Annotated in this window: 39 protein-coding genes (1 of these 39 running past the window's edge); 31 read left to right on the top strand and 8 right to left on the bottom strand. The window is 73.4% G+C overall.

Annotation, left to right across the window (positions count from 1 at the left end; all coding sequences use genetic code 11):
- Window positions 1-888: the 5' portion of a hypothetical protein gene (locus tag D1350_RS14460; RefSeq protein ID WP_125776744.1), read on the bottom strand. Its footprint begins 1,002 nt before the window's first position; 888 of the gene's 1,890 nt are visible here — the first part of the coding sequence; the start codon lies at window positions 886-888; its stop codon lies off the left edge, out of view.
- Between the two features lie 192 nt (window positions 889-1,080).
- Between D1350_RS14460 and D1350_RS14455 the strand changes: the two genes are divergently transcribed.
- Window positions 1,081-2,781: an FAD-binding dehydrogenase gene (locus D1350_RS14455; protein ID WP_125776743.1), complete on the top strand. Its 1,701-nt coding sequence runs from the start codon at window positions 1,081-1,083 to the stop codon at window positions 2,779-2,781.
- 91 nt (window positions 2,782-2,872) lie between these two features.
- On the opposite strand, the gene glgX is transcribed toward D1350_RS14455, so the two are convergent.
- The 3 genes from glgX to D1350_RS14440 all read right to left on the bottom strand — a co-directional run bounded on the left by glgX (window position 2,873) and on the right by D1350_RS14440 (window position 6,182).
- Complete coding sequence (gene glgX, locus D1350_RS14450; protein ID WP_125776742.1) at window positions 2,873-5,233, bottom strand: glycogen debranching protein GlgX; 2,361 nt, start codon at window positions 5,231-5,233, stop codon at window positions 2,873-2,875.
- 63 nt (window positions 5,234-5,296) lie between these two features.
- Window positions 5,297-5,761: a MarR family winged helix-turn-helix transcriptional regulator gene (locus tag D1350_RS14445; RefSeq protein WP_125776741.1), complete on the bottom strand. Its 465-nt coding sequence runs from the start codon at window positions 5,759-5,761 to the stop codon at window positions 5,297-5,299.
- A gap of 31 nt (window positions 5,762-5,792) precedes the next feature.
- Window positions 5,793-6,182: a PPOX class F420-dependent oxidoreductase gene (locus tag D1350_RS14440; RefSeq protein WP_125776740.1), complete on the bottom strand. Its 390-nt coding sequence runs from the start codon at window positions 6,180-6,182 to the stop codon at window positions 5,793-5,795.
- Between the two features lie 217 nt (window positions 6,183-6,399).
- On the opposite strand from D1350_RS14440, the gene D1350_RS14435 reads away from it, so the two are divergent.
- From D1350_RS14435 to D1350_RS14360, 16 genes are all read left to right on the top strand, one after another.
- A complete protein-coding gene (locus D1350_RS14435; RefSeq protein ID WP_240644109.1) occupies window positions 6,400-11,934 on the top strand; it encodes a rhamnogalacturonan lyase family protein in 5,535 nt (1,844 codons plus the stop codon).
- An 83-nt stretch (window positions 11,935-12,017) separates the two neighbouring features.
- Window positions 12,018-12,806: an electron transfer flavoprotein subunit beta/FixA family protein gene (locus tag D1350_RS14430; RefSeq protein ID WP_125776739.1), complete on the top strand. Its 789-nt coding sequence runs from the start codon at window positions 12,018-12,020 to the stop codon at window positions 12,804-12,806.
- 13 nt (window positions 12,807-12,819) lie between these two features.
- Window positions 12,820-13,788: an electron transfer flavoprotein subunit alpha/FixB family protein gene (locus D1350_RS14425; RefSeq protein WP_125776738.1), complete on the top strand. Its 969-nt coding sequence runs from the start codon at window positions 12,820-12,822 to the stop codon at window positions 13,786-13,788.
- Between the two features lie 8 nt (window positions 13,789-13,796).
- Window positions 13,797-14,906 carry a HesA/MoeB/ThiF family protein gene (locus D1350_RS14420; RefSeq protein WP_125776737.1) on the top strand — a complete coding sequence of 370 codons (1,110 nt, stop codon included), beginning with the start codon at window positions 13,797-13,799 and terminating at the stop codon, window positions 14,904-14,906.
- 188 nt (window positions 14,907-15,094) lie between these two features.
- Window positions 15,095-17,251 carry a PhoX family protein gene (locus D1350_RS14415; protein WP_125776736.1) on the top strand — a complete coding sequence of 719 codons (2,157 nt, stop codon included), beginning with the start codon at window positions 15,095-15,097 and terminating at the stop codon, window positions 17,249-17,251.
- A 131-nt stretch (window positions 17,252-17,382) separates the two neighbouring features.
- The gene (locus D1350_RS14410; RefSeq protein ID WP_125776735.1) at window positions 17,383-18,630 is read left to right on the top strand and encodes a cysteine desulfurase family protein; all 1,248 of its coding nucleotides are present in this window, start codon (window positions 17,383-17,385) and stop codon (window positions 18,628-18,630) included.
- Window positions 18,627-19,772 carry a tRNA 2-thiouridine(34) synthase MnmA gene (gene mnmA / locus D1350_RS14405; protein ID WP_125776734.1) on the top strand — a complete coding sequence of 382 codons (1,146 nt, stop codon included), beginning with the start codon at window positions 18,627-18,629 and terminating at the stop codon, window positions 19,770-19,772. The genes D1350_RS14410 and mnmA overlap by 4 nt, the downstream gene beginning before the upstream one ends.
- 145 nt (window positions 19,773-19,917) lie before the next feature.
- Window positions 19,918-20,955, top strand: coding sequence for a uroporphyrinogen decarboxylase/cobalamine-independent methonine synthase family protein (locus D1350_RS14400; RefSeq protein ID WP_125776733.1), 1,038 nt, complete (start codon window positions 19,918-19,920; stop codon window positions 20,953-20,955).
- A 100-nt stretch (window positions 20,956-21,055) separates the two neighbouring features.
- Window positions 21,056-23,191: a prolyl oligopeptidase family serine peptidase gene (locus D1350_RS14395; RefSeq protein ID WP_125776732.1), complete on the top strand. Its 2,136-nt coding sequence runs from the start codon at window positions 21,056-21,058 to the stop codon at window positions 23,189-23,191.
- Between the two features lie 95 nt (window positions 23,192-23,286).
- The gene (gene adhE / locus D1350_RS14390) at window positions 23,287-25,953 is read left to right on the top strand and encodes a bifunctional acetaldehyde-CoA/alcohol dehydrogenase (protein ID WP_125776731.1); all 2,667 of its coding nucleotides are present in this window, start codon (window positions 23,287-23,289) and stop codon (window positions 25,951-25,953) included.
- A 439-nt stretch (window positions 25,954-26,392) separates the two neighbouring features.
- Window positions 26,393-28,111: an ATP-binding protein gene (locus D1350_RS14385; protein ID WP_125776730.1), complete on the top strand. Its 1,719-nt coding sequence runs from the start codon at window positions 26,393-26,395 to the stop codon at window positions 28,109-28,111.
- Window positions 28,108-28,518 carry a roadblock/LC7 domain-containing protein gene (locus tag D1350_RS14380; protein WP_125776729.1) on the top strand — a complete coding sequence of 137 codons (411 nt, stop codon included), beginning with the start codon at window positions 28,108-28,110 and terminating at the stop codon, window positions 28,516-28,518. Before D1350_RS14385 ends, D1350_RS14380 begins: the two co-directional genes overlap by 4 nt.
- Window positions 28,519-28,535: 17 nt before the next feature.
- Complete coding sequence (locus D1350_RS14375; RefSeq protein WP_125776728.1) at window positions 28,536-28,892, top strand: DUF742 domain-containing protein; 357 nt, start codon at window positions 28,536-28,538, stop codon at window positions 28,890-28,892.
- Window positions 28,873-29,493, top strand: a complete 621-nt coding sequence (locus D1350_RS14370; protein WP_125776727.1) for a GTP-binding protein — start codon at window positions 28,873-28,875, stop codon at window positions 29,491-29,493. The genes D1350_RS14375 and D1350_RS14370 overlap by 20 nt, the downstream gene beginning before the upstream one ends.
- 169 nt (window positions 29,494-29,662) lie before the next feature.
- Entirely contained in the window at window positions 29,663-30,955 is a 1,293-nt protein-coding gene (locus D1350_RS14365; RefSeq protein WP_206074547.1) for a cytochrome P450 family protein, read from the top strand.
- The gene (locus D1350_RS14360; RefSeq protein ID WP_125776726.1) at window positions 30,952-32,178 is read left to right on the top strand and encodes a cytochrome P450 family protein; all 1,227 of its coding nucleotides are present in this window, start codon (window positions 30,952-30,954) and stop codon (window positions 32,176-32,178) included. The genes D1350_RS14365 and D1350_RS14360 overlap by 4 nt, the downstream gene beginning before the upstream one ends.
- A gap of 18 nt (window positions 32,179-32,196) precedes the next feature.
- Here the strand turns inward: D1350_RS14360 and D1350_RS14355 are convergent, their stop codons facing one another.
- Window positions 32,197-33,699, bottom strand: a complete 1,503-nt coding sequence (locus D1350_RS14355) for a flavin-containing monooxygenase (RefSeq protein WP_125776725.1) — start codon at window positions 33,697-33,699, stop codon at window positions 32,197-32,199.
- 124 nt (window positions 33,700-33,823) lie between these two features.
- Here D1350_RS14355 and D1350_RS14350 point away from each other — a divergent pair, with 124 nt between their 5' ends.
- The 6 genes from D1350_RS14350 to D1350_RS14325 all read left to right on the top strand — a co-directional run bounded on the left by D1350_RS14350 (window position 33,824) and on the right by D1350_RS14325 (window position 40,908).
- Window positions 33,824-35,017 (top strand): UDP-N-acetylglucosamine--N-acetylmuramyl-(pentapeptide) pyrophosphoryl-undecaprenol N-acetylglucosamine transferase, encoded by a 1,194-nt coding sequence (locus D1350_RS14350; protein ID WP_125776724.1) that lies wholly within the window; start codon window positions 33,824-33,826, stop codon window positions 35,015-35,017.
- 77 nt (window positions 35,018-35,094) lie between these two features.
- The gene (gene ligA, locus D1350_RS14345; RefSeq protein ID WP_420807813.1) at window positions 35,095-37,599 is read left to right on the top strand and encodes an NAD-dependent DNA ligase LigA; all 2,505 of its coding nucleotides are present in this window, start codon (window positions 35,095-35,097) and stop codon (window positions 37,597-37,599) included.
- Window positions 37,600-37,797: 198 nt separating this feature from the next.
- Window positions 37,798-38,706 carry an ATP synthase subunit B family protein gene (locus D1350_RS14340; RefSeq protein ID WP_125776723.1) on the top strand — a complete coding sequence of 303 codons (909 nt, stop codon included), beginning with the start codon at window positions 37,798-37,800 and terminating at the stop codon, window positions 38,704-38,706.
- On the top strand, window positions 38,690-39,190 hold the full coding sequence (locus D1350_RS14335) for a phage holin family protein (protein ID WP_125776722.1): 501 nt from the start codon (window positions 38,690-38,692) through the stop codon (window positions 39,188-39,190). Before D1350_RS14340 ends, D1350_RS14335 begins: the two co-directional genes overlap by 17 nt.
- Window positions 39,187-39,822 (top strand): DUF3618 domain-containing protein, encoded by a 636-nt coding sequence (locus D1350_RS14330; protein WP_125776721.1) that lies wholly within the window; start codon window positions 39,187-39,189, stop codon window positions 39,820-39,822. Before D1350_RS14335 ends, D1350_RS14330 begins: the two co-directional genes overlap by 4 nt.
- Before the next feature lie 15 nt (window positions 39,823-39,837).
- A complete protein-coding gene (locus tag D1350_RS14325) occupies window positions 39,838-40,908 on the top strand; it encodes a YihY/virulence factor BrkB family protein (protein WP_125776720.1) in 1,071 nt (356 codons plus the stop codon).
- A 7-nt stretch (window positions 40,909-40,915) separates the two neighbouring features.
- Here D1350_RS14325 and D1350_RS14320 read toward each other — a convergent pair whose 3' ends face one another.
- The gene (locus D1350_RS14320) at window positions 40,916-41,581 is read right to left on the bottom strand and encodes a ThuA domain-containing protein (protein WP_125776719.1); all 666 of its coding nucleotides are present in this window, start codon (window positions 41,579-41,581) and stop codon (window positions 40,916-40,918) included.
- A gap of 49 nt (window positions 41,582-41,630) precedes the next feature.
- A complete protein-coding gene (locus tag D1350_RS14315) occupies window positions 41,631-42,812 on the bottom strand; it encodes an ROK family transcriptional regulator (RefSeq protein ID WP_125776718.1) in 1,182 nt (393 codons plus the stop codon).
- 114 nt (window positions 42,813-42,926) lie between these two features.
- Here D1350_RS14315 and D1350_RS14310 point away from each other — a divergent pair, with 114 nt between their 5' ends.
- The 7 genes from D1350_RS14310 to D1350_RS14280 all read left to right on the top strand — a co-directional run bounded on the left by D1350_RS14310 (window position 42,927) and on the right by D1350_RS14280 (window position 55,376).
- Window positions 42,927-44,444, top strand: coding sequence for a sugar ABC transporter ATP-binding protein (locus D1350_RS14310; RefSeq protein WP_125776717.1), 1,518 nt, complete (start codon window positions 42,927-42,929; stop codon window positions 44,442-44,444).
- Window positions 44,441-45,508 carry an ABC transporter permease gene (locus tag D1350_RS14305; RefSeq protein ID WP_420807812.1) on the top strand — a complete coding sequence of 356 codons (1,068 nt, stop codon included), beginning with the start codon at window positions 44,441-44,443 and terminating at the stop codon, window positions 45,506-45,508. The genes D1350_RS14310 and D1350_RS14305 overlap by 4 nt, the downstream gene beginning before the upstream one ends.
- Before the next feature lie 49 nt (window positions 45,509-45,557).
- The gene (locus D1350_RS14300; RefSeq protein ID WP_125776716.1) at window positions 45,558-46,616 is read left to right on the top strand and encodes a substrate-binding domain-containing protein; all 1,059 of its coding nucleotides are present in this window, start codon (window positions 45,558-45,560) and stop codon (window positions 46,614-46,616) included.
- Between the two features lie 98 nt (window positions 46,617-46,714).
- On the top strand, window positions 46,715-47,893 hold the full coding sequence (locus tag D1350_RS14295; RefSeq protein ID WP_125776715.1) for a Gfo/Idh/MocA family protein: 1,179 nt from the start codon (window positions 46,715-46,717) through the stop codon (window positions 47,891-47,893).
- 184 nt (window positions 47,894-48,077) lie between these two features.
- A complete protein-coding gene (locus tag D1350_RS14290) occupies window positions 48,078-53,597 on the top strand; it encodes a ThuA domain-containing protein (RefSeq protein WP_125776714.1) in 5,520 nt (1,839 codons plus the stop codon).
- A gap of 196 nt (window positions 53,598-53,793) precedes the next feature.
- Entirely contained in the window at window positions 53,794-54,375 is a 582-nt protein-coding gene (locus D1350_RS14285; RefSeq protein ID WP_125776713.1) for a hypothetical protein, read from the top strand.
- The gene (locus tag D1350_RS14280; RefSeq protein WP_125776712.1) at window positions 54,372-55,376 is read left to right on the top strand and encodes a sugar phosphate isomerase/epimerase family protein; all 1,005 of its coding nucleotides are present in this window, start codon (window positions 54,372-54,374) and stop codon (window positions 55,374-55,376) included. Before D1350_RS14285 ends, D1350_RS14280 begins: the two co-directional genes overlap by 4 nt.
- 41 nt (window positions 55,377-55,417) lie before the next feature.
- Here D1350_RS14280 and D1350_RS14275 read toward each other — a convergent pair whose 3' ends face one another.
- The gene (locus D1350_RS14275) at window positions 55,418-55,972 is read right to left on the bottom strand and encodes a GNAT family N-acetyltransferase (protein WP_125776711.1); all 555 of its coding nucleotides are present in this window, start codon (window positions 55,970-55,972) and stop codon (window positions 55,418-55,420) included.
- 63 nt (window positions 55,973-56,035) lie between these two features.
- On the opposite strand from D1350_RS14275, the gene D1350_RS14270 reads away from it, so the two are divergent.
- Window positions 56,036-57,301, top strand: coding sequence for an acyl-CoA thioesterase/BAAT N-terminal domain-containing protein (locus D1350_RS14270; protein ID WP_125776710.1), 1,266 nt, complete (start codon window positions 56,036-56,038; stop codon window positions 57,299-57,301).
- Window positions 57,302-57,671: the final 370 nt, after the last annotated feature.

The following is a 57,671-nucleotide window of genomic DNA, read 5'->3' as shown; positions in this document are numbered from 1 at the left end:
GTAGCTGCGCCGGGTGAGCGACGACTCCGGGGTGAGCAGCCAGGTGTCCCACTCCGGGCGGCTCGACGGGGACCCGCCGATGTGCTCCTCGCCGGCCCACTCGGCCTGGCCCTCCACCACCCACTGCGGCCCGTTCCCGAACGCCACCGGGTCCGCGTCGAGCTGGAAGCAGTGCCACACCTCGTGGGCGATGGTGCTCCAGGCCGACTCCGAGCTGCCGGCGAAGATCTCGGCCTTCAGGGCGACCCTGCAGGCGCTGGCCCCTCCGGCGGGGGTGTAGCGGCCCGTCGTCAGGCCATGGCTGCTCAGGCCCGGGACCGTGCGGGCCTCGATCGGCACCCGCAGGTCGTGACCCGAGAGCGCCTCCAGCTCGCCCACCACCCGCGCGATCATCTCGGCGAGCTCGTCAGGTGGCGGCACGTCGGCCGTACCGGCGGCGGCGTCCGCCCCGGTGCGGGCCCGGGCCGGTGCGATCACGACCTCGGTCTCGCCCTCGGCCGGTTCGACCACCGCGTCGAGGACCGCCACGACGTCGGGCGGGAGCTGGTCGCGGGCCGCGTCCATCCGGCGCACCGCCATGCCGGCGAGGCCGTGGTGGGCGTGCTCGTCGGCGGTGGTCCCGGATGTGAGCCCGGCGTCGGCCAGCGGCTCGACGCCGGGCAGCGGCTCCACCACCGTCGCGAAGAGCCGCTGGGCCGCGTCGAGCGGGAGCGCGCCCTCGTCGTCGAACAGCGCTCCCACGGCGAGGATCGCCGGGTCCGGTGCGGCCACGTGCTCCGCGGGCGGGTCACTCTGCGGGGAGTCCGGCCCGGCGGCGCCCGACGCGCCGCCCGTGCAGCCGGCGACCAGCAGGAGGCCGAGCACGGCCGCCACTCTTCTCGTTCTCACTACGACACCTCGTGTCCGTCGGGCCCGCCGCGGGCGCGGCGGGCTCGCGGTGACCGTAGGCGCCGGGCGGTCCCCGGGTATCCGTGGGCGCTACCGGAGTGCGGGGCGCGCCGTCCGGGCCTGCCGCGCCCTATGGCCCTGCCGCGCCCTCTGGCCCTGCCGCGCCGGGCGGCGGGCCAGTACGCTGCGGCCATGACTGACGTTGCCGTCAATAAGCACGAGGCCGACGTGATCGTCGTCGGCGCCGGCCTGTCGGGCCTCGTGACCGCCACCGAGCTCACCGCGGCGGGACGCCGCGTCATCCTCCTCGACCAGGAGCCGGCGGCGTCGCTGGGTGGGCAGGCGTGGTGGTCCTTCGGCGGGCTCTTCCTCGTGGACTCCCCGGAGCAGCGCCGGGTCGGTGTGCACGACGACGTCGAGCTCGCCTTCGCCGACTGGCTCGGTTCCGCGCAGTTCGCCCCGGGCGCCGACCGTGGCGACGGCCCCGACCGGCACGGCTACGCCTGGGCGAAGGCCTTCGTGGAGTTCGCGGGCGGCGACCTGCGGTCGTGGCTCCACGCCAAGGGCGTGCGGTGGTTCCCGCTGGTCCAGTGGGCGGAGCGCGGCGGCTATCCCGCCGGCGGGCACGGCAACTCCGTGCCGCGCTTCCACATCACCTGGGGCACCGGGCCCGGGATCCTGGAGCCTTTCGTCCGCACGGCGCGGGAGGCGGTGGCCTCCGGCCTGCTCGAGCTCCGGTTCCGGCACCGGGTCACGGAGATCCTGACCGACGACGGTCGCGTCACCGGGGTGCGGGCAGAGATCCTGGCCGACGACGCGGCCGAGCGCGGCGTGCCGTCGAACCGTGAGGTCACCGCCGAGGTGGAGCTCTACGCACAGGCGGTGGTGGTGGCGTCGGGCGGGATCGGGGCCAACGCGGCGTCGGCCCGCGCCCGCTGGAACCCCGAGTACGGCGCGCTGCCGGAGCGCATGCTGCAGGGCGTGCCCGACTCCACGGACGGGAAGCTCCTCACCGTCGCCGCCGGGTCGGGCGCCGCGCTCGTCCACGAGGACCGCATGTGGCACTACCCCGAGGGCATCGCCAACCACTCGCCGGTCTGGACCGCCCACGGCATCCGCATCCTGCCGGGGCCGTCGTCCCTGTGGCTCGACGCGGACGGGAACCGGCTGCCCGGCCCGCTCTACCCGGGCTTCGACGCGCTCGGCGCCCTCCAGCACGTGACCGGGCGGGGCGACGACCACTCCTGGTTCGTGCTGAACCGCGCCATCATGGAGAAGGAGTTCGCGCTGTCGGGCTCCGAGCAGAACCCGGACCTGACGGGAAAGAGCATCCCGAAGCTCATCGAGCGCGTCCGGGGCAAGGCCGTGCCGATCGCGCTCTTCGCGGAGCGGTCGCCCGAGTTCCTGTGGGCGCAGAGCCCCGCCGAGCTCGCCGCCGCGATGAACCGGCTCACCGACGAGACCCCGGGCTCGCACGGCCACGTGGACCCCACGGCGCTCGCCGCGCTCGTCGCGCAGCGGGACGCCCAGGTGCTGTCGGGGCTGGGCAAGGACCCGCAGGTGGTGGCCACGGCGGCAGCCCGGAACTTCCTCGTCGACCGGCGGATCCGTGTCGCCCCGCCGCGTGCCCTGACCGACCCGAAGGACGGGCCGCTGCTCGCCGTCCGGCTCTCCGTGCTCACGCGCAAGACGCTCGGCGGCCTGTGGTGCGACCCCGCCGGGCGGGTGCTGCAGCCGTCGGGCGAGGTGCTCGAGGGCCTGTGGGCCGTGGGGGAGGCCGCCGGGTTCGGCGGGGGCGGCGCCCACGGGCACCGCGCGCTGGAGGGCACCTTCCTCGGCGGCTGCCTCTTCACGGGCCGGGTGACGGGAAGGGCGCTGGCGGCCGCGCTCTGAGGTGCCCGCCGAGGTAGTGCCTTCGTCGGACGAGGTGACTACCTCGGCAGGGTTTCGGCCGCCGAGGTAGTGACTTCGTCCGACGAGGTGACTATCTCGGCAGTGGCGCGGAGAGCAGCACCTGGACGCTCAGCGCCTCCGTCGTGACGGCGCACGCCCCACCCGGGCCGTGCGGGCCGACGGCGCGCTCCCCGTTCTCGCCGTTCTCCCCGTTCTCGCCCGGCCGCTCGTCGGCGGAGTCCCAGGCGAGCTCCCAGCGTCCTGAGCCCTCTCGGGGCGCGGGCAGCACCATCTGGGCGTCGGAGAGGCCGCCGTTGAGGACCAGCAGGACGTCGCAGTCCTGGCTACCGGGTCCCGGGCGCACCATCTGCAGCAGGCGCCGGCCGGGCTGGTTCCAGGCGCCCGGGTCCATCGGCTCGCCGGACTCCGAGAACCAGAGCAGGTCGGGGTCGGGCTCGCCGGGGCGGGGCGTACCGAGGAAGAACGAGTCGGCGCGGAGGGCGGGGTGGTCGCGCCGGAGCCGGCACAGGAACTGCGCGGTCTGCAGCAGATCCTTGCGCGTCCGGTCCAGGTCCCAGTCCACCCAGGAGATCTCGTTGTCCTGCACGTAGGCGTTGTTGTTGCCCTGCTGGGTGCGGCCGAGCTCGTCGCCCGCCGTGATCATGGGCGTCCCCGCCGACAGCAGGAGGATCGCCAGCAGGTTGCGCTGCGACCGGCGGCGCAGGGGTGCGAGGGCTTCCCAGTGCACCGCGGCGTCGTCGTCCCCCGCCGGGGGGTGGCCCTCCAGGCCGTGGTTCCACGACAGGTTGTGGCCCGAGCCGTCGCGGTTGTCCTCGCCGTTGGCGTGGTTCTGCTTGTGCTCGTAGGCCACCAGGTCGGCGAGCGTGAACCCGTCGTGGGCCGTCACGTAGTTCACCGACGCCACCGGGCCGCGCACGAGCGGCGGGTCACCCGGGCCGAACAGGTCCGCCGACCCTGCGAGGCGCGTCGCCAGCTCGCGCAGCCCACGCATCTCCCGCCCGTGGGACCCCTCACGGGGCCCGTCCAGCCAGAAGCCACGCACCGCGTCGCGGAACCGGTCGTTCCACTCGGCCATGGGCGGCGGGAACGCCCCGGTCTGCCAGCCGCCGGGGCCCACGTCCCAGGGCTCGGCCACGAGCTTGAGTCCCGACAGCACGGGGTCCGTCTGGAGCGCCACCAGGAACGGGTGGTCCGCGTCGAAGCCGACCGTGCCCCGGCCGAGCGTCACCGCCAGGTCGAACCGGAAGCCGTCCACGCCCACCGTCTGGGCCCAGTACCGGAGCGAGTCCAGTGCGAGCTGGATCACGCGCGGACGGCGGAAGTCCAGGGAGTTCCCGGTGCCGGTGACGTCGGCCAGGGCGGCGGGGGAGGCGCCGTCGTGCAGGTAGTAGACCGGGTTGCCCAGGCCGCGGAACGACACGTGGAGGCTGTCGTCCCCACCCTCGAACGTGTGGTTGTAGACCACGTCCAGGAGCACCTCGATGCCCGCCTCGTGCAGCAGGTGCACCATGCCGCGCACCTCGTCGAGGACGGCCTCGGCGCCCGCGGCCTGCGCCGCCCGCGTCGCGTACGGGGCGTGGGGCGCGAAGAAGCCCAGCGTGCTGTAGCCCCAGTAGTTGTGCCGGCCCTGCGCCACGAGCCGAGGCTCCGACGCGCTCGCGTGGATGGGCAGCAGCTCCAGCGTGGTGACGCCGAGCTCCTTGAGGTGCTTGATCACCGCGGGGTGCGCCACGCCCGCGTACGTGCCGCGGAGGTCCTCCGGCACGTCCGGGTGCCGCATCGTCAGGCCGCGCACGTGCGCCTCGTAGATCACGGTGTCGGCCCACGCTACGCGCGGCCGGGACCCGGAGGGCGGGGGCGGCATCGGCGCGAGCACCACAGCGTGCGGCACGGAGGCGAGCGAGTCGCGCCCGTCCGCGTCGCCGTACCGGTCGCCGAGCCACCAGCCCGGCACGTCGGGGTGCTCCGCGGCCACGGCGCCGATCGTCTCGGGCCCGTACCGCAGCTCGCCCACCAGGCCCCGGGCGTACGGGTCCACCAGCAGCTTCTGCGGGTTGTGGCGCAGGCCGGCGCGCGGGTCCCACGGCCCGAAGACGCGGAAACCGTAGCGCTGCCCCGGCGCGACGTCGGGCACGTGCGCGTGCCACACCCCGTACGTGGGGCCGTCCAGGGGGACGCGGCGCTCGCGGTAGCGGGCCGGGTCGTGCGGCGGCAGCTCGGGGGCGACCACGTCGACGAGGCACAGGTCCACCGCCGTGGCGTGGCTCGCGAGCACCGCCACGTCGACGCCGCCGCTCGGCGTGGGATGCACCCCCAGCGGGGGCACGTGGCTCCGTCGCACGTTGGGCCGGGTCAGCGGCCGCACGATGGGCCGGGGTGCGGGGTCGCCCGGCGCGCGCTGCGCCTGCACGTCTCGGGTGTCCTTCGCCATGGCGTCCATGGTGTCAGGTCCCGCAACGTGCTCCGGCCGCCCCCGCGGGTGCGGCGCGCCACCTCACCCCGCGGCGCCCTGCCGGATCGTGTCCTCCGCGCGCTGCAGCAGGGCGCGGAGCTGGTCGAACTCCTCGTCGCTGTACGCGGCCCGGAGGTTGTCCTCGATCCGGCGCACGGTCGCGTCGGCCTCCGTGAAGAGGGTGCGGCCCTCGTCGGTCAGGTCCGTCACGAGGACCTTCGCGTGCAGGGCGGAGACGTCGCGGCTGACCAGGCGCTTCTCCTCGAGGTTGCCGAGGATCGTGGCCATGGTCTGCGGGGTCACCAGCGCGGTGCGCGCCAGCTGGGCGGCCGACTGGCCGGGCACGTGGTGCAGGGCCAGGAGGGTGGCGTACTGGGGGACCGTGAGCCCGAACGCGCGCAGGGCGTGGGACTTCTCGGCCATGAGGACCTGCTCGACCCGCTTGACGGCGTGACCGAGCCTGGAGCTCAGGTCGGCCAGGAGCCGCTCGTGTCCCGGTGGTTGCATCGTCACATTCTGCCGCGGCTGCGACGTGCCGCTACTGCGACGTGGTGTGGTCGGGACGCACGACGTAGACCACCCGGTGCGCCACGTCCCCGGGAGGGCCGTCCGTCTTCATCCCGTAGCGGGCGGCGAGGCTGAGGAAGAACTCGCCGCTGCTGTCGTCCAGCACGTCGACGACCGTGCCCCGCACCTCCAGGTAGCGGTACGGCTGGTCGGGGTCGTTGATCGAGAGCGCGACGCGCGGCTCGGCCTCGATGTTGCGGTGCTTGTAGCGCACGGTCGTCCCCGTCATCCGGAGGTGGGTCCCGTCCCAGACGACCCACATCGGGTTCACCTGAGGCGACCCGTCCGCGCGGCGCGTGGCGAGGTGGGCGAACAACGGTCGCTCCAGGAGGTCGGTGTGGCTGGGCGGGATGACGGACATCACGGTCTCCTCGGTGGGCAGTGACAGACTTCTGGCGTATGCCTGAGTATTGTTACACGGCGGGCCGCCGCGTGTCTCGCGGGCGACCCCGGTCGCTGGACAGCGCTTGCCCTGCGGTGCATCATGGTCCCTGGTCCCAGAATGAATCCTTTCAATACGCCCGACGACGGGCGGGGCCCGCACTACACCGCTCAAGGACGAGACCACGAGGTGACCCGTGCACAACCCTCCCGGGGCTGACAGCCCCTTGTCCCCTGAAACCTCCCCGGTCCGGCGAGCGGCCCGCAGCGGCGCCGCCCTCCTCGCCGCGACCGCCCTGGCGCTCCCCGCGGGAGCGGTCGCCGTGGCGACAGCGCTGCCCACGGAGACCGCGAACCTGTCCTGGAGCTTCGACCTCGGTCCCGGGGCCGTCGCCGACGGCTTCACGGCCGTGCTCGACAGCAACCGCTACTCGGCCGAGGCCGGCTACGGCATCGTGGTGCCCGAGGGTGCCACGCTCGCCTCCCGGAACCGCGGCAGCACCGACCCCCTCACGGACGACTTCGTCCTGAGCGCGTCGTGGGGCTTCGCTGTCGACGTCCCGGCCGGTACGTACGACGTGCGCGTCTGGTCCGGCGACAAGCTCGCCGGCACGAGCACCACCAAGACCACGATCGCGCTCGAGGGCGTCACCGCGGGCACCATCTCGTCCCGCCAGGCGGCCACGGAGGCCACCTTCCGCACCACCGTCGACGACGGTCAGCTCACGATCGGCGTCACGGGCGAGGGCGCGGGCGGCTACGTCAACGGCATCGTCGTCACGCCGGCCGCCCCGGACCCGGAGCCCAGCCCCACCCCGACCCCGACCCCGAGCCCCGACCCGACCGTCCCGTCGCAGGGCTCGCTCCCTGCCCCGCAGTCGCTACGGACCGCCCACGTGGCGCCGGGCTCCGCGACGATGCGGTGGAACGAGGTCGCCGGCGCCACGGGCTACGTCCTGAGCCGCGGCGACTCCGTGACCGGCCCGTTCACCGAGGTGGCCCGCACGGGACAGCGTGACGTGTTCGCCACGGACGCCGTCGGCACCGCCGCGGTGCGCTACTACCGGGTGCAGGCGCTCGGCGCGGACGGCGCGGGCGCGCCGTCGGCCGTCGCGGTCGCCACGCTCGAGGGTGTGGCCGCACCGACGCTGCCCGACGACGGCGTGCTCGCCTTCGACCTCGGCTCCGGCACGGTCGCGGGCGGCACCACGGGCATCGACGCCACCACGGCGTACTCGGCCACGACCCGGTACGGGTTCGTCGACCCCGCGCAGGTGACCGCCACCGACCGGGGCGGCGACGACGCCCTCCGGTCCGACTTCGTCACGGTGGGCGACACCGAGCTGGTCGTCGACCTGCCGGACGGTGACTACACGGTGAGCATCGTCGCGGGCGACGCCCAGGGTGCCACCGACATCGCCATCACCGCCGAGCAGATGGTCAAGGTGGCGCAGACCGCCCGGCCCGCCGGCCAGTTCCTCGAGATGTCGTTCGACGTGGCCCTCGTGGACGGGCAGCTCAACCTCGACCTCGGCGGGACGGCCGCGAACCTGGCGGCCCTGACGGTCGCTCAGAAGTCGGCGCGGACGCCGGGCGCCCAGCCCACCGTGTGGGTCACCGGTGACTCCACCGTCCAGACCTACACGGCCGACTACGTGCCGCAGGCGGGCTGGGGCCAGATGATCGAGCGCTTCCTCGCCGACGACGTCACGGTCGAGAACAAGGCCATCGGCGGCCGCTCGTCGAAGAACTTCATCAGCCAGGGGCGCCTCGACGAGGTGCTGCGCCAGATCCGGCCGGGCGACTACCTGTTCGTCCAGTTCGGCCACAACGACAACTCCTACGGCGTGGACGACCGCTACGCGGCGCCCGCCGACTACCGCAACTACCTGCGCACCTACGTGGACGGGGCCGTCCAGCGCGGCGCCACGCCCGTGCTCGTGACGCCCGTGTCGCGGCGCAGCTTCAACGCGGAGACGGGCCAGTTCAACGTCTCGTTCCCGGAGTACGTGCAGCAGGCGAGCGAGCTCGCCGCCGAGATCGGGACGCCGCTCGTCGACCTCTCGGCCTCCAGCCGCGCCTACCTGGACGAGATCGGCCCGGAGGCCGCGAAGTCCGTGTTCCTGCACGTCCCGGCGGGCGTGTACGCGAACCGGCCGAGCGGCACCGTGGACGACACCCACTTCCAGGAGTACGGCGCCATCCAGCTGGCGCGGCTCGTCGCGCAGGACGTCGCGCGGCTGCCGGTCCCGCTCGCGCAGAAGGTCGTGGCGGTCGAGCCGCCCGCAGAGGTCCCGGCCGCGCCGGCCGGCGTCGTCGCGGGCAGCATCTCCAGCTCGAGCGTCCAGCTCACCTGGACCCCGGTCGAGGGCGCCGACATCTACAAGGTGTTCCGCAAGGCCGCCGGCGCCGGGGACGACACCTGGCAGCTCACCACCACGTCCACCCTGGCCCAGGCCGCGGTGACAGGGCTGGACGAGGGCGGCTCGTACGACCTGCGGGTCGTCGCGGTGAACGGCCGGGGCGACTCCGCGCCGTCGGCCACCGTGCGGGTGACCACCCGCGCGGCGATCTACAAGTTCGACGTGCAGCCCGCGGGCGCGCCCGTCATGCCCGGTTATATCGAGGCGAGCGAGCGGTCCCTCTACACGCCGGAGACCGGCTGGGGCTGGCTCACGGGCGGGATGGGCGGCCGCGACCGCGGCGTCGGCTACACCCCGCCGCCCACGGACCTGGAGCGCGACTTCCTCCTGCCGAGCCCGAGCCACACCTTCGCGGTCGACGTCCCGGACGGCACCTACGCCGTCAAGACGTACAACGGCGACTGGATCGGCACGTCGCGCTCCAACGTGCAGATCGAGGGCAAGGACTTCGGCGCCTCGAACGCCGGCCGCGGCGCGGTGAGCGAGAAGGTCAGCCAGCCGGTGCAGGTCACCGACGGGCAGCTCAGCCTCGTGATGACCGGCTCGTCCTCGCGCCTGAACGGCATCGAGGTCACCCCGCTGCTGCTCGCGCCGTCGGACCTCGTCCTGGCGGACCTCACGATCGAGGGAGCGGCGGTCGCCGTCGACCTCACCTGGACGGGGACCGACGACGCCGCGGGCTACCGCGTCTACCGCCAGGCCGAGGGCCAGTCGGCGCCGGTCGCGGTGGCCGACGTCGCCACGCCCGCGTTCACCGACACCACCGCCGACGTGGGCCAGGAGTACCGGTACCACGTGGTGGCGCTCGACCCGTCGGGCCTCGAGTCCGTGCCGACCGACGTCCTGGTCGTCACCACCGTGGACCCGTCGGTGCCGGTCACGGCCGCGCCGGCGAACCTCGTCGTCGGCCAGGTCGGCAAGAACCTCGTGCCGCTCACCTGGGGTGCCGTCGACGGCGCGCTGTTCTACCAGGTGTACCGGGCGGAGTCGGCGGAGGGGCCGTTCGAGTACGTGGGCCGCGCCGCCGAGCCGCGCTTCGACGACACGGACGTGCTGACGACCGTGCCGTTCTTCTACCAGGTCGCCGCCGTCAACGCGGGCGGCGTGTCCGCACGCTCCGCGGTGGTGGAGTCCCCGGCGCCCACGAAGCTCGTCCGCCAGGCGGAGCGCCTCGACCGGTCGCCGGTCGCGGTCCCCGTGGCCGACGGCGTGTACGTGGCCTGGCGCCTGCTCGGCCTCGACCCCGAGGAGATCGGGTTCCACGTCTACCGCGACGGCACCCGCATCACCGACGAGCCGCTCACGGGCAGCACCAACCTGGTGGACCCGGGCGGCAGCGACACGTCGTCGTACCGCGTGAGCACCGTGCTGAACGGCATCGAGCGGTGGGCCACCGTCGACTTCGAGCCCTGGGACGACCAGACGCTCGACGTCCCGCTGGACAAGCCGGCCGACGCCTACGGCAAGGACGGCCAGCCGTACTCGTACCGCGCCAACGACGCGTCGGTGGGCGACCTCGACGGCGACGGCCAGTACGAGATCGTCCTCAAGTGGGACCCGACCAGCTCGCGGGACAACTCCCAGGGCGGGTACACGGGCAACGTCCTCGTCGACGCCTACGAGCTCGACGGGACCCGCCTCTGGCGGATCGACCTCGGCCGCAACATCCGGGCCGGCGCGCACTACACCCAGTTCCAGGTCTACGACCTGGACGGCGACGGCGACGCGGAGGTCACGATGAAGACCGCCGACGGCAGCGTCGACGGCGCGGGCACCGCGATCGGCGACGCCCGGGCCGACTACCGCAACTCGTCCGGCTACGTCCTCACCGGCCCCGAGTACCTCACGGTGTTCGACGGCGGCACGGGCGCGGCGCTCGACACCGTCGACTACCTCCCGGCCCGGGGCGACGTGGGCGCGTGGGGCGACGCGTACGGAAACCGCGTGGACCGCTTCCTCGCCGGGGTGGCCTACCTCGACGGCGAGCACCCGAGCGTCATCTTCAGCCGCGGCTACTACACCCGAACCGTGGTGGCCGCGTACGACTTCGACGGGACGGACCTCACCTCGCGGTGGGTCTTCGACTCCGACGTGGCCGGCGCCGAGCACCGGGGCCAGGGCAACCACGGCTTCGCCGTGAACGACGTGGACGGCGACCAGAAGGACGAGATCGTCTTCGGCTCCCTGACGCTCGACGACGACGGCACGGTCGCCTACAACACCGGCCTCGGCCACGGCGACGCGCTCCACGTCTCCGACCTCGACCCGGCGCGACCTGGCCTCGAGGTGTTCGCGGCGCACGAGGACATGGGCTCGTCGGGCAACCGGGGTGCCACGTTCCGCGACGCCGAGACGGGTGAGGTCCTCTGGTCCATCCCGGCCACCGTGGACACCGGCCGCGCCGCGGCCGGTGACCTCGACGCCCGCTACCCGGGTGCCGAGGGCTGGGCCGTGGGCGGCGACGCCGCCTGGAACTCGCCGGTGGGCCAGATGCACGCCGCGAGCGGCGAGCTGATCGGGGAGGAGATCCCCGCCGCCAACTTCCTGACGTGGTGGGACGGCGACCTCCTCCGGGAGATCGGCGACCACGACTACGACTCGGCCACGGGCACGGGCGTGCCCACGATCGAGAAGTGGGACGGCCCGTCCGGCACGGCGACCGAGGTCTACCGGGCCGAGGGCACGCTGTCGAACAACAGCACCAAGGGCACGCCCGCGCTCCAGGCCGACCTGTTCGGCGACTGGCGCGAGGAGCTCGTCACCCGGACGGGCGACTCGACGGCGCTGCGGATCTCCACCACCGTGGACGTCACGGAGCACCGCCTGCGCACCCTGATGTCGGACCCGGCGTACCGCCTCGCCGTGGCCTGGCAGAACACGGGCTACAACCAGCCGCCGCACACGTCCTACTTCCTGGGCGACGGCATGGAGACCCCGCCCGCGCCGCGGCTCGCTCTCACCACGGCCCAGACGCCGGGCGAGCGGGTCCCCGGACCGGCCACGGCCGCGCCCGGCGAGGTGCGGGTGCGGGTCGACGACGTCCAGGGCGGCACGGTCAAGCTGGAGGCCACCATCAAGCAGGGGGGCGACAACGCGCAGACCATGTCTGTGCTCGTCGACGGCACGCTCGTCGACACCCGTGAGCTCGTGGACGCCACACCGCACGAGCAGCGGGCGAGGTTCGTCGTCCAGGGCCTGGCCAAGGGCGACCACGTGATCGTCGTCGTCGCCGCGAACCAGCACGGCGAGACGTCGAGCAAGCCCGTGACCGTACGGGTCAGGTCCGCGGACGCCGTGCAGGCGCTCTGAACGCGCTCTGACCGGAGAGCCTCGGTAACCGAGGAGTGAGCACCCTACCTTCGGGTCCCCGGACCCGAAGGTAGGGTTGCCGCATGCGCATCGTCGTCACCGTCAAGTACGTCCCGGACATCGCCTCCGACCGAGGATTCCAGGACTGTCGGGTCGTGCGCACGCCCGCCGAGGGCACCATCAACGAGCTCGACGAGAACGCGATCGAGGCCGCCCTCCAGCTGGTCGAGGCCGCGGGGGAGGGCGAGGTCGTCGCCGTCTCGGTGGCCGGGCCCGACGGCGCGGTCGCGCTCCGCAAGGCCTTCCAGATGGGCGCCCACCGCGGCGTCCTGGTGTCCGACGACGCCCTGGCCGGCTCCGACTACTTCGGCACCGCCGCGGCGCTCGCCGCCACGGTCGAGCGGCTGAACGCCGACGCCCCGGTCGACCTCGTGATCACCGGCATGGCCGCCCTCGACGGCCTGGGCTCCGTGGTCCCCACGCTGCTCGCCGCCCACCTCGGCTGGCCGGCGCTCAACCTGGCGAAGAAGGTCGCCCTCGCGGACGGCGCCGTCACCATCACGCGCGAGGCAGACGACGTGACGGAGGAGCTCTCCGCCCGCCTGCCCCTGGTCCTGTCGGTCGCCGACACGGCGAACAAGCCCCGCCTCCCCAACTTCAAGCTCATCATGGCCGCCCGCACCAAGGAGTACGAGACCTGGTCGGCGGCCGACCTCGCGCTGAAGCCCGACGCCGTCGGCCAGGCCGGCGCGCGCACCGAGACGCTGAGCGCGGCCCCGCGCCCGCCGCGCGACGAGGTCGAGCTCGTCACCGACAAGGGTGAGGGCGGCAAGGCCCTGGCCGCGTTCCTCATCCGCAACGACCTCGTCTGAAAGGGCTCCTGCCATGACCAACCGCACCGTCCTGGTCCTGCTCGACCCGGCCACCGAGGTCCGCACCAGCGTCCTCGAGCTGCTCACCATCGCCCGCTCGCTCGGCCGGGCCGAGGCGGTCACGCTCGAGGCCCCCACCGTCGAGGTGCTCGCCCAGCTCGGCGCCTACGGCATCGAGACCGTGCACCAGGCCGAGCTCCCCGCTGCCGTGCGGGGCGACGAGCGCCACCTCCCGGCCGTCGTCGCCGCCGCCCTGGCGGCGGCCGTCCGTCGCACGGACGCCGACGTGGTGCTCGTCCCCACGTCCTTCGCCGCCAAGGAGGCCGCGGCGCTCGCGGCCCACGCGCTCGGCGCGGGCCTCGTCATCGACGCGGCGGGCGTGCACGACGAGGACGGCCGGATCGTCGGCACCAAGCGCGTCTTCGCCGGGTCCTGGGACACCGCCTGTGCCGTCACCACCGACGTGGCGGTGCTGACGGTCCGCTCGAACGCCGTGGTGCCGCAGCCGGTCGAGACGGCGGTGAGCACCGAGGTCGAGGGCTTCACGGCCGAGGTGCCCGAGCTGCCCGTGACTCTCGTGTCCCGCACGGTCAAGCCCCGCACCAGCGGCCGGCCCTCGCTCGAGGAGGCGGCCGTCGTGGTGGCCGGCGGGCGCGGCACCCACGGCGACTTCGGCCCCGTCGAGGACCTCGCGGACGCGCTCGGCGCGGCCGTCGGTGCGTCCCGCGACGCGGTGTTCGAGGGCTGGTTCGACACGTACATCGGGCAGACCGGCGTCACCGTCGCCCCGCGCGTGTACATCGGCGCGGGCATCTCCGGCGCGCCCCACCACCGTGGCGGCATGCAGGCCGCGCAGGTGATCGTCGCCGTGAACAGCGACCCCGAGGCGCCCATCTTCGAGATCAGCGACTTCGCCGTCGTGGGCGACCTGGCCGACGTGCTGCCGCAGGCCGCCGAGGTCATCCGGGCCCACAAGGCCTGACCGGTGCCGTGAGCGTGCCGCCCCTGGTCCCGCACCGTGTCGCCCTCGACGCGGCGGAGCGGCGGCGCGCCTCACGGCACCTGATCCTCGACGGCTTCGGGCCGGAGGCACAGGCGCGCCTCGCCGGAGCCCGCGTCCTCGTGGTCGGCGCGGGCGGGCTCGGCTCGGCGGTGCTGCCCTACCTCGCGGCGGCCGGGGTCGGCACGCTCGGCGTGCTGGACGACGACGTCGTGGACACCTCCAACCTGCAGCGCCAGGTGCTGCACGGGGCGGGAGACGTGGGCCGTCCCAAGACGGCGTCGGCTGCGGAGTCGTTGCGGGCCCTCCGCCCCCGCCAGACGGTCGTGGAGCACCGCGAGCGGCTCGACCCGGGCAACGCCCGGCGGATCCTCGACGGCTACGACCTGGTGGTGGACGGCTCCGACACGTTCGCCACGCGCTACGCCGTGTCCGACGCCGCCGCCGCGCTCGGCCTCCCCGTCGTCTGGGGGACGGTGCTGGGCTGGGACGGGCAGGTCAGCGTGTGGTGGTCGGCCGCGCCCGGCGGCCGGGCCATCACCTACCCCGACGTCTTCGGGCCGCAGCCCGAGGAGGGCGAGTCCTGCGCGACCGCGGGCGTGCTCGGCCCGGCGTGCGGGGTCGTGGGTGCCACCATGGCGGTCGAGGCCGTGAAGCTGCTGACCGGCACGGGCGACGTCGCCCTCGGCCGGGTCCTCGTCTACGACGCGCGCACCTCGGGCTGGGACACGATCGAGCTGGCGCCGGTGGTGCCGATGACCCCGCCGTCGCCCGCCGTCGCGGCCACCGCGCCCGCCGAGCCCGCCCGCGCCCTCGGTGACCCGGTGCACCCGGGCGACCCGTCCGTCGTCGGCCCGGGGGTGGCCGGGCCGGCGCTCCTGCTCGACGTCGGGCTCGTGCCCGGCGCGGTGCCCGGGGCCGTGCACGCGCGGCTGGAGGACCTCGCGGCGGGTGACCTGCCGGCCGAGCTGCTGGCGCACCCCCTGGACGCGCCTGTGGTCGTGGTGTGCGAGCGGGGGCTGCGCTCGCGCGGCGCCGCGACGCTGCTGGCCGCCGAGGGCTGGCGCGACGTCACCGTGCGCGCCCTCCGCCCCGCCTGACGCGCTCTGCCTGACGCGCCCCGCCTGACGCGCCCCGGCGTGCGCTGCGCGAACGTTTCCACACAACCAGCGCCTCCCGGTCACCCGGTGTTCACCTGGGCGTACCGGGCCTTTCGTCGCGAGGTCATCGCCCGCTCCTAGCGTCGGCAGCGTCCTACGGCCCCCCATGCCAGAACCGGAGTCCTCCGATGACGATCGCACCCGAATCGCGCCAGCTGCTTGGCCTGGTGCCCTACGCCCGGGGCAAGCGCAGCCCAGTGACGTGCCGCCTGAAGTGTGCCGACGCGTGCTCGCACCCCGCGTCCAACCAGTCCGCCAACGAGTACTTCCGTGATGTGGCCGGCGCCGCGCTCTCCCGCCGCGCGATGCTGGGTGGCATCGGCGCCGCCGCGGCCGCCGTGGTGATCGTCGCGCAGGTGGGCACCGCTGCCCCCGCCGCCGCCCGCCCCCGTGCAGGCAAGGGCCTTGCGTTCGGCCCGATCGCCTCGCAGCCCGCCGTGACCGACGCGTTCGTGGTCCCCGAGGGCTATTCCTGGAGCCCGATCATCCGCTGGGGCGACCCGATCCTCCCGGGCGGCCGCGCGTTCGACCCCCGCACCCAGTCGCCGGAGCAGCAGGCGCTGCAGTTCGGCTACAACGTGGACTACCTGGACATCCTCCCCGAGGACCCGGCGCACTGCCAGGTCCGTGGCTGGCAGTCGGGCAAGGGCCCGGGCCGCGGCAAGCGGGGTCTGCTCGTCAGCAACCACGAGTACACCAACCCCGGCATCATGTTCGACGCGTCGTACGACGCGCCGACGAAGCGTGCGATCGAGCGCGCCGCGCACGGCATGTCCGTCGTCGAGGTCCGCCGCGAGGGCCCGGGCCGGCCGTGGTCGTACGAGCGGATCAGCCCCCTGAACCGCCGCCTCCACATGGGCACCGAGTTCGTGATCGACGGCCCTGCCGCCGGCTCGCACCTGCTGCAGACGGTCGCGGACCCCACCGGGACGCGTGTGCTCGGCACGCTCAACAACTGCGCCGGCGGCACCACGCCGTGGGGCACCGTGGTGTCGGGCGAGGAGAACTTCAACGGCTACATCCGGGTCAACGGCAAGGACCCGCGTGACGCCCGCTACGGCCTGCGCAACTCCGCCACGGGTTACGGCTGGGAGCAGGACGAGCCGCGCTTCGACGGCAACAACCCGGGTTACGAGAACGAGAGCCGCCGGTTCGGCTGGATCGTGGAGCTCGACCCGTACGACCCGTCGGCCGCTCCGGTGAAGCACACCGCGATGGGCCGCATGAAGCACGAGGGCGCCAACGTCATCCTGTCGAAGGACAAGCACGCGGTGGCCTACATGGGCGACGACGAGGTCTTCGACTACGTCTACAAGTTCGTCTCCTCGGGCACCATGCGCGAGGGCAACAGCGCCGCGGCCCGCGCCCACAACAAGACGCTGCTGTCGGAGGGTGACCTCTACGTGGCGAAGTTCCACGGCAACAGTGCGGGCGAGATCGACGGCTCCGGTGCGCTCCCGGCCGACGGCGCGTTCGACGGCACCGGCGAGTGGATCGCGCTCGTCAAGGACGGCGTGTCCCAGGTCCCCGGCATGTCCCTCGAGGAGGTCCTCGTCTTCACCCGCCTCGCGGGCGACGCCGTGGGCGCCACCAAGATGGACCGTCCGGAGGACGTGGAGCCCAACCCGATCACGGGCCGCATCTACGTGGCGTGCACCAACAACTCCTCGCGCGGCGGCTCGCGCGGCGCGGCCGACGAGGCCAACCCCCGCAACACCAACCGCGACGGCCACGTGGTCGAGATGATCGAGGACGGCGACGACCAGCTCGCCACCACCTTCACGTGGAACCTGCTGATCGTGGCGGGCAACCCGGCGGTCAACAGCACCACCTACTTCGCGGGCTACCCGGCCGACAAGGTCTCGCCGATCTCCTGCCCGGACAACCTCGCGTTCGACTCGGAGGGCAACCTCTGGATCTCCACCGACGGCCAGCCGTCGTCGATCCAGAAGTGCGACGGCCTGTTCAAGGTGCCGCTGACCGGCTCCGAGCGCGGCCACGTGCAGCAGTTCCTGTCGGTGCCGGCCAACGCCGAGACCTGCGGCCCGCTGATCGACGCCGTCGACGGCATGGTCTACGTCAACGTGCAGCACCCGGGCGACGACGGTTCCTACGCCGCTCCGACGTCGTACTTCCCGGACTACCTGGCCGCGGGCGAGCCGGTCCCCGCGGGTGCGTTCCGCGGCCCGCGCCCGTCGACCGTCCAGGTCTTCAAGACCGCCAACGCGCCGAAGCCCGGCGTGTGGCAGGGCCCCGGCCCGTCGCCGTTCCCGCGCGGGGCGTGACCCGGCGCGCCTGAGCTGACCGACGTCGGACGTGTCGCCTCCGCACGAGGCGACCCGTCCGGCGTCGTCGTACCCCGGGCGCGCCCCGGGCCCCGGGATGAACGGGCATCGCCCCGGCGTTCGTAGACTTGATGACCGTGACCCCTTCCGAGCCCGGCGCGGCCAAGCCCGCCGGTGCCTACCTCGACCACGCCGCGACCACGCCCATGTCGGCGGCGGCGCTGGCGGCGTTCGTCGAGCACGCGCAGCTCACGGGCAACGCGTCGAGCCTCCACTCCGCGGGTCGCGGCGCACGGCGCGCGGCCGAGGAGGGGCGCGAGACGGTCGCCCTGGCGGTCGGCGCCCGGCCCAGCGAGGTCATCTTCACCGGCGGCGGCACGGAGGCCGACAACCTCGCCATCAAGGGCATCTTCTGGGGCCGCCGCACGCACGACATGCGCCGCACCCGGATCCTCGTCTCGGCGGTGGAGCACCACGCGGTGCTGGACCCGGCGTTCTGGATGGCCGGGCACGCGGGCGCGGAGATCGTGCTGCTGCCCGTGGACAGCGACGGCGTGCTCGACCTCGACGCCCTGCGCGCCGAGCTGGCGGAGCACGGCGACGAGGTCGCGCTCATCTCGGTGATGTGGGCCAACAACGAGGTCGGCGCCGTGCAGCCCGTGCGCGAGGTGGTGCGCGCCGCCCGGCCCTACGGCATCCCCGTCCACACGGACGCGGTGCAGGCGGTAGGGCAGATCGAGGTGGACTTCGCGGCGTCCGGCGTGGACGCCATGACGATCAGCGGCCACAAGCTCGGCGGGCCTACCGGCGTCGGCGCCCTGGTGGCCCGGCGCGAGCTGGCGCTGGAGGCCGTGCTGCACGGCGGCGGCCAGGAGCGCGGCGTGCGGTCCGGCACCCTGGACGTCCCGTCGATCGCCGCGTTCGCCGTCGCGGTGCGCGAGGCCGTCGCCGGCCGCCAGGAGCGCGCGGCACGGCTCGCGGCGCTGCGCGACCGGCTCGTGGAGCGGGTCCGGGAGGCGGCGCCCGAGGCCATCCTGCGGGGGCCCGACCCCGTCGTGCGTCCGCAGGACCGCCTGCCCGGCAACGCGCACTTCACCTTCCCCGGTGCGGAGGGCGACTCGCTGCTCTACCTCCTGGACTCCGCGGGCGTGCAGGCGTCCACAGGCTCGGCCTGCCAGGCGGGCGTGCCGCAGCCGTCGCACGTGCTGCTCGCCATGGGCGTGCCCGAGGCCGAGGCCCGCGGGGCGCTGCGGTTCTCGCTCGGCGCCACCTCCACGGCCGACGACGTCGAGCGGCTCGCCGTGGCTCTGCCGCAGGTCGTGTCGCGTGCCCAGGCAGCCGGGCTCGTGTCCGGCCGGGCGATGGGGGGTGCGGCATGAGGGTGCTGGCTGCGATGTCGGGCGGCGTGGACTCGGCCGTCGCGGCGGCGCTGGCAGTCGAGGCCGGGCACGAGGTGGTGGGCGTGCACATGGCGCTGTCCCGCAACCGCGACCAGTTCCGCACGGGCTCACGCGGCTGCTGCTCCATCGAGGACGCGGGCGACGCCCGGCGCGCCGCCGACGTGCTTGGCATCCCCTACTACGTGTGGGACCTGTCCGAGCGGTTCGAGGACACCGTCGTGGCCGACTTCCTCTCGGAGTACGAGGCAGGCCGCACGCCCAACCCGTGCGTGCGCTGCAACGAGCACATCAAGTTCGAGGCGCTGCTCGACAAGGCCACCGCGCTCGGCTTCGACGCCGTCGTGACGGGCCACTACGCCCAGGTCGTCACGGGTCCGGGCGGGGCGCCCGAGCTGCACCGCTCGCCGAACGACGCCAAGGACCAGTCCTACGTGCTGGCCGTGATGGGGCCGGAGCGGCTGGCCCGGGCGAAGTTCCCGCTCGGCGGCTTCGCGTCCAAGGACGAGGTGCGCGCCGAGGCCGCCCAGCGCGGCCTGTCCGTCTCCGCCAAGCCCGACTCCTACGACATCTGCTTCGTGGCCGACGGCGACACCCGCGGCTTCCTGCGCTCCCGCCTCGGGTCGCGGCCCGGCACCGTGGTGGACGTGTCGGGCGACGTGGTGGGCGAGCACGACGGCGCCTACGCCTTCACGGTGGGCCAGCGCAAGGGCCTCGCGCTCGGGCGTCCGGCCCCCGACGGCGCGCCCCGCTACGTGGTGGACGTGCAGGTCTCGACCAACACCGTCGTGGTGGGCCCCGCCGAGCTCCTGAGCGTCGACCGGGTCGCGGGCGAGAAGGCGATCTGGCTCTGCTCCCCGGCCGAGGAGGCGGGCCCCGACGGCTGGATCGACGGCGAGGTCCAGGTGCGGGCGCACGGCGCCCCGGTGCCGGCGCGGGTCCGGGCTACGGGCGAGGCGGTGCACCCGGGCGAGGCCGTGCCGCCGTCGGGCACCCCGGGCCTGGAGGTCCAGCTCGTGGGCGACCCGCTGCGCGGCGTGGCCCCCGGCCAGTCCGTGGTGGTGTACCGCGGCACGCGGGTGCTGGGCCAGGCGACGGTGACGGGAGCCTGGCGCTCGCGCTGACCGCGACCCCGCCTAACCCCCTGCCGAGGTAGTCACGTCGTCCGACGGGGTCACTATCTCGGCACGAAGAGCCCGCCGAGGTAGTGACCCCGTCGGACGGACGTACTATCTCGGCGAGGGGTGGCCATCGACGAGGGAGCACAGCATGACGGCAGTCAGCGGGCACGGGCCATGGCCCGGCGGCGAGCGGGACGTGCTCGAGGCGCAGCAGATGGTGCTCGGGGACCTCGCGGACGTGCCGACCGGCGTGGACGCGATCCCGTTCGTCGTCCAGCTGCCCGCGCGCGGCCCCGGCGCCGACCTGCTGGGGCGCACCGCCGCTCTGCTCGACGAGATGCCCGTGGAGCTCGGCCCGCACGGCTGGAAGCTCACCGACAACCCCGGTCTGGACGAGCGGCGGGCCGACGCGTTCCGCGTCGACGACCTCGGCGCCCTCGCCATCGCCGCCTACGGCTACGTGGGCCCGCTCACCGTCGAGCTCACCGGCCCCTGGACCCTGGCCGCCGAGCTGTGGTCGGCGCGCGGCGACCGCGTCCTGGCCGACAAGGGCGCGCGCCGCGCCCTCGCGCTGGCGCTCGCGGAAGGGATCCGCACGCACGTCGCCGACCTGCGGGAGCAGGTCCCGGGGGCCGACGTCGTGGTCCAGCTCTCGGAGCCGCTCCTCGGCCAGGTCCACGCCGGTGTACTGCCGACGTTCTCCGGGTTCAGCCGCCTGCGCGAGGTGCAGGGCCCCGACATCGTGGCCGGCCTCGAGCCGGTGATCGCGGCCGTCCGGGACGTCGGCGCGCGTTCCGTGGTGCACCTCGGCGCCACGTGGGTGGGCGTGCCGCCGGTGGTGCTCGCGGGAGCGGACGCCATCGGCCTCGACGTCGCCGCCTTGGCCCCGGACGGCTGGAACGAGCGGGCGTGGGAGCTCCTGGCCCGCGCCACGGAGCGCGGCACGGGGCTCTGGGCGGGGCTGCCGCCCGTCCGGGTCTCGCAGTGCGCCGGACCCGCGCTGGGCGAGCTGGTCGACCTGGTGGGCGTGCCGTGGCGGCGGGTCGGGCTGCCGGCCGCCGGCCTCGACGCCGTGACGCTGCTCGGCGCGCACCGGCGCAGGCTCGCCTCGGTGGACGAGCACCGCGCCGAGCTCGCGAACCTGGGTCGCGTCGCGGAGGCCCTCGCGGAGCGCGCCAGCGCCTGAGCCGGCGCCGCACGGGGCCCGGGGCGGCCGGGGTGGCCACGGCAGCCCCGGGCGGCCACCACGGCCGGGACCGCCTGCCACGCCGCGTAGGGTGCTGCGCATGAGTGCTGAGCCCGCCCAGATCGCCACCCCGATCGACCCCGCCGCTCCCGACCCGTTCACCTGGCTCGAGGAGGTCGAGGGCGCGCAGTCCCTCGCCTGGGTCCGCGACCGCAACGCCGAGAGCGCCGCCGCGCTCGGCGGCGACCTCTTCGCCGCGATCGAGGACGAGGTCCGCGAGGTCCTCGACTCGGAGGCCAAGATCCCGCACGTGTCCGAGGTCGGCGGCCACTACTACAACTTCTGGCAGGACGCCCGGCACGAGCGTGGCCTGTGGCGGCGCACCACGCCGGAGTCGTACCGCACCGAGTCCCCCGAGTGGGAGACGGTCCTGGACCTCGACGCCGTCGCGGAGGCCGAGGGCAACTCGTGGGTGTGGCACGGCGCGAGCGTGCTGCGCCCGACGCCGGAGCGGCTGGCGGCCGGCGAGCCGTTCCGGCGGGCGCTCGTGGAGCTGAGCCCGGGCGGCTCGGACAGCGACGTGACCCGCGAGTTCGACCTCGTCGAGAAGCGGTTCGTGGAGCCTGCCGAGGGCGGCTTCCGCCGCGAGCAGGCCAAGGGCGGCCTCTCGTGGGCCGACGAGGACTCGGTCTACGTCTTCACGGACCTGGGCCCGGGCACCCTGACCCCCGCGGGCTACCCCCGCACGGTGCGGCTCTGGCACCGGGGCACCCCGGTCGAGGAGGCCGCCCCGGTCTACGAGGGCACGGACGAGGACATGTACATCAGCGCCCGCCGCTCCCGCACGCCGGGCTTCGAGCGCGACCTCGTCTCCCGCGCCATCGCGTTCTACCGCAGCGAGACGTACCTGGCGACGGCGCCGGGCACGCCCGAGCAGACGCTCACCAAGATCGACGTCCCGGACTCCGCGGAGGTGGGCCTGCACCGCGAGTGGATGCTGGTCGAGCTGCGTGACGACTGGACCGTCGACGGCCGCACCTTCGCCGCCGGCTCGCTCCTCGCCGCCGCGTTCGACGAGTTCCTGGCCGGCTCCCGCGACCTCGCGGTCCTGTTCGAGCCGACGGCGACGACCTCGCTCGCCGGGGCCACCTGGACGCGCCACCACCTGGTGGTCAACGTCCTGGACGACGTGAAGAACCAGCTGCACGTGCTGACCCCGCCTGCGTCGGGCGCGGGGGAGTGGGCGCGCAGCGAGCTCCCGCTGGGCGGCGAGCTGCTCACGGTGGGCGTCGGCGCCGTCGACCCGGTCGACAGCGACGACGTCTGGGTGGTGACCACCGGCTACCTGACGCCGTCCACCCTGGCACGCGTCACCGTGACCGGCCCCGAGGGCCGGCAGGCCGCGCCCGAGGTACTCAAGCAGGCCCCGGCCTACTTCGACGCGGAGGGCCTGGTGGCCCGCCAGCACTTCACGGTGTCCGACGACGGCACGCGCGTCCCGTACTTCGTCGTCGGCCGGGCGGACCTCGTGTCGGGCGAGGGCGGTCCCGCGCCCACCCTGCTGTGGGGCTACGGCGGGTTCGAGCACGCGATCCTGCCGGGCTACTCGGGCACCGTGGGGCGCGCGTGGCTGGCGCGCGGCGGGGTGTACGCGGTGGCGAACATCCGCGGCGGCGGCGAGTACGGGCCGTCCTGGCACCAGGCAGCGCTGCGGGAGCGGCGCCACCGCGCGTACGAGGACTTCGCCGCGGTGGCGCGCGACCTCGTCGCCCGCGGCATCACCGTGCCGGAGCGGCTCGGGATGGAGGGCCGGTCCAACGGCGGGCTGCTGGCCGGGAACATGCTGACGCAGTACCCGGACCTGTTCGGCGCCGTGATCGTGGGCGTGCCGCTGCTCGACATGAAGCGGTACTCGCACCTGCTGGCCGGGGCGTCGTGGATGGCCGAGTACGGCGACCCTGACACGGACGACTGGGAGTTCATCAGGGCGTTCTCGCCGTACCACCTGTTCGCGGCGGACGGGGACTACCCGCCCGTGCTGTTCACGACGTCCACGAAGGACGACCGCGTGCACCCGGGCCACGCCCGCAAGCTGGCCGCGCTCATGCTCGAGGCGGGCAAGGACGTGACCTACTACGAGAACATCGAGGGCGGTCACGGCGGCGCGGCGAACAATGCGCAGGCGGCCCACATGGCGGCGACGCACTGGACGTTCCTGTGGGGGCGGCTGGGGTAGCCGCCGGGGTGGCGTGATCGACGCCACCCCTCCTCCTCTTGTGGTCTGACCACACTTCGTGAAGACTTTCACATGTCAGAGGAGGAGAGAGGGACGTGAGCACCAAGACCCAGCCAGACCCCGCGGCCGCCGCCGTGGACGCCCTCGTGCAGCGAGGCCTCAAGGCCCTGCGCGAGTACGAGACCTTCACCCAGGAGGACGTGGACCGCATCGTCAAGAAGGCGAGCGTGGCGGCCCTGCACGAGCACGGGAACCTCGCGCTGATGGCCGTCGAGGAGACCGGCCGCGGCGTCTTCGAGGACAAGGCGACCAAGAACATCTTCGCCTGCGAGCACGTCACCCACTCGATGGCGAACCTGCGCACCGTGGGCGTCGTCGGCCGGGACGACCTCAACGGCATCGTCGAGATCGCCGAGCCCGTGGGCGTCGTCGCGGCCCTCACGCCGGTCACCAACCCCACCAGCACCGCGATCTTCAAGGCCCTCATCGCCCTCAAGACCCGCAACCCGATCATCTTCGCGTTCCACCCGAACGCCCAGCGCTCCTCGGTCGCCGCCGCCCGGGTCGTGCGCGACGCGGCGGTCGCCGCCGGCGCCCCCGAGGACTGCGTCCAGTGGATCGAGAGCCCGAGCATGGGCGCGACGCACGCGCTCATGCACCACGACGGGGTCTCCCTCATCCTCGCCACGGGCGGCAACGCGATGGTCCGCGCCGCCTACAGCGCAGGCAAGCCCGCGCTCGGCGTGGGCGCGGGCAACGTCCCCGCCTATATCGAGCGGACGGCGAAGCTGGGCCGCGCGGTCAACGACGTCGTGCTCTCCAAGGGCTTCGACAACGGCGTGGTCTGCGCCTCGGAGCAGGCGGTCATCATCGACACAGAGGTGTACGACGACGCCCTGGCCGAGTTCGCGCGCCTGCACGCCTACCGCGTCACCCCCGACGAGAAGGCGCTGCTCGAGGACCTCGTCTTCGGGGTCCGCGCGGACCACGTGAGCTGCGCGGGGGCGCGGCTGAACGCGGCAGTGGTGGGTCGGAGCGCGCAGTGGATCGCGGAGCAGGCGGGGTTCTCGGTGCCCGACGACACGTCGGTGCTCCTCGCGGAGATCTCCTCCGTGGGGCCGCAGGAGCCGCTCAGCCGCGAGAAGCTCAGCCCGGTGCTGGCGGTCCTGCGCGCCGAGAGCACCGACCACGGCGTCAGCCTCGCGCAGCAGATGGTCGAGTTCGACGGCCTCGGCCACAGCGCCGCCATCCACACGCAGGACGAGGCGCTCGCGGAGCGCTTCGGGCACGCGGTCAAGGCGGTGCGCATCCTGTGGAACCAGCCGTCGGCGCTCGGTGGCATCGGCGACATCTACAACGCCCTCATCCCGTCGCTGACCCTGGGCTGCGGCTCGTACGGCCACAACTCGGTCTCGAACAACGTGTCGGCCGTGAACCTCGTCAACGTCAAGCGCGTGGCCCGCCGCAACAACAACATGCAGTGGTTCAAGGTCCCGCCCAAGACGTACTTCGAGCCCAACGCGATCCGGTACCTGGCGGACATGCCCGGCGTCCGGCGTGTCACGATCGTCACCGACACGGTGATGAGCGGCCTCGGCATCGTCGACAAGGTGCTCGACGTGCTGAACCGCCGGCCCGACAAGGTGGCCGTGCAGATCATCGACCAGGTCGAGCCCGAGCCGTCGGTCGGGACGGTGGAGAAGGGCGCGGAGATGATGCGCGACCACCGCCCCGACACGATCATCGCGATCGGCGGAGGCTCGCCGATGGACGCGGCCAAGGTCATGTGGCTCAAGTACGAGCACCCCGAGGTGAGCTTCAGCGACCTGCGCGAGAAGTTCTTCGACGTCCGCAAGCGCGCGTTCACGTACCCGACGCTCGGCACGCTCGCCCAGCTCGTGTGCGTGCCGACGTCGAGCGGCACGGGCGCCGAGGTGACGCCGTTCGCGGTGATCACGGACCAGTCGACGGGCTACAAGTACCCGCTCGCGGACTACGCGCTGACGCCGTCCGTGGCGATCGTCGACCCGGTGCTGACCGCGACCATGCCGGCGAGGCTGGCTGCCGACTCGGGCTTCGACGCCCTGACGCACGCCACCGAGGCGTACGTGAGCGTGTACGCGAACGACTTCACGGACGGCCTCGCGCTCCACGCGATCAAGCTGGCGTTCGAGAACCTGGAGCAGTCCGTCACCGGACGGCCGGACGACCCCGCCACCGAGGTGGCGCGCGAGAAGATGCACAACGCCGCGACGATCGCGGGCATGGCGTTCGGCAACGCGTTCCTCGGGATCGTGCATGCGATGGCCCACACCGTGGGTGCGACCTTCCACCTTGTCCATGGCCGCACCAACGCCGTGTTCCTGCCGCACGCCGTCCGCTACAACGGCCAGGTCCCGGCCAAGGTGACCGGCTGGCCCAAGGCTGAGCGGTACGTGGCGCCCGAGCGGTACCAGGAGATCGCCCGCCACCTGGGCCTCCCGGCGAGCACCCCCGAGGAGGGCGTGGAGTCCTACGCCCGGGCGGTGGAGGAGCTGCGCGACGCCGTCGGCATCGAGCGGTCGTTCCAGGCGCAGGGCGTCCCGGAGGACGAGTTCGTCGCGGGGCTCGACGCCCTCGCGATGCGCGCCTACGAGGACCAGTGCGCCCCGGCCAACCCGCGGCTCCCGATGCTGGCGGACATGAAGGACATCATGACCGCCGCCTACTACGGCACCTCGCGCGAGGAGGTGCGGGCGGCCCGCCCGGCCGCGGCGGCGTAGCGCCCCCTGAGCGACCCGACCCCGCCGGCCGTCCCCTCCGGCGGGGTCGGGTCTTCGGCGGTTGTGGCGACGCATATTGCCCTTTCTTGACTTTAGATGTCAAATCGGGGAATTCGCCCTTCCAGGCGGCCGGATTGGCGGACGAGAAGTTTCTTCGCGAGTTCCCCGGCGCGCCGCCGCCTCGGTTCGCGGGCGTGGTGCCGGACGAACCGCCAGGCCAGGCCGTTCCTGGGTCGCCGGGGCGTGCGAGGGCTGCTCGTCACATCACGCGAGAGGGTTCCCCGGGCGTGTCGGGCTGTGGTAGAAAACCATCCCGACGGGGTATTCGCCCTGTTCAACCGCGTTCGCGGTGAAGCTCGCGCGATCTTCACGGCACACCCGCCTGCCGCGGGTGCGGTTCCGACGAAAAACCTTTGGGAGGACCGGCTCGGTGAGCTCGATGTCTTCTAACCCGCCGGGCCGGTTACGACAGGTCGCGCCCTGGGTGAGCGTGGTCGGCGTCGTCGCCTACGCCGTGGTCACCCCGGTGCTGTACCTCAAGACCGGCATGGGCGCCGAGTGGCTCGCGTGGTTGGTCGGCGGGGCAGCTGTGCTGCTGGCCGTCGTCGCCGCGCTCGTCTCCGCCCGCAGCGTGCGAGCCGACGAGGAGGAGCACCGGCGCCTGCTGTACCGCGCCCGGAGCGCCGAGGCGAACGCCGAGGCTCGTCGCCTCGCCCTCGACTCACTCGTCAACGGCCAGCTCCAGGCGTACTTCGACGGCGCGCCCATGCCGCCCCAGCCCCCGCTCGAGGACGAGGTCGCCCGCGGCTACCTCGACGAGGCGGCCACCGCGATCATGCGCGTGCAGGACTCGCGTCTCGCCCGCCGCGACGCGGTGCAGGTCGCGGTCGTGGCGCTGGGCCGCAAGGTCCAGGCGTCGGCGCACCGCATCCAGGAGGAGGCCGCACGCATGGTGCAGCGGCACCCCACGGACCCCGACATCCTGCAGACCTCCATGCGCGTGGACCACGCCGCCGCCCAGCAGGCCCGCCAGGCGCAGAGCCTCGCAGCCCTCTGCGGCGAGTGGCCGGGCCAGCAGTGGAACGAGCCGCTGGCGCTGCCCGACGTCGTCAAGGGCGCCTCCGGGCGCATCACCGCCTTCCACCGCGTCGAGGTCTCCGGTGACCCGGGGGTCGCCGTGTCGGCCCGCGTCGTCGAGCCCCTGATCCACCTGGTGTCCGAGCTGCTCGCGAACGCGACCCAGTCCTCGCCGCCCACCACGCAGGTCCTCGTGTCGCTGCGCCAGGTGCAGCGCGGAGCCGTCGTCGAGATCGACGACTGCGGCGTGGGCCTCGACACCAAGCAGCTCGACCAGGCACGGGAGATCGCGTCGGGCCGCAAGGCGGTGAGCATCGTCGACCTGGGCGAGATCCCGCAGACCGGCCTCGCCGTGGTGGGCACATACGCCCGCCGGCACGGCTTCCGCGTGGACATCACCGAGTCGGTGTACGGCGGCCTGCGGGCGATCGTCATGATCCCGGCGGAGCTCACCGAGCCGCTCGTCCCCGCCGGCATGGTGACGTCAGGCACGAGCCTGCCCGAGCCACGCCAGTCCGCGGTCGCGACGGTCCATTCCGTCCCGACGGTCCCGTCGGTGCCCGCCAGGCAGTCTCCGGCCGCTGTCCCCACGGTGCCGAGCCTCCCTGCCGCCCGCGCCGTCACGGAGCCCGCCGCCGGGCCGCTCGCCGAGGAGGAGACAGTGCGGACCGACGACGCCTGGCCGGCCGAGAGCCTGGTCGAGAGGCCTTCCGGGCCTGCCACCGTCACGCTCCCCGCGGTCGTCCCCGCGGAGGCCGACGGCGGCACGCAGGCCGAGGAGGAGACGTACACGGCTCCGCCCGCCCCATCGGCCACCGCCGAGAACCCGCTCCTGCGCCGCGGCCGCACCCCGGAGGACGACGAGTTCGCCGATCCCGCCACGCTCCCGCAGCGGCGCTCCCGCAGGGGGGAGGACGCGCCCGGCGTCCCGGCCCCGGCCACCCCGTCTCGCCCCGTCCGCCAGCAGAGCGCCGAGGAGGCCGGCCAGTGGATGGGCGCCTTCTTCAGCACCGGTGAACCGGGCGGGGCACCACACAGCAGCACGTCAGCCGATGCTGACATGACTTCGGAGGACCGATGACCACACAGGCTGACGAGACCACTCACGCCGACGGCAACAGCTGGATGCTCGAGCTCATCAGCGGGGTGCGCGGGGTGCGCCACGTCGTGGTGCTCACGTCCGACGGCCTCCTCAAGGTCCGGACCGACAACACGCCGCTCGACGTGGCGGACAAGGTCTCGGCCGCGTGCGCCGGCCTGGCCGCCCTCGGCGTCGGGATGAGCCGGGAGTTCGGCACCGGCGACACCATCCGCCAGGTCGTGGTCGAGTTCGAGGGCGGTTTCCTCTTCGTCCGGGGTGCCGGCGACGGCTCGCGGCTCGCCGTGGTCACCGAGGCGACCATCGACCCGGCGCTCATCGCGCAGCAGATGCAGGCGCAGGTCCTCATGATCGGGGAACGCACGCTCGGCACGGACGCGCTCGCCTGAGGCCGGGGAGGAACCGCATGAGGGACGACGAGGAGTACCGCGACCACCCGGTCCGGTCCTACGTGCTCACCTCGGGACGGGCGCACCCGACACGCAACACCCTGCGGCCCGAGACGCTGCTCGTGGCGGTGGACGGACGCCCGGCCCCCGCCACGGCGAGCGGGCAGCAGCGTGAGCTGCTCCGGCTGTGCCGGGGGACGCTCGCCCTGGCCGAGGTCGCCGCCTACCTCGGCCTGCCGGTCAGTCTCGTCGCCGTCCTGGTGTCCGACCTGGTCGACACCGGTCACCTCACGATCCGTTCCAACCACCAGGCCCACGCGCTGCCCAGCCGGGACGTCCTGGAGAAGGTGCTCGATGGACTCCGTAACCTCTGAACAGCCGGTCCGCTCGTCGCAGCACCTGGCCCCGACCGTCGCACGGTCGGTGAAGGTGCTCGTGGTGGGAGCCTTCGGCGTGGGCAAGACCACCCTCATCGGGTCGGTGAGCGAGATCGAGCCGCTCCGGACCGAGGAGGTCATCACGACGGCCAGCGTCGGCGTCGACCCCGTGGCGGGCCACGGCGAGAAGACGACGACCACCGTCGCCATGGACTTCGGGCGCGTGACCGTGAGCCCCGAGGTGGCGCTCTACCTCTTCGGCACGCCCGGCCAGCGCCGGTTCTGGGACCTCTGGGCGGGCCTGGCCGACGGCGCCGTGGGCGCCGTGGTCATGATCGACACCCGCCACCTCGAGGACAGCTTCGAGGTGCTCGACCAGCTCGAGCTGCGCACCACCATGCCGTTCGCGGTGGTCGTGAACGAGTTCCCCGACGCGCCGCAGTACCCGGTGGAGCGGCTCCGGGCCGCTCTCGACCTGCTGCCGTCGACGCCGATCGTGAAGTGCGACGCGCGTGACCGGACGTCCGCCGTGCGGGTGCTCGTCGCGCTCGTCGAGCACGCCCTGACCTTCCCGGTGTTCCAGAAGGTCCTGGCGTGAGCGCGACCCCGGCGGTCGTCGAGCCGTCCTGAGGACGAGCTGCCGTGGTCGCGCCATCCCCAGAGTCTTCCGGTGACGTTCCGCCCGCAGGGGGCGGGGGCGGTTGCCGCCGGGTTCGTGCCGGGGGCGCCGCCGCCCGGTGACCCGACCTCCTCACGAAGGAACACCTGTGACCGAGACCGAGGACTCGTTCCTCCACCTCACCGACATCCCCGACCGCACGCCGCTCGTCTCCGTCACCGGTGCCGACGACATGCACGCGGCGCTGGCCGGGCTGCAGGCACGCTGGGGCATGGTCGCCCCGGTGGACCTGGAGCCCGGTGTGCCCGGCTGGCTGGTCCTGGGCCATCGCGAGATCTGCGACGTGATGCGCAACGAGGGCCTGTTCTCACGCGACCCGCGCAACTGGCGGTGGAACTACGAGCGGCTCCTGCCTGCGGGCTCGTCGCTGCGCTCCATGCTGTCGCCCGGCCGCCGGGCCGCCTACTACGAGGACGGCCCCGAGCACCGCCGGCTCCGGGCCCCGCTCGACGACGCCTTCGGGTCCCTCGACGAGCCGCGCACCGCGGCGATGGTCCGGGAGATCTGCGAGGGCCTCATCGGGCAGTTCGGGCCCCGCGGGCGGGCCGACCTCATCTCCGAGTACGCCATCGCGGTGTCCTTCCTCTCGGTGGCCGGCATGTTCGGCTTCCGCGAGAAGGACGGGCTCGCGCTGCTGCGGTGCGTGGGCGAGATCTTCGGCCACGGCGGCGACCCGGAGACGGGCCTGGCGGAGATGGACCGGATCGTCCTGGACCACGTCCGGGAGCGGCGCGCCCGACCCACCGAGGACCTGACGACCGTCCTGGCCGCCCACCCCGCCTTCGAGGAGGACGAGGAGGTGGTGCACTCCCTCGTGGTGGCCATCTGCGCGGCGAACGAGATGCTCGTGTCCTGGATCGCGGCGACGCTGCGGCTCATCATGACCGACCCGCGGTACACCGGCCGGGTGTCGGGGCCCCGTCGCGGGCTGGACGACGCCCTCGACGAGACCCTGTGGCGCGAGCCGCCGATCGCGAACCTCCCGGCGCGCTTCGCGCTGACGGACTGCGAGCTGGGCGGTCGCGTGGTGCGGGAGGGCGACGCCCTGGTGATGGGCGTGGCCGCCGCGAACGCCGACCCCCGGGTGCACACCGAGGACGAGTGGTTCGAGACCGGCAACCGGTCCCACGTGTCGTTCGGCGTGGGACCGCACGCCTGCCCCGCGCCCCGGGCGGGGCGGTTGATCGTGAAGATCGCCGTGGAGAGCCTGGTGCAGCGCCTCGACCTGCGCCTCGCAGGCCCGGACGTGACGTGGGCGCCGTCGCCGTGGTCGCGCTACCCGGCGGCGATGCCGGTGGTCTTCACGCCCACCACGGGCGCCGCAGCCCACGGCAGGCGCCGCGTTCCCCGGGAGCCCGCCTCGTCGATCGGGGGAGCGTGACGACGTACCAGGAGCGGCTCGAGGACGTGCCGCACAGGGTCCGGCTGGACGAGGTGACCGGCGCACCGGACCCGCGCGAGCTGTACGCGCGCCTGCAGCTGCAGTGGGGCCCCGTGGCCCCGGTCGACCTGGAGCCGGGCGTCCCGGCCTGGCTGGTGCTCGGCCACCGGGAGGTCAGCGCGGTCCTGCGCAACGAGCTCCTGTTCTCACGGGACTCGCGGACCTGGCGGTACGTCGCCGAGCACGGCCCGGACCCGGCGTCGGCGGTGCTCGGGCTGCTGGCGCCCCGCGAGAACGCGTACTACGTGGACGGCGCCCACCACCGCCGGCTGCGGGCGGCGATCGACGACGCCCTCGCGGAGCTGGACGAGAGCCGGCTGGCGCGCACCACGTCGGCCACGGCGCACGCCGTGCTGGACCGCCTCGCCTCCCGCGCCGAGGTGGACCTCGTGCGCGACTACGCCGTCGAGGTCCCGGTCCAGGTCCTCGGCGAGGTGCTGGGGCTGAGCCTCGTCGACGCCGCGCGCATGCGGGACCTGGTCCAGGCGCAGCACCGTGGCCTGGAGGCGGCGCAGGAGGCGTCCGACGAACAGCTCATGCTGCTCGTCGAGCACGTGGCCGCCCACCGGGCCGAGCCGGCGGGCGACCTGACCGCGTCGCTGATCGACCGGCCGACGCTGGCCAACGACATCGAGGTCCAGGCGGCGATCGCCCTGCTGTTCACCATCGGGCAGGAGGCCGGGACCGCGTGGATCGCGAGCGTTCTGCACGCGCTCCTCACCGACGAGGCGTTCGTCGCGCGGTTCCAGGGCGGGCGCATCGACTTCGAGGGCGCGCTGGACGAGGTCTCCCGCACCACGCCGCCGATGACCCACGTCCTTCCGCGGTTCGCCCTCTCCGACTGCGAGCTGGGCGGGCGGCTCGTGGCGCGCGGGGACGCCGTCGTGCCCGCGCTCGCCGCGGCGAACACGGACCAGGCGGTGCACGCGACGTCCGAGCCGTGGCTCGAGGCGGACAACCGGTTCCACCTGACATGGGGCGCGGGCGCGCACGCGTGCCCGGCGCACCGGGCGGCCACCATCATCACCCGCACCGCGGTGGAGGTGGTGCTGCACCGGGCACCGGAGATGGGGCTGACCGTCGAGCCCGGGGCGATCGGGATGACGCCGTCGCCGTGGACACGCCGCCCGAGCAGGCTTCCCGTGCTGCTCCGGGCGGCGTGACCCGCGCGCGACCCCCGCTCAGACCTCGGCGGGGGCGCGCTCCACGATGCGCTGCCGCAGCCGCGCGGTCATGCCGCGGTAGGCCGTCGGGTCGACCGGCAGGAGCCACTGCTTGAGCTTCGCGGCCGAGCCGATGTCGAGCCCGAGGTCCCCGAGCGTCTCGTCGATGTTGTGCAACGAGAACGGGATGACGTTGGTGCCGCGGGCGTGCCGGCCGTTGGTGCGCTCCTGGAGCCAGTGCACCCGCTCGGCGACCAGCCGGCGACGCTCGTCGAGCGGGGGCAGCTCGACCAGCCCGGCGAGGTACGCGCCGGTCCAGACGGCGCCGACCTCCGCCGACAGCGGGCTGAAGAACGACGAGTTGTAGCCCGAGAAGGTCAGGTGGGGCAGGTCGTGGGGGAGGATCTGCCGCCAGAGGTGGAAGTTGCCGTCCTCGCCCACCACGCGCGACTGCAGGTCCTCCGAGAGGAACGGCAGCCGCTGGTGGAAGCCGGTGCCGCAGACCACGAGGTCGGCGCGCACCTCGGCGCCGTCGGTCAGCAGCGCCCACGGCTCGCCGTCCTTGACGACGAAGCGCTCGATCTCGGCGTCCCGGTGCACGGAGATCTTGCCGTCGGCCACCTGGTCGTAGAAGCCTTCGGTGGCCAGGCTGACCGTGCTGCTGGCGATGTCCGCGAACGGGCCGCGCGGTACGAGCCCCAGCTTCTTCAGCTTGTACTGTGCCGTGGAGACCGCGCCGAGGGACTCGACCATGCCCGCGGTCACCGGCTTGCCGGCGCCGTGCAGGAACTTCTCGAACCCGGCCGGCTCCTGGTACTCGAACAGCGCCTCGCCCATCCGCGTGAGGAGCAGGTACTTCATGTTGAGGACGTTGCCGATGTACTTCGGCATCTTCCACAGCAGCTGCCTCGCCACCACCGTGGTGCTCACGGCGACAGGCCCGAGCTCGGCGGCCACGTCGCACGCGGACTTGCCGTAGCCGACCACGACGACGTGCTTGCCGCGCTCCGCCTCGACGTCGCCCAGCTGCGTGGCCGCGACCATCCGGCCGCCGGCCCGGACGAGGTCCGCGTACCCCTCGTACCGGGGGAACACCGGGTCGGAGAAGATGCCGTTGGCCACGACGAGGTGGTCGTACCGCTCGGGGTCGCCGACGGCGCCACCGGCGGGGCGGGCGGTGATCAGCCAGCCGTCCTCGACGTCGGTGAGCTCGGCGCGCACCACCTCCGTCGAGAGCCGGAGGGACCGCCGGAGCCCGAAGGTGTCGGTGTACGTCTCCAGGTAGGTCTGGACCTGCTCACCGAGGGGGAACTCGGCGAAGTGCCGGGGCATCCTCAGGTCGGAGAAGGTGTACGAGTCCCGGTTGTTCTGGGTGCTCAGGCCGCTGTACCGGCGGGTGGCGCTCCACACGCCGCCGACGTCGGGCGCCTTCTCGTACACGGTGACGTCGTGATCGAGCTCGCGCAGCACCTTTGCCGCTGCGAGGCCCGCGAATCCTGCACCGATGACGGCGATCTTCACGTTGACTCCCATTCGTGGCGGTATGCACCTGCCATTTCGGTCGAATGGTAGCGATATCGATGGGTTGCCCGGTAGGGCGTCCGGCCGATCCCACCCACCCCGTTGCCCGGGCTACCTTCTACTCATGAGCAGCGCTCCTCCTGAACGGCAGAACACCTCCACCCGGTTCCGGCTCCTGGTGACCGGCGGCGGCACCGGCGGCCACACCTACCCGGCGCTCACCACGCTCCGGACGCTCCAGGCCCGGCTCGCCGCGCGCGGCGCCGTGGTGGAGGCGTTGTGGGCAGGGACCGAGAACGGGCTCGAGGCCCGCGTCGCCGCCGCCGAGGGCATCGCCTTCGCGGAGGTCGCCACGGGCAAGGTGCGCCGGTCGGGCAACCCGCTCGGGATGCTGACCGCCCAGAACGCGCGGGACATGGCGCGGGTCCCGGTCGGCGTCGCGCAGGCGCGGTCGATCGTCGCCACGTTCCGGCCGGACGTCATCCTGTCGACCGGGGGGTACGTCGCCGTCCCGGTGGGCATCGCGGCCGGGCTCTGCCGCCGGCCGCTGGTGGTGCACGAGCAGACCGTCCGTCTCGGGCTGGCGAACCGGGTCCTCGTCCGGACGGCGTCGCGCGTCGCCGTGTCGTCGCCGTCGACCCTGGACCTGCTGCCCGGCGGCGTCCGCGAGCGTGCGGTGGTCACGGGGAACCCGATCCGCGCGGAGGTGCTCTCCGGCGACCCGCTGAAGGCCGTCGAGGCGCTGGACCTGGACGCGTTCCACCCGGACCTGCCGACCGTCTACGTGACGGGCGGCGCCCAGGGGTCGGTGCAGATCAACGACCTGGTCGCCGCCGCGCTGCCGTGGCTGCTGGAGCGGGCGAACGTGGTGCACCAGTGCGGCCCGGCGAACGTCGAGGCCATGAGCGCCCGCGCCGCCGCGCTGCCGGCCCACCTGGCCGCCCGCTACCGGCTCACGGGGTTCGTCGGCCCGGAGCTGCCCGACCTGCTGGCCCTCGCCGACGTGGTGATCTCCCGCAGCGGCGCGGGCACCATCGCCGAGCTGACCGCGCTCGGCAAGCCGTCGGTGCTGGTCCCGCTGGCGTCGTCGGCCGGGAACGAGCAGGCGCACAACGCGGCGCGGCTCCAGGAGGTGGGCGCCGCCGTCGCCCTCGCCGGCGAGGTCACTCCCGACCGGCTCTGCGACGCCGTCGCTCCGCTCCTTGCCGACCCGGCCCGGCGCGAGCAGATGGCACGCGCCGCCCTCGACCACGGGCGGCCCGACGCCGCCGAGCGGCTCGTCGACGTCCTGCTCGAGGCGGCGGGCTGGCCGCTCTGACGCACCGGCGGGTCGCGCCGGGCCGTGCTGGGGCCGTGCCGGGAGCCGATGTCGGTGGTCCGCGCGATGATGGGCGCGTGAGCGAGACGACAGACCTGAACACCCTTCCGGACGACGCCGAGGCCGGCGCTGCGATCGCCGACGAGACGGCGGCGCAGCGCCGCTGGGCCGAGCTCGTGGCGCTGATCGAGGAGGACCAGCGTGCCTATTACGAGCGCGACGCCCCGGTGGTCTCGGACGCGGAGTACGACGCGCGGATGGCGGAGCTGCGGGCGCTCGAGGCGGAGCACCCGGCGCTGGCCACGCCGGAGTCGCCCACCCAGCGGGTGGGCGGGCAGGTCGCCGCGGGGTTCGCCACGGTGGAGCACCTCGAGCGGATGCTGTCGCTGGACAACGTCTTCTCCGTCGAGGAGCTGCGCGCGTGGGACGCGAAGGTGGCGCGTGACCTGGGCACGGTGGAGGGGGCGCACGTCGGCTACCTGTCCGAGGTCAAGATCGACGGACTGGCGATCGCGCTCCTGTACGAGAAGGGGCGCCTCGTGCGCGCCGCGACCCGTGGCGACGGCCGGACGGGCGAGGACGTCACCGCGAACGCGCTGCGGATCGCCGACATCCCGCACGAGCTCTCGGGCGATGGCCACCCCGACGTCGTGGAGGTGCGCGGCGAGGTGTTCATCCCGGTCGAGGCCTTTCACGGGCTGAACGCGCTCCAGGCAGAGCTGCGCGACCGGCACGTCACCGACGCGCAAGGACGCTTCGACGGCCGCGCCAGCGCGCACGGCGACTTCGACGAGGCGCGCGCACGGCTTGCCGCGGAGCGGCGCTTCCCCGCCTTCGCGAACCCGCGCAACGCCGCGGCCGGTGGCCTGCGCCAGCTCCTGGACAAGAAGGACGGCCTCGACCTCGAGGCGGGGGTCGCCCGGATCGCCGCCCTGCGGCTGTACGTGCACGGGGTCGGCGCGCTCCAGTGGACCGCGGGCGAGCACGCCGAGCTGCAGCGCCAGTCCGAGGCGTACACCCACTTCGCGGAGTGGGGTCTGCCCGTCTCCCCGCACAACCGGGTGCTCGACGGTATCGACGCCGTCGTGGAGATGATCGAGCATTTCGCCGAGCACCGGCACTCCATCGAGCACGAGCTCGACGGCATCGTGATCAAGGTCGACGAGCTGGAGCTGCAGCGCCGACTCGGATCCACGAGCCGCGCGCCCCGCTGGGCGATCGCCTACAAGTACCCGCCCGAAGAGGTCAACACCCGCCTGCTCGCCATCCCGGTGGCGGTGGGCCGCACCGGCCGGGCCACGCCGTACGCGGTGATGGAACCCGTGAAGGTGGCCGGCAGCACCGTCCGGCAGGCCACCCTCCACAACCAGGACGTGGTGCGGGCCAAGGGCGTCCGCATCGGCGACGTGGTGGTGCTGCGCAAGGCGGGAGACGTGATCCCGGAGATCCTCGGTCCCGTCTCGGCGCTGGCCGACGACGGGTACCCGCGCGAGGACTTCGTCATGCCCACCACCTGCCCGGAGTGCGGCACCGAGCTGCGGCCCATGAAGGAGGCCGACGTCGACCTCCGCTGCCCCAACGCCGAGTCCTGCCCTGCCCAGGTGCGCGGCCGGGTGGAGCACATCGGGTCGCGCGGCGGCCTCGACATCGAGGGTCTGGGGGAGGTGGCGGCGGCAGCGCTCACCCAGCCGCTGGAACCGGACGAGCCGCCGTTGCGGACCGAGGCGGGCCTCTTCAGCCTCACCCCCGAGCAGCTCGAACCCATCCGGGTGATCGTGCGCGACAAGGAGACCGGCCAGCCCAAGCCCGCCGAGGGCAAGGAGGAATGGGCGGAGATCCCGGTCTCGGGCGGTACCACCACGCGGGTCAAGGTGGCCAGGCCCTTCCAGAAGCGGATCGCGAACACGTACCCGCCCGGCACCGAGCACCTCACCGCTGCCGAGCGCCGCACGGCCGGGGTCACCAAGAACTACCCCGTCTACGGGCCGTCGTCCGCCGCCGCCACCCTCCTCGAGGAGATCCGGCGCGCCAAGACCAAGGACCTGTGGCGCATCCTCGTCTCGCTCAACATCCGGCACGTCGGGCCGGTCGCGGCGCGGGCGCTCGCGGACTGGTTCGGCTCGCTCGACGCGATCCGTGCCGCCACGCGCGACGAGCTCGCGGCGGTCGAGGGCGTCGGTCCCGTGATCGCCGACCAGGTCGTCGAGTGGTTCACCGTCGGCTGGCACGTCGAGATCGTCGACGCCTGGGCCGCGGCCGGCGTCCGGTTCGCGATCCCCGGCCACCCCGGCCCGGAGGCCATGGCAGCGCAGGCCGCCGCAGGCGCCGCGCCGACCGGCCCGCTCGCCGGGCTCACCGTCGTGGTGACCGGCTCGCTGGAGGGCTTCTCCCGCGACGGCGCCAAGGAGGCGATCATCGCGGCCGGCGGCAAGGCCGCGGGCTCGGTCTCGAAGAAGACGGACTACGTCGTGGTGGGCGAGAACGCCGGCACCAAGGCGGCCAAGGCGGAGGAGCTCGGCCTGCCTGTGCTCGACGAGGCGGGCTTCGTGAAGCTGCTGGAGGGCGGACCGGACGCTCTCTGACGTGTGCCACCGCGCCCTTCCCGGCCGGTCGGGAGGGGCGTACGCGCCCGGAGTTGTGAGTGCCCAGGGTCCGCCTAGCCTCGAATGAGGTCAGGAAACGGCCGCCCGCGAGCCGGGCTGCGCACTCCTTCAGCCCGTCTCGCTCCCGCAGGCAGACCGGCCGCGCCGCGGCCGGTGTCTGACGACAGGAGACCGAGCATGAGTGAGAGCAGCTACCCGCAGCGCACGCCCACGGGCGTGGCGCACGACACCACAGGGGCGTCCACCGGTCTGTCGTCCGGACCGGGTGCCCCGCCGTCGCAGCAGTCCTCGGGGTCGACGGCCCACGAGGCGAAGGGGCGCGCCGCCGACGTGGCGTCGCACGCCGGCGACGCCACGAAGGGGCTGGCGCACGAGTCCCGCGAGAAGGCCGGCGAGGTTGCGGGCGAGGCCAAGGAGCGCGCGCGCAACCTCGCGGGGCAGGCCCGCGAGGAGCTCCGCGGCCAGGCCGGGACGCAGCAGCAGCGCCTGGCCGGCGGGCTGCGCAGCTTCGGCGACGAGCTGGCCCAGATGGCCGGCTCGAGCCAGGAGCACGGCTACGCCGCAGACCTCGCCGAGCGCGCCGGCGACCTGAGCCGCCGCGCGGCGTCGTGGTTCGAGGACCGCGACCCCGGGTCGGTCCTCTCCGAGGTGCAGGACTTCGCGCGCCGTCGCCCCGGGGTGTTCCTCGCCGTCGCGGCCGGGGCCGGCCTGCTCGCCGGCCGTCTCGCCCGCGGTCTGAAGGACTCCGGCGGCGACGGGACGGTCCGGCGCGACGAGGTCGCGGGCACGTACGGGCCCGCCGGGACCACCTACGCCACCGGGTCGGGCTACCCCGCCGACTCCGCGTACGGCGCGGGCACGGCGTACGGCAGCGACCCGGCCGTGGGCGTGGGCGGCGTCCCGGGCGAGCCCGCGGTGGGCACCCGCGCGGGCTCCGGTGCCTACGCGCCGACCTCGGACGTGGGGACCTCCGGTGGATACCCCGCCACGACCGGCGAGGCCACGACGGGCGAGCCGATCGCCGAGGACCTCGACCCGACGTGGCAGAGCCGGCGGGGAGGTGTCGACGATGCCGACCGCGCGTGAGCCCGACTGGGTGGAGTCTCCGGTCCCGACCGCGACGCCGTCGGGCGCCCACGCGAGGGTGCCGTCGACCGACCGGAGGCCCGGCGTCGCGCCGGACCCCGAGACGGCGAGCCTGGGCGAGATCGTCGGCGAGCTGAGCCGCGACTTCTCGCGGCTGGTGCGCCAGGAGGTGGCGCTCGCGAAGGCCGAGGCGACGCAGTCCGCCAAGGAGGCCGGCAAGGGCGCGGGCATGTTCGCCGGCGCGGGGGTGGCGGGCCACATGGTCCTGCTGTTCCTGTCGGTCGCCCTGTGGTGGGGCCTCGGTTCCCTGATGGGCAGGGGGTGGTCGGCCGTCGTCGTCGCCCTCGTCTGGGCCGTCGTCGCCGCCGTGCTCTACCTGCGCGGGCGGGCCGAGGTCCGCAGGGTCAAGGGCCTTCCCCAGACCACCGACTCCCTGAAGAAGATCCCGAACGCACTCCAAGGACACGAGGAGAGGAACTCATGAGCACCGACCCCGAGGTGATCCGGGCCGACATCGAGCGCACCCGCGTGGAGCTGAGCGCGGACGTCGACGCGCTCGGTGAGAAGGTGAGCCCCCAGCAGGCGGTGCGCCGCCGGACGGAGCGCGTGCGTGGCTCCGTGTCCCGCATGAAGGACCGCGTGATGGGCAGCGCGCACGACGCGAAGCACGGTATGAGCGACACCATGTCCGGGACGGCGCACGGCGCGGCGGACTCCGTCCGCGGAACGGCGTCGTCGGTCGCCGACACCGTGTCCTCCGCCCCGCAGACCGTGCGGCGGCAGACGGAGGGCAACCCGCTGGCCGCGGGGCTCGTCGCGTTCGGCGTGGGCATGATCGCGGCGTCCCTCATCCCGGCGAGCCAGGCCGAGTCCCGCGCCGCGACGCGGGTCAAGGACAAGGCCCAGCCGCTGATGGAGGACGTCAAGCAGTCCGCGAACGAGATGGCCCAGGACCTCAAGGGCCCCGCGCAGGAGGAGCTGCGCGCGGTGCAGGACTCCGCGAAGGAGAAGGCTCGCGAGGTCAAGGAGCACGGCCGGGAGGCCGCGCAGGAGGTCGGCGAGCACGGCAAGGGTGCTGCGTCCGACGTCCGCTCGTCGGCGAGCGGCGGCGCCTGACCCGGGAGGAGATCGATGAGCCGCGCCGACAGCACGGAGAGGCCGGGGACGCCCGCCCCGGACGACCCGCGCAAGCCCGACCACCCGACGGACCTGCACAAGCGGTCCTGGGGGTACGTGCTGCGCACCACGGTGCGCCAGTTCTCCCGCGACCAGTGCCTCGACCTGGCCGCCGCCCTGACCTACTACGCGGTCCTCGCCGCGGCGCCCGCGCTCCTGGCGCTGGTGTCGCTGCTGGGCCTCGCCGGGAACGGGCAGCGCATGGTCGACCAGGTGCTGGGGACGATGGAGGGCGTGGTGCCCGAGGACGTGCTGTCGGTCGCGGAGCCGCTCGTCGCGAACGCTGCCGAGGGCGGGGGCAGGGCGGGCGTGGCCCTCGTCCTCGGTGTCGTGCTCGCCCTGTGGTCGGCTTCCGGGTACGTGGGGGCCTTCGGGCGCGCCATGAACCGCGTCTACGAGATCGACGAGGGCCGGCCCGTCTGGGTGCTGCGGCCCGTGCTGCTCGCCCTGACGCTCGTCACCGTCCTGCTCGCCGGCCTCGTCGTCGCGTCCCTGGTGCTGACCGGCCCGGTCGCCCGGGCGGTGGGGGAGACGGTCGGCCTGGGCGACGCCGCCGTGACGGTGTGGGACATCGCGAAGTGGCCCGTCATGCTGCTGCTCGTGGTCCTGCTCGTGGCGATCCTGTACCACTGGACGCCCAACGTGCGGCAGCCGCGCTTCCGCTGGATCAGCGTGGGCGCCGTGGTCGCCATCCTCGGGTGGCTGGTCGCGTCCGCCGCCTTCGGCGTCTACGTCTCGGGCTTCTCGAACTACGGCGCCACGTACGGCACGCTGGCCGGCTTCGTCGTGTTCCTGCTGTGGATGTGGATCACCAACCTCGCGCTCCTCTTCGGCGCGGAGCTGGACTCCGAGCTCGAGCGGGGCCGCGAGCTGCAGGCGGGGATCGCCGCCGAGGAGACGATCCAGCTCCCGCCGCGCAGCACGCGCGCCAGCGAGAAGCGGGAGGCGAGGCGGCAGCAGGACCTGGCCCGTGGCCGGGCCCTGCGGCAGGCGGCGAAGCCCGGCGAGGACCGCGTCAGCAGGTGACCTGTCGTCAGCGGCTCGCCCAGAGCATCCCGCGCTCGACGATCGCGCGCAGGGCGGGGTTCTCGAGGTCGGCGAGCTGGTGGCCGGCCGTCGAGACGAACACCTTCCCGGTGCCCCACCGGCGCGTCCAGACGGCCGGGCACACGAGCGGCTCGCTCCACGGGTCGCCCGGCTGCGGCACGATCGTCGTGGTGGCGAGCACCTCCGCCAGGGCGTCCGTCAGCACCCAGTACTGCTCCGAGTGGAGCGCGACGGACTCCAGCCCGGCTATCACCGGGTGGTCCTCCTTGCCGGGAACCACGTCGATCGTGTGGTGCACGAGGTCGTGCGGGTGCGCGGCGAACTGCCCGCCCACCATCTGCAGGTAGTCGGTGGCGAGCCGGAAGGAGTCGACGATCCCGCCGTGCCACCCCGCGAGGCCCGTGCCGCCCGCGACGGCGGCCCGGAGACCGCGCATCTCGTCGGGCAGGATGTCGCCCATCGTCCAGCACTGCACCACGAGGTCGATCCCGGCCATGAACTCGTCGTCGGCGTAGGCCTCGAGCGACTCCTCGAGGACCACGTCGAAGCCCGACTCCTGGAGGAACGGAACGAACAGGTCGGCGGCCTCGACGGGCGCGTGCCCGGGCCAGCCACCCCGCACCACGAGGGCTCGACGGTTCCCGACGGTCATGGGTTCTCCTAGGTTGTCGACGACGCTGGCGACCCGCGCGTCCGGCGCCTCACGTGATGAGGGCGTCGATCGCTGCGGGAGAGAGTACGTGATCGATAGCCATCGCGCTGGCACCCAGCACCCCCGCCCGGGCCCGGGCCTGCGACGTCACGATCCTGAGGTGCTGGGTCGCCAGGGGGAGGGACCGCTGGTACACGACCTCGCGGATCCCGGCGATGAGGTGCTCGCCGGCGTCGGCGATGATGCCGCCGATGACGATGAGCGACGGGTTGAGGAGGCTCACGCAGGCAGCGAGCACCGAACCGAGGTCGCGGCCCGCCTGGCGCAGGGCCCGGCTCGCGACGAGGTCGCCCGAGCGGACCAGGGCGACGACGTCGGCGCTCGTGGCGGCGTCGAGCCCGGCGGCGCGGAGCGCCGTGGCGACCGCCTGGCCGCTCGCGACCGCCTCGAGGCAGCCGACGTTGCCGCACCGGCACTGGACGTCCGGTGCGTGCGGCACGGCGATGTGCCCGATGTCCCCGGCGGCGCCCTGGGCGCCGCGCCGCAGCTCCCCGTCGGCGATGATGCCGGACCCGATGCCGGTGGCCACCTTGACGAACAGCATGTCGGTGACCTCCGGCCACGCGGTCCGGTGCTCGCCGAGCGCCATGATGTTCACGTCGTTGTCCACGAGCACCGCGGTCCCGAAGTGCCTGCGGAGGATGCCGGGCACGTCGACGTCGTCCCACGCGGGCATGATCGGCGGGTTGATGGGGCGGCCGGTCGAGTGCTCCACGGGGCCTGGCAGCCCGACCCCGACGCTCACCAGCTCGTGCCGCCTGCGGCCCGCTGTCTCCAGGAGCTTGTCGCCGTGCTCGGTGACCCAGGACAGGACGGCGTCCGGTCCGTCCGCGATGGCCAGCGGGGTCTCGAGCTCGGCCAGGACGTTCGACGCGAGGTCCGTGACCGCGAGGTGGGCGTGCGTGGCGCCGAGGTCCACGGCGAGGACGACGCGCGCGCCCGGGCGGAACGCGAAGGTCGCGGGCGGGCGCCCCCCGGTCGAGCTCGCCTCGCCGGCGGGGGCGATGAGACCGGCCGACATCAGCAGGTCGATCCGGGCGGCGATGGTCGAGCGCGCCTGCCCGGTGATCGCGGCCAGGTCGGCCCGCGTCCGGGGCTGGCCGTCGCGGAGCAGCTGAAACATCTCTCCGGCGCCGGTCGGGCGCGGCGCGAACTTGAGCAGCTCCTCCATGGGCACAGTGAATCACGGGGGAGGGTCGACTTTCGCATCGTCGGCGGACGATCTCTGCGGATGACTTCTCAACTTATGATTGACCGTCGTCAAAAGGTGCGTTAGGTTCGCCGCATGGTCAGTGCAGACCCCCAGCCGTTCCTCCAGATGCAGGGCATCGTCAAGGTCTTCCCCGGTGCGCGAGCGCTCGACGGCGTCGATCTCGACATCGTCCCCGGCGAGGTCCACTGCCTGCTCGGCCAGAACGGTGCCGGCAAGTCCACCCTCATCAAGGTCCTCGCGGGGGCGCACCAGCCCACCGAGGGACGAGTCGTCCTCGACGGCAACCCGATCACGATCACCGACCCCGTCGCGGCGCTGGGCCACGGCGTGGCCACGATGTACCAGGAGCTCGACGTCGTCGACGGCCTGAGCGTGGCCGAGAACGTGTACCTCGGCCACGAGCTGGACACTCTCGGTGTGTCCCGGCGGAGCGAGGCGATCCGCCGGACCAGGGAGATCCTGCGCCGGCTCGGGCACCCGGAGATCTCCCCGCGGCAGGAGGTCGGACGGCTGTCGGCAGCGGGCAAGCAGATCGTCTCCATGGCACGGGCCCTCTCCCACGACGCGCGGGTCATCGTCATGGACGAGCCGTCCGCCGTCCTCGACTCCGAGGAGGTCGCCAACCTCTTCCGGGTGGTGCGCGAGCTGACCTCCGACGGCGTCGCCGTCGTCTACATCTCCCACCGGCTCGAGGAGATCCGCGAGATCGGCGACCGCATCACCGTCCTCAAGGACGGCCGCACCGTGGCCCAGAACCTGCCCGTCTCCGAGACGCCCACCGCCGAGCTGATCCGCCTCATGACGGGCCGCTCGGTCGAGTACGCGTTCCCGCCGGCCGGCACCTTCGCCGACGACGCCCCCGTGGTCCTCGAGGTGCGCGGCCTGGGCCTGCGCGGGGTCTTCCGCGACGTGGACCTCACGGTGCGTGCCGGGGAGATCGTCGGCCTGGCAGGCCTGGTCGGGTCCGGCCGCTCCGAGATCCTCGAGACGGTGTACGGCGCACGCCGCGCGAGCGCCGGCGAGGTCCGGGTCGACGGACGGAGCCTGCGCGCCGGGTCCGTCCCCGCCGCCGTGGGCGCGGGCATCGGGCTCGCGCCCGAGGAGCGCAAGAGCCAGGGGCTGCTCCTCGACGAGCCCGTGTACCGCAACGTCACGCTCTCCACCTTCACCCGCTTCGCGCGCGGCGGGCTCCTCGACGAGCGCGCCGAGCGGGCCGCCGCGCAGGAGCAGTCCCGCGCGCTCCATCTTCGTCCGGAGGGCGTCGACCGCCCCATCCGGACGATGTCCGGCGGCAACCAGCAGAAGGCGATGCTCGCCCGGTGGCTCGTCCACGGGTGCAGGGTCCTGCTGCTCGACGAGCCCACGCGCGGCGTGGACGTCGGGGCGCGCGCCGAGATCTACACCCTCGTCCGCCGCCTCGCGGACTCGGGCGCCGCCGTGGTCGTCGTCTCCAGCGAGATCCCGGAGGTCCTCGGTCTCGCCGACCGCGTCCTCGTGGTCTCCGAGGGCCGCGTCGTCCACGAGGGACCCGCCGACTCGATCGACGAGCACCAGGTGCTCGACATGGTCATGGAAGGAAGCGTCGCGTGAACGAGCAGAAGGTGCCGGCGGACGTCCCGGCACAGGTGGAGGACGTCCGCGAGCCGGACGCCGCAGCCCGGCGGCCCGCACCGAAGAACGGTGCCCGCAGGGCCGGGATACCGGGCGGGACCGCGGGCCGCAACCTCGGGCTCGTGGTGGCGCTCGCGGTGATCGGGGTGGTCGGCTACCTCACGGCCGGCGGCCGCTTCGCGAGCCTCGACAACCTCATGGTGATCCTCTCGCTGGCCTCCGTGATCGGCGTGCTCAGCATCGGGATGACATTCGTGATCACCGCCGGGGGCATCGACCTGTCGGTCGGCTCCGTGCTCGGCCTGGCCTCCGTCTGGGCGACGACCCTCGCCACCCAGACGATGGCCGACCAGTACGGCTGGATCATCATGGTGGGGTGCGCCCTGGCCGTCGGCCTCGGCGCCGGCGTGGTCAACGGCGTGCTCATCGCCTATGGGCGGGTCGTCGCCTTCATCGCGACGCTCGCCATGATGGTGGCCGCCCGCGGGCTCGCCGAGCTCATCGCGAACCGCCGCACCCAGATCGTCAACGTGGACTCGTTCACGGACACGTTCCGCGGCGACCTGCTGGGCGTGCCGAAGATCGTCTGGATCTTCGTCGTTGTCGCCGTCGCGGGCTGGTTCCTGCTCAACCGCACCACCTTCGGCCGCCGCACCGTCGCGGTCGGCGGCAACCCGGAGGCCGCCCGCCTCGCGGGCATCAAGGTGCGGCGCCACACCATGTACCTGTACGCGCTCGCCGGCCTGGCCGCCGGGATCGCGGCCGTGATGATGCTCGCTCGCACCACGGCGGGCTCGTCCACCAACGGCTCGTTCTACGAGCTCGACGCGATCGCCGCGGTCGTCGTCGGCGGCACCCTGATCGCGGGCGGCCGCGGAACCATCGTCGGCACCGTCCTCGGTGTCCTGATCTTCGCGTCGCTCCAGAACCTGTTCATCCAGAACAACCTCGACAGCTCGGTCCAGCTGATCACCAAGGGCGCGATCATCGTCGTCGCCGTCCTGCTCCAGCAGCGATTCACCACCAGGTCGTCGACCGGCTGACCGGCCTCCTCAACCCCCGAGTCCTCAGGACAGCATCGAAGGAGATCTCATGTCCGCACGCACCACCCTCCGCCGACGCGTCGCCACCGCGGCCGTCATGGCCGCCTCCGCGGCCCTGCTCGCCACGGCGTGCACGTCCAACACCCCGCCGCCCTCGGACGGTGAGGGGGACGGCGGCGGCAACCAGGCCGTGTCCGACAACGACGCGCCCGGCGACACGGTCGTCATCGGCTTCTCCGCCCCGGCGGCCGACCACGGCTGGATGGGTGCCATCACGGCCTCCGCCCGGGCAGAGGCCGACAAGTACGACGACGTCGAGCTCCGGGTCGCCGAGGGCACCAACGACGTGAGCGTGCAGATCAGCCAGATCGAGGGCTTCATCAACGACGGCGTCGACGCGATCGTCCTCCTGCCGTTCGACGGCGCCGCGCTCACCGAGGTGGCGACGGAGGCGATGGAGGCGGGCATCCCGGTCATCAACGTCGACCGCGAGTTCTCGAGCCCGTTCGCCGCGCGGGCGACCGTGCTCGGCGACAACTACGGGATGGGGGTGTCGGCGGGCACCTACGTCTGCGAGGAGCTCGGCGACAACCCGGACGCCGTCGTCGCCGAGATCGCGGGCATCGACTCCCTGCCGCTGACGCAGGACCGCAGCCAGGGCTTCGCGGACGCGCTCGACGACTGCGGGCTCGACGTCGACCGGCGCGTCGCGGCGGACTTCACCGTCGCCGGCGGCGAGCAGGCGGCGGCGAACCTGCTGCAGGCCGCGCCGGAGATCGACGCCATCTGGAACCACGACGACGACCAGGGCGTCGGCGTGCTGGCCGCCATCGAGAACGCCGGCCGTGACGAGTTCTTCCTCGTCGGCGGTGCGGGCTCCGCGAACATGATGGAGGAGATCCAGTCGGGCGACTCGGTCGTCCGGGCGACGGTCATCTACCCGGCCACCCAGGCCGCCGACGGCATCAAGCTGGCCCGGCTCGTGGTCCACGAGAAGAACATGAGCGACCTCGCGTCCTCCAGCGTGCCCCGCACGGTCCAGCTCTACGCGCCGGTCGTGACCGCGGACAACGTGGAGGAGTTCCTCCCGAGCGCCTTCAGGTCCTGACCAGAACCACCACGAACGACCGAGCGCCGACGGCCCGGCCGGGCCTGGCTCCCGAGCGAGCCCGGACGGGCCGTCGGCGCGCGTACGAAGGGAACGACATGGCAGTCAAGGAAAGCCCGGACCTGGGCGTGGGCATGGTCGGGTACTCGTTCATGGGGGCAGCGCACTCGCAGGCCTGGCGCACCGCCCCGAGGTTCTTCGACCTGCCCCTGCACCCTCGTATGCGCGTCGTGGCGGGCCGGGACGGGGCCGCCGCGGCGGCCGCCGCCGCCCGGCTGGGCTGGGAGGGCTCGGCCACGGGCTGGCAGACGGTGGTCGAGCGGGACGACGTCGGCCTCGTCGACATCTGCACGCCCGGTGACACCCACGCCGAGATCGCCGTCGCGGCGCTCGAGGCTGGCAAGCACGTGCTGTGCGAGAAGCCCCTCGCCAACAGCGTGGCAGAGGCCGAGACGATGGTGGCCGCCGCGGAGGCGGCAGCCCGGCACGGGATCGTCGCGATGGTCGGCTTCACGTATCGCCGGGTGCCGGCCATCCGGCTGGCGCGCCGCCTCGTCGCCGAGGGGCGGCTCGGTACGGTGCGCCACGTCCGCGCCCAGTACCTGCAGGACTGGCTCTCCGACGAGGACACGCCGCTCTCGTGGCGCCTCGACAAGACCAAGGCCGGCAGCGGCGCGCTCGGCGACATCGGCGCGCACGTGATCGACCTCGCGCAGTACATCACCGGTGAGCGGATCACCGGGGTGTCCGGGCTCCTCGACACGTTCGTGACGGAGCGGCCCGTGGCCGCCGAGTTGTCGGGTCTCTCCGGCCGGGGCGGCCCGGAGCGCGGCGCCGTGACGGTCGACGACGCCACGGCCTTCCTTGCGCGGATGTCCGGCGGAGGGATGGGCGTGTTCGAGGCGACGCGGTACGCGACCGGCCGCAAGAACGCGATCCGGATCGAGATCAACGGGTCCGCGGGCTCCGTGGCCTTCGACTTCGAGGACATGAACGTCCTCCACTTCCACGACGCCACGGAGGACCCGGTGACCGCCGGGTTCCGCCGGATCGTCGTCACCGAGCCGCAGCACGACTACATCGCGAGCTGGTGGCCCGCCGGCCACGGGCTCGGCTACGAGCACGCGTTCACCCATCAGGTCGTCGACCTCCTGGGCGCGATCGCCGACGGTACCCAGCCCGAGCCCACGTTCGCCGACGGGCTCGGCGTCCAGAAGGTGCTCGAGGCCGTCGAGCGCAGTGCGACCACGGGCAGCGGCTGGGTGCCGCTCGCCTGACAGCAGGACTACCGCGGGAGACGCCCGCGGTGCAGGACCGGTGACGCCGCGAGCTCGGGCCGGAGCGGCGTCACCCCGGAGCGCACGACCGATCCCTACTCGACGAGGAGTCCTGGTGACACACGTGCCCCGAAACGTCTCAACCGCCGTGCGGCGAGCCGTAGCGGCAGCCGCCATCACGGCGATGAGCCTTCCCCTGACCATGGCGACGGCGCAGGCGTTCGACGCCGCCCCTGCTGTCGCCGACCTCCGGACGGCGGCCGAGGCCGCCGTCGAGCCGTTCGACGCCCTCGTGTTCTCGAGGACAGCGGGCTTCCGTCACGACTCCATCCCGGCGGGCGTCGCCGCGATCCAGCAGCTCGGCACCACCAACGGTTTCACCGTGACCGCCACCGAGGACCCGGGCGTCTTCACCGACGAAGGCCTGTCCGGGTACGAGGTGGTCGTCTTCCTGTCGACCACCGGCGACGTGCTCGACGCCGGCCAGCAGGCAGCCTTCGAGCGCTACATCCAGGGCGGTGGCGGGTTCGCGGGCGTCCACGCGGCGTCGGACACCGAGTATGCCTGGCCCTGGTACGGGGAGCTCGTCGGCGCCTACTTCAGCGCGCACCCGGCCAACCAGACCGCGACCGTCAAGGTCGAGGACCACGTCCACGACTCCACCGCCCACCTGCCGTCGCGGTGGGAGCGGTTCGACGAGTGGTACAACTTCCGCAGCAACCCGCGCGACACCGTCCACGTCCTGGCGAGCCTCGACGAGTCCACCTACTCGGCCGGCGCGGGCGCGATGGGCGCGGAGCACCCGACGGCCTGGTGCCAGACCTTCGACGGTGGCCGCTCCTGGTACACCGGCGGTGGCCACACCCAGGAGTCGTTCGCCGAGCCGGAGTTCCTCCAGCACCTGCTGGGCGGCATCCGTACGGCGGCCGGTGTGGTCGACTCCGACTGCAACGCCACGCAGAGCGCGAGCTACGAGGTGGTGCCGCTCGACGAGGGCACCTCGAACCCGATGATGCTCGACGTCGCCCCGGACGGGACCGTCTTCTACGCCGAGCGTGACGGGCGTGTGCGCCTGATCGACCCGGCGACCCAGCAGACCACCACGGCGGCGACGCTGCCGGTGACCCTCGCGAACGAGGACGGGCTCACGGGCGTCGTGCTCGACCCGGGCTTCGCCGAGAACCGGTGGCTCTACCTCTTCTGGTCGCCCTCGGACGTGGGGGCGGACGGGCCGCACAACAGGGTCTCCCGGTTCACCTACGACCCGGTGACGCGCACGGTCCCGCTGTCCAGCGAGTCCGTCGTCCTCAAGATCACCACCCAGCGGCAGACGTGCTGCCACGCGGGCGGCGACATGCAGTTCGACCCGGAGGGCAACCTCTACGTCGTCACGGGGGACAACTCCAACCCCTTCGAGTCGGCCGGCTACGCGCCGATCGACGAGCGTCCGGGGCGCGAGAACTACGACGCGCAGCGGACGTCGGCGAACACCGCCGACCTGCGCGGCAAGGTGCTCCGCATCCGCCCGGAGGCGGCGGGCGGGTACACCGTGCCCGCGGGCAACCTGTTCCCGCCGGGCACGGCGCAGACCCGGCCCGAGATCTTCGCGATGGGCTTCCGCAACCCGTTCCGGATCGGCGTCGACCCGGCCACCGGCAACGTGCTGGTCGCCGACTACGGGCCCGACGCCGGTTCCGCCGACCCCGCCCGGGGACCGGCCGGCACCGTCGAGTGGAACGTGGTCAGCGATCCGGGCTTCTACGGCTGGCCGTACTGCACCGGCGCGAACACCGCCTACGTGGACTACGACTTCGCGACCGGGCAGTCCCGCGCGCCGTTCGACTGCGCCGGAGGCGTGGTCAACGACTCGCCCAGCAACACCGGCCTGCGCCAGCTCCCGCCCGCCGTCGAGGCGGAGGTCTGGTACGGCTACTCCACCAACCCCCTCTTCCCGGAGATCGGCGGCGGCGGCGCGCCCATGGGCGGTCCGGTCTACGACTACGACCCCGCGCTCGACTCCGACGTCAAGTGGCCCGGGTACTGGGACGGCAAGGCGCTCTTCGGCGAGTGGAACCAGGGCAAGGTGTACTCGTTCCAGCTCGACGGGCCGGAGCGCGACGACCTCGTCGACATCAACCGGGTGCTCCCGCAGCACCTCGACCCGTCGGCGGGCTTCGACCGTCCCATGGACCTGGACTTCGGCCCGGACGGCGCTCTCTACGTCGTCGACTGGGGTGAGGGCTTCGGTGGCAACAACGACACGAGCGGCATCTACCGCGTCGACTACGTCCGCGGCGACCCGGCGCCCGTCGCGCGGGCGAGCGCGGACGTGACCAGCGGCCTCGCGCCCCTGACGGTCCAGTTCTCGTCGGAGGGCACACGCCACCCGGCGGGCGAGCCGCTCAGCCTGCAGTGGACCTTCGGCGACGGCTCCGCGCCGTCCACCGAGGCGAGCCCCACGCACGTCTACACGGCGAACGGCAGCTACACCGCGCAGCTCGTCGCCACGGACCCGTCCGGCCAGACCGGCGTCGCGAACGTGACGGTGGTCGTGGGCAACGTCGCGCCCACGGTGACCATCACCTTCCCGGACGACGGCGGCTTCTTCGAGTGGGGCGACCAGGTCCGCTACCAGGTCCAGGTCGACGACCCGGACGGCACCGTCGACTGCTCGGCGGTCCACCTCTTCACGTCGCTCGGGCACGACTCGCACGCCCACCCGATGGAAGACCTCACGGGCTGCGAGGGCATGCTCCAGACGGCCCGCGACGAGGGCCACGGCATCGAGTCGAACATCTTCTGGGTGGTCGAGGGCTCGTACGCCGACGACGGCGGCGCGGCGGGCGTGCCGCTCACCGGCAACGACCTGCAGATCCTGCAGCCCAAGCTGCTCCAGGCGGAGTTCTACACCTCCACCGGGCGTCTCGCGGGATCGACCAGCGGCGGCGACCCGGGCGTCCAGACGGAGACCACCGGTGACACCGCAGGCGGAGGGCAGAACATCGGGTTCATCGAGCCCGGCGACTGGTGGGCCTTCTCGCCGGTCTCGCTCGCCGGCGTCGACGCGATCTCCCTCCGGGCGGCCTCGTCACCCGGCGGACAGGTGTCGCTGCGGTGGGACGCGCCCGACGGGCCGGAGATCGGCAGCGTCACCGTCCCCGCGACGGGCGGCTGGCAGGTCTACACCGACCTCACCGCCACCCTGCACGACGTGCCCTCCGGCACCGGCACCCTGTACTTCGTCCAGACCTCCGGGCAGTCGAACGTGAACTGGCTCGAGTTCGTGGGGCGCGGGGTCACCGAGAACGTCCGGCCGGAGATCACCACGTTCGACGTCGACCCGCTGTCCGGCACGGCACCGGTCGTGGTGTCGGCGTCGGCCGCGGCCACCGACGCCGAGGGCGACGCGATCACCCTCGCGTGGGACGCGGGCCTCGGGGCCGGCTTCGAGGACGGCTCCGGCACGTTCACCACCACCTACACCGAGCCGGGGACCTACCGGCTCCAGGTCCGGGCCACCGACGCGCGCGGTGCGTACTCCGTCCGCTACGAGACCGTCACCGTCCGTGCGGGCGGCGGGAGCCCGGAGCTCTGCTTCTCCGGGCGGTCCGACGACTTCACCGGCACGGACCTCGACCCTGCCCGGTGGGACATCCTCGACCGGGACCAGAACCTGCGGGTCACCGACGGCGCGCTGGTGATCCCGGCCACGCCGTCGGACTTCTACGGCACCAACAACACCACCGTGCCGAACGTCGTCCTGCAGGACCTGCCCGACGGGCCCTTCACCGCCACCGCACGCCTCACCGTCCCGGCGAACGCGCAGTACCAGCAGGCGGGCCTCGTGATCTACGGCGGGCCCGACGACTACGCCAAGATGGTGCTCCAGGGCCGTTCGGCCCCGGCGGGCCCCGCCACGCGGATCTTCCAGTTCATCCGCGAGGAGGGCGGCACACCCCACGAGGTCGCCGAGTCCAACACGGCGGCGCTCGGCGCGGCCTTCCCGTCCACGGTCTACGTCCGGTTCACCAGCACCGACGGGTCGTCCCTGCGGGCGTCGTACTCCGCGGACGGCCTCACGTTCACCGACATGCCGCAGACAAAGTCGCTCACGGGCCTGACCGACCCGCGGATCGGCCTGGTGGCGCTCGCGGGCAGCGGCTCGGCCGCCCCCGTGGTGGACGCGCACTTCGACTGGTTCCACCTCACGCCCGACGACACGGCGGCGGCCCCCGGGCCGGACGACGAGTTCGACGGCACGGACCTGGACGGCTGCCGCTGGTCGGTGGTCCGGCCGGACCCCGCGGGCCTGCGGGTGGCCGGCGGTGCCCTGCAGATCGACACGACCCCGACCGACATCTACGGGCCGGGCAACACGGGCGTGCCGAACATCGTCCTGCAGGACCAGCCCGAGGCTGACTGGACGGTGCAGACCCGGGTCGACGGCTCCACCTTCGACCGGCAGTACCACCAGGCGGGCCTCATCGTGTACGGCGACGACGACAACTACGTGAAGCTCGACGTCGTCACCGACAACCAGGCGGGACAGGCGGTGGCCCGGCGGATCGAGCTTCGCAGCGAGGTCGGCGGCGTCGTGCAGGACCCCCAGCCGAACGCGGGGGAGCTCCTGTCCGGCGAGTGGTGGCTGCGGCTGTCCCGGACGGGTACCACGTTCACGGCGTCGTACAGCGCGGACGGCCAGACCTGGTCCGAGATCCCGGGCGCGGTGACCAACGCGGCGGTCGGGGGAGCGGGCGTGGGCCTGTACGCCCTCGGCGCCTCGCAGACCGCGGCGGCGACGGCGTCGTTCGACCACTTCCGGGTGGTCGCCGACACGGAGCCGCTGGCCGTCACCGGGACGCTCGCGCCGGCGGAGCCGGACGGCCCCGACGGGTCGTGGCTCGGGCCGGTCACCGTCACCGTGGACACGACCGGCGGGCCCGCGGGCACGCAGGTCTACCGCGAGGTGAACGTCGACGGTGCGGGCTGGGCGGAGTACACGGCCCCGGTCGTGGTCACCGCCCCGGGCGCGCACGCCGTCGAGGTCCGCGCGTCGGCGGGCGGCGAGACCGCGGCCGGGGAGACCCTCCGGTTCACGATCGCCACCCCGGCGCCCGTGGCCGCCACGCCCGTCGTGGACGTCGTGCAGGCCTCCTGCACGGTGGACGGCACGGGCGCGAACGTCCGCGCCGGCGGGTCGATCACCCTGGTCCCGGTCGACGGCGTCGCCTCGTACGTGGTGCACAACTGGGTCGACGGCGCGCTGGCAGGCAAGCCAGCGGACCTCGCCAGCCTGGTGCCGGGCCAGTACAGCGTCATCGCCACCCCGGCCGAGGGCCACGTCCTCGAGCTGACCGAGGGCTGGCGCGCCAGCCCGTCGGGCAAGGCGCAGCTCGTCGTCACCATCGGGCGGTACGGCTGCGACCGGTCGCCGGCCGTCGACGTCACGCCGGCAACCTGTGACGCGGGCGGGGTCCTCACCCCCCTCGGCGTCCCGGGTGTCAAGGGGTACGCGGTCCACACCTGGGTCGACGGCGCCACCGCGGGCAAGCCGAAGAACCTCGGCGACCTCGCCCCCGGCCAGTACCTCGTGACCGCCACGCCGGACAAGAAGGTCACGCTCGACCTCGACCCGGGCTGGGTCGCGAGCCCGTCCGGCAAGGCGACCCTCCTGGTCACCGTCGGGGAGGTGGCCTGCGGCTGACAGACCGCGGCGCCCACCGAGGCGCCGTCAGAACGTCGCGAGCGGGGCGCCGAGGGGCACCCGGACGTGACCGCGGCCCCGGTCCGACCGGGCGTGGCGTCCCGCTCGTGACACCGCCGGCCCAGCCGGCACCCCTCGGCGCAGGAGCCGCGCTCCGGTCCTGCGCCGAGGGACCATCAGCGTCAGGAGGAACAGCATGTGGCGAGGCATCAGGCGGCGCGCGGCCCTGGTCGCGGCGGCCCTCACGCTCGCCGTGACGGCCCTCGTGCCGGTCCCGGCCGCGGCCCACGGCGGGGCGGTCGCGGTCGCGCTCGGGACCGACGGCGCCGGCGGCGTCTCCGCATCCCTCACCTGGGTGGCCGACGGCCACCCCGTCGAGGAGTCCGTCCAGGTCTCGGTGACCGCGACGGCCGACGACGGCTCCGTGGTGGGCCCGGTCGTCCTGGCCTCGGCCTCCGAGGGGGTGGGGTGGTACCGGTCCGACGGCGGGATCCTCGCCGCGGGCCACTGGACGCTGACCGCGACGGTGTCGGGAGCCGTGCAAGCAGAGGCGTCGACCCAGGTCGACGTCGTCCCCCCGCCGCCCGCGCCCGAGCCGGACCCGGCGCCCGACCCCGGGTCCGACGCCGGGGCGGCCGCGGCCGCAGCATCGGCACCGGCCGAGGGCCGAGCCCTGGCCACCGTCCCCTACCTGGTGGGCGGCGCAGCCCTCCTGGCGGCGCTCGCCGCCGTCGTGGTGCTGCGCAGAGCACGAGTACGAGAGAGGAACGCACGATGACACGACCGATCACCCTGTTCACCGGCCAGTGGGCCGACCTGCCGCTGGAGGAGGTGGCCCGCCTCGCGTCCGGCTGGGGCTACGAGGGCCTCGAGCTCGCCTGCTGGGGCGACCACCTGGACCCGTGGCGCTGGGACGACGAGGAGTACGTCCAGGGCCGCCTCGACCTGCTGGACCGGTACGGCCTGAAGGTGTGGGCGATCTCGAACCACCTCAAGGGCCAGGCCGTCTGCGACGACCCCATCGACCAGCGCCACCGCGACATGCTGTCCGACGTGGTCTGGGGCGACGGCGATCCCGAGGGCGTCCGCCGCCGTGCCGCCGAGGAGATGAAGCACACCGCCCGCCTCGCCGCCCGGCTGGGCGTGAGCACGGTGGTGGGCTTCACCGGGTCGTCCATCTGGAAGTACGTGGCGATGTTCCCGCCCGCCTCGGAGGCCATGATCGAGGCCGGCTACCAGGACTTCGCGGACCGCTGGAACCCGATCCTCGACGTCTTCGACGAGGAGGGTGTCCGGTTCGCCCACGAGGTGCACCCGAGCGAGATCGCCTACGACTACTGGACGACGGTCCGCACGCTGGAGGCCATCGGCCATCGGGAGGCCTTCGGCCTCAACTGGGACCCCAGCCACATGGTGTGGCAGGACCTCGACCCGGTGAGCTTCCTCTGGGACTTCCGCGAGCGGATCTACCACGTGGACTGCAAGGACACGAAGAAGCGGATGACCAACGGCCGCAACGGCCGCCTCTCGTCCCACCTGCCCTGGGCCGACCCGCGGCGCGGCTGGGACTTCGTGTCCACGGGCCACGGCGACGTGCCGTGGCAGGACGCGTTCCGGATGCTCAACACCATCGGCTACGACGGGCCGATCTCGGTCGAGTGGGAGGACGCCGGGATGGACCGCCTCCTCGGGGCGCCGGAGGCGCTCGAGTTCGTGCGCCGCAACGCATTCGACGCACCGGAGGCGGCGTTCGACGCCGCCTTCTCGACCCGTCCCTGACCTTCCGGGCAGGGGAGAGACCGGGGGCTGGGGCCCCTGTCTCAGGAGGAGGCGTGGAGCATGACGACATCGTCGTGCTCCACGCCGCCGACCAGGTAGGTGCGCCTGCCCACCACCTCGAAGCCGTGCTTGCGGTAGAACGCCTGGGCACGCTGGTTGAGGCCGTTGGTGCCCAGCCACAGCGGCCGACCGGGCCCGAGCGCGCCCGCCTCGGCGACGGCGGCCGTCATCAGCGCCGACGCGACGCCGGACCCCAGGTCGTCGGGGTGCACGTAGATCTTCGAGAGCTCGACGTAGGGTGCGCCCTCCCCGGTCGCCGAGCGCACCGTGGCGGCCTCCGCCTCGCCGTCGGGCGACCCCAGGGAGAGCAGCACGTACCCGCGGAAGGAGGCTCCGTCGTCGGCCCGCTCCGCGACGAGGAGCGCGTGGTTCCGGTCGCTCGCCCAGGCGCGGAAGTGCGCGGGGGTGAGCTTGTGCGCGACGTGCGCGGCCATGTCCTCCCGCAGCGTCTCCGGCGGGCACGCGAGCGGGAAGGTGAGGGCGGCGAGCCAGGCGACGTCGGCCGCGTCGTCGGCGGTGGCGGGGCGCACGAGCATGCGTCGAAGATACTGCCCGCGTGGAGACGGGACCGCTTGCCCGGTTTGTGCCACGATCGCACCATGCCTGCCCGACGCCCGTCGCTCGCCCTGGTCCTCGCTGTCGCCCTGTGCGCGGGTCTCGGAGGCTGCGGCGCCGTCGAGCCGCGCATCGACGTGACCGAGGTGGACGGGCCGTTCGAACCGCTCGCGATCGAGGTGTCGGGCCTCCCCGCCGGCGAGGAGGTGCGCGTCGAGGCGACGGCGGACCAGTGGGAGTACACCTCCTGGGCCACGTTCACGGTGCCCGGCGACGGCGTCCTCGACCTCGCCGAGGCCGAGCCCCTGGACGGCACGTGGTCCGAGCCGGACGCGATGGCACCGTTCTGGTCCATGAGGCCGGCCGGCGACGGCGACGTGCCCGACGACGCGTTCGTCGCCGCGCACACCGTGGACCTGCGGGTGCTGAGCGACGGCGACGAGCTCGCTGCGGTCGCCGTCGAGCGGCCGCCGTACCACGCGGACGACCTCGTCGTCACGCGGGTCGTCCACGAGGGGCTGACCGCGGTGTACGCGGTGCCCGGCGACCTCGCGGCGGGCGAGCGGCGTCCCGCGGTGCTGGCGTTCGGCGGCTCCGAGGGCGGCCTCTCCGGTGGGGCGGACGCCGCCCGCACGATCGCCGCCCTCGGTTACCCGGCCCTCGCCATCGCCTACTTCGATGCGCCGGGACTGCCCGGCGAGCTCACGGAGGCTCCCGTCGAGACCTTCCTGACCGCGCTGGACTGGCTGCACGGCCAGCCCGAGGTCGACACCGGGCGAGTCTTCACCTACGGCGTCTCCCGTGGCGGCGAGATGGCGTTGTGGCTGGCGGCGAACCGGCCGGGCCTCGTGCACGGGGCGTTCGCGCCGGTGGGCGCCGGGCGCCTCGTCTGCTCACCGGACGACTACACGCGGTCCGCGTGGTCGCTCGACGGCGAGCCGCTGCCCTTCACGTGCGGGTGGGCGATCACCCGTGCCCAGGACGCGGTGACCCCGCCACCGCCAGGGTCGGTCGTGGCCCTGGAGCACATCGAAGGACCCGTGGTGCTCGCCTGCGGGGCACGGGACACCGTCTGGTCCTCGTGCGGGTACCTGGACGCGATCGTCCGTCATGTCGAGGACTCGGGTGCGGACGTGGACCTGCGCGTCGTTCGCGACGAGCGGGCTGACCACGGGGTGTCCGCGCGCCCCTACCTGCCGGGCTGGTACGACGAGAGCGTCGCCGACTCCACGCGCGCTGCGACGCATCGCGTGCGGGTGGCGTTCTGGTCCGCCGTGCAGGAGGCGCTCGACGAGGCCGCGGCGCGCTGAGCCTCCCTGACCAGCGGTTCTGTCCGGCCAGACGTTGTGGGCGGGGTCACTCGGTCCGAGTTGGCACCTGCCCGCAGACCTGTGTAATGTTCTGGTTGTCAGCCCGACGGGCGGACGGACAACCGAGAGATCGGGTGGCCGCGCCGGGGCTGGTTCCCATCTCTGAGATAGACGCCTGGGGCGTCCGTCTCTCCTCTGCGGATGGGGACCGGGCTCAGCCCAGGTCGCGGAACTCGCTGGTTCTCCGGAACTGCGGGTTTGCGCCGGGGAAACGAGTCTGGTAGGTTTAAGAGGTTGCCCCGGACGGGGGCCGGACATGAATAGGGTCTGGTCTGCGGCGGTGTGCGTCGGTTGTTTGAGAACTCAACAG

It is taken from the genome of Antribacter gilvus (assembly GCF_003946865.1).
Classification (GTDB): Bacteria; Actinomycetota; Actinomycetes; order Actinomycetales; family Cellulomonadaceae; genus Antribacter; species Antribacter gilvus.
Note: the sequence above shows the minus strand (reverse complement) of the source record. Positions and strands in the feature narration are given on the sequence as shown.

Coding starts and splice junctions, on each gene's coding strand:
- D1350_RS14455 (WP_125776743.1), top strand. CDS start 1,081: ATGACTGACGTTGCCGTCAATAAGCACGAGGCCGACGTGATCGTCGTC.
- glgX (WP_125776742.1), bottom strand. CDS start 5,233: ATGGCGAAGGACACCCGAGACGTGCAGGCGCAGCGCGCGCCGGGCGAC.
- D1350_RS14445 (WP_125776741.1), bottom strand. CDS start 5,761: ATGCAACCACCGGGACACGAGCGGCTCCTGGCCGACCTGAGCTCCAGG.
- D1350_RS14440 (WP_125776740.1), bottom strand. CDS start 6,182: ATGTCCGTCATCCCGCCCAGCCACACCGACCTCCTGGAGCGACCGTTG.
- D1350_RS14430 (WP_125776739.1), top strand. CDS start 12,018: ATGCGCATCGTCGTCACCGTCAAGTACGTCCCGGACATCGCCTCCGAC.
- D1350_RS14425 (WP_125776738.1), top strand. CDS start 12,820: ATGACCAACCGCACCGTCCTGGTCCTGCTCGACCCGGCCACCGAGGTC.
- D1350_RS14415 (WP_125776736.1), top strand. CDS start 15,095: ATGACGATCGCACCCGAATCGCGCCAGCTGCTTGGCCTGGTGCCCTAC.
- D1350_RS14410 (WP_125776735.1), top strand. CDS start 17,383: ATGACCGTGACCCCTTCCGAGCCCGGCGCGGCCAAGCCCGCCGGTGCC.
- mnmA (WP_125776734.1), top strand. CDS start 18,627: ATGAGGGTGCTGGCTGCGATGTCGGGCGGCGTGGACTCGGCCGTCGCG.
- D1350_RS14400 (WP_125776733.1), top strand. CDS start 19,918: ATGACGGCAGTCAGCGGGCACGGGCCATGGCCCGGCGGCGAGCGGGAC.
- D1350_RS14395 (WP_125776732.1), top strand. CDS start 21,056: ATGAGTGCTGAGCCCGCCCAGATCGCCACCCCGATCGACCCCGCCGCT.
- D1350_RS14385 (WP_125776730.1), top strand. CDS start 26,393: ATGTCTTCTAACCCGCCGGGCCGGTTACGACAGGTCGCGCCCTGGGTG.
- D1350_RS14380 (WP_125776729.1), top strand. CDS start 28,108: ATGACCACACAGGCTGACGAGACCACTCACGCCGACGGCAACAGCTGG.
- D1350_RS14375 (WP_125776728.1), top strand. CDS start 28,536: ATGAGGGACGACGAGGAGTACCGCGACCACCCGGTCCGGTCCTACGTG.
- D1350_RS14370 (WP_125776727.1), top strand. CDS start 28,873: ATGGACTCCGTAACCTCTGAACAGCCGGTCCGCTCGTCGCAGCACCTG.
- D1350_RS14350 (WP_125776724.1), top strand. CDS start 33,824: ATGAGCAGCGCTCCTCCTGAACGGCAGAACACCTCCACCCGGTTCCGG.
- D1350_RS14340 (WP_125776723.1), top strand. CDS start 37,798: ATGAGTGAGAGCAGCTACCCGCAGCGCACGCCCACGGGCGTGGCGCAC.
- D1350_RS14335 (WP_125776722.1), top strand. CDS start 38,690: ATGCCGACCGCGCGTGAGCCCGACTGGGTGGAGTCTCCGGTCCCGACC.
- D1350_RS14330 (WP_125776721.1), top strand. CDS start 39,187: ATGAGCACCGACCCCGAGGTGATCCGGGCCGACATCGAGCGCACCCGC.
- D1350_RS14325 (WP_125776720.1), top strand. CDS start 39,838: ATGAGCCGCGCCGACAGCACGGAGAGGCCGGGGACGCCCGCCCCGGAC.
- D1350_RS14320 (WP_125776719.1), bottom strand. CDS start 41,581: ATGACCGTCGGGAACCGTCGAGCCCTCGTGGTGCGGGGTGGCTGGCCC.
- D1350_RS14315 (WP_125776718.1), bottom strand. CDS start 42,812: ATGGAGGAGCTGCTCAAGTTCGCGCCGCGCCCGACCGGCGCCGGAGAG.
- D1350_RS14310 (WP_125776717.1), top strand. CDS start 42,927: ATGGTCAGTGCAGACCCCCAGCCGTTCCTCCAGATGCAGGGCATCGTC.
- D1350_RS14300 (WP_125776716.1), top strand. CDS start 45,558: ATGTCCGCACGCACCACCCTCCGCCGACGCGTCGCCACCGCGGCCGTC.
- D1350_RS14295 (WP_125776715.1), top strand. CDS start 46,715: ATGGCAGTCAAGGAAAGCCCGGACCTGGGCGTGGGCATGGTCGGGTAC.
- D1350_RS14290 (WP_125776714.1), top strand. CDS start 48,078: ATGAGCCTTCCCCTGACCATGGCGACGGCGCAGGCGTTCGACGCCGCC.
- D1350_RS14285 (WP_125776713.1), top strand. CDS start 53,794: ATGTGGCGAGGCATCAGGCGGCGCGCGGCCCTGGTCGCGGCGGCCCTC.
- D1350_RS14280 (WP_125776712.1), top strand. CDS start 54,372: ATGACACGACCGATCACCCTGTTCACCGGCCAGTGGGCCGACCTGCCG.
- D1350_RS14275 (WP_125776711.1), bottom strand. CDS start 55,972: ATGCTCGTGCGCCCCGCCACCGCCGACGACGCGGCCGACGTCGCCTGG.
- D1350_RS14270 (WP_125776710.1), top strand. CDS start 56,036: ATGCCTGCCCGACGCCCGTCGCTCGCCCTGGTCCTCGCTGTCGCCCTG.